Source organism: Halomonas sp. ISL-56, from assembly GCF_018612805.1.
Classification (GTDB): Bacteria; Pseudomonadota; Gammaproteobacteria; order Pseudomonadales; family Halomonadaceae; genus Vreelandella.
Genome location: NZ_JAGGRO010000014.1, coordinates 1 through 57,419, shown reverse-complemented (window position 1 = coordinate 57,419; position 57,419 = coordinate 1). Strand labels below are relative to the sequence as shown.

The window sequence follows — 57,419 nt, the reverse complement described above, 5'->3', positions numbered from 1 at the left end:
GACGCTTACTCCTTCCACCTGGATGAAGCCTCGCTGAAGCAAACCTACCAAGATATGTACGATGCCTACACGCGTATTTTCACGCGCCTTGGCCTCGACTTCCGCCCAGTGATCGCCGATAACGGCTCTATCGGGGGTACCGGCTCCCACGAGTTCCACGTGCTCGCGGACTCCGGCGAAGACGACATCGTTTTTTCCAACTCTTCAGACTACGCCGCAAACATGGAAAAGGCCGAAGCTCTGCCTGCTCCGCTGGGCAGCAACGTACAGCGTGAAGCGCCTACCCAAGAGATCCATCTGGTAGATACGCCTAACGCCAAGACCATTGCCGCCCTGGTTGAACAGTTCGAGCTGCCGATTGAGAAAACGGTTAAAACATTGATGGTGCATGCCGCCGAAGGTGGCCTTATCGCCCTGTTGGTGCGCGGCGATCATGAGCTAAACGAGGTAAAAGCCGAAAACCTTCCGCAAGTGGAAGCGCCGCTGACCATGGCAAGTGAAGAAGAGATTCGCGCCGCGGTTGGCGCTGGCCCCGGCTCACTTGGCCCGGTAGGCCTGAAAATGCCGGTCATTATTGACCGCAGCGTAGCGCTGATGAGTGACTTCGGCGCCGGCGCCAATATGGACGATAAACACTACTTCGGCATTAACTGGGAGCGCGACGTTGCCCTGCCCGAAGTGGCCGACCTGCGCAATGTGGTGGAAGGCGATCCTTCGCCAGACGGCCAAGGCACGCTCTCTATCAAGCGTGGGATTGAGGTTGGCCACGTTTTCCAGCTAGGTCAAAAGTACTCTCAGGCTATGAACGCCAACGTGTTAGGCGATAATGGCAAAACCAGCCACCCATGGATGGGTTGCTACGGCATCGGCGTGACCCGAGTAGTAGCCGCGGCTATTGAGCAGAACCACGACGAATCCGGCATTATCTGGCCTAACGCCATTGCGCCGTTCCAGGTGGCACTGGTACCGATGAATGCGCACAAATCCCAGCGTGTGCGTGAAGAGTCTGAACGTCTTTACCAAGCGCTAACCGCTGCAGGCTTAGATGTATTGTTGGATGACCGCGACACCCGTCCCGGCGTTAAGTTTGCTGATCTGGAATTGATGGGCGTTCCCCACCGCTTGGTGATCGGCGACCGCGGCCTGGACAACGGCGAACTGGAATATAAAGGTCGCCGAGATAGCGAAGCCACCATGGTGCCAGCGGATCAAATCATCGACTTTTTGCGTGAGAAAGCTAGCTAAGGTAGTAACGCTTAGCGGGGTGCTGCTGAGCAGCGCAGGGTTTGTAGCGACAAACCCCGTTGCGGCTCAGCCGCTACCCCAAACCCTGCGCCCTACCCTTGAAGCCGCCAACCAACAGCATCAAACGCCCCAACAACAGTGGGTAGCGCGCCAGTGGCGTGAACGCATGGACATTCCACTGGCGCGTTTTATGGATGACGCCGCGCAGCGCCAGACGCTGCTAACCCGTATCTATCAAGAAGCCAGACTGGCAGGCTTACCGCCGGATTTGGTGCTCGCCTTGATTCAGGTAGAGAGCGCCTTCAAAGCCGATGCTGTCTCCTCAGCAGGCGCCGTCGGCTTGATGCAAATCATGCCTTTCTGGGTCAGCGAGCTGGGGCTGCCGATTGATGACTTAACCTATCCGCCGCGCAATCTGCGCTATGGATGTACGATTTTGGCGCACTATCTAGCCATTGAAAATGGCGACTTTACGCGTGCTTTAGCCCGCTATAACGGTAGTCTGGGGCAAACCTGGTACCCGGAGCGAATCATGCGTGCCTGGCGAGAGACCTGGCGCCACCCCACCCTGCGTTAAACTGTTGGCTTACCGTTAAGCCAAACGCATGACTTTTCTGCCTAATCCATTCACTATAAAGTTCAACACTGTGTCAGCTAACTACTCGCTAGCTTAATGAGGGATACCCGTCGCAATGCCAATACAACAACATCGCCCTTTTATGGGCTTCATCAGCGCATACGCAACCCCATTATTGGCAGTAGCTTTAATACCACTTCTTGTCTCCACCGCTAACGCCGCGCAGATAACGGTTCGCAGCACTGACGGCCAGCCACTTGAGGACGCCGTCATTGAGGTTTACTACGAGACAGCGGCAGGTAACCCACCTCAAGAAGAGAACATCTATCAGCGCGATGCTGCCTTTCACCCTAAGGTACTGACTGTGCCTACCGGCAGCTATGTCGCCTTTCCCAACCAAGATACAACGCGTCACCACGTCTACTCCTTTTCACCGGCCAAAACCTTTGATTTAAATCTCTACCTGCAAGAAACGCCGCCGCCGGTTCAGTTCGACCAACCCGGCGTTGTCGTTTTAGGGTGCAATATCCACGACCATATGCAGGCATTTATTGTTGTCAGCGAGGCCCCCTATGCGGCGACGACCAATTCTGAAGGCTCGCTTGAGCTACCCGCGCTTCCGGCTGGAGAGCATCGTGTGCGCGTTTGGCACCCACAGCTTGATGACAACCAACAAATCTGGTGGGAAGGGATGGTGTCGGATACCGACAAACTAGACGTCAGTTTGGAACTTAACGCGCTGCCACCTCCAGCGCCTACGCTCTCGCCCCTTCAGCAGCGTTTTAAAGATGCCACTTAAGCCCCTACCAACATTCAGGAAATGGTGAATCGCCACTTAGTGAGGTTGCTATGCGCTTTAGAACGCGCCTGATGCTCGTGCTACTGACCGTGGTGATTGTCTCGCAACTCGCCACTGGGCTGGCATTCCTGCGTGCGACCCAAAACGACGTCATTGCGAAAGGTTCCCAGCGCTTAGAAGTGGGCGCTAATGTATTGGCACAGTTGCTGGACGCCCGCGGTGAGCAGCTAGCCAACAACGTTGCCATCCTCGCCGATGACTTCGGGTTTAAAAGCGCTGTTTCCACTCAGGACACCGAGACACTCTACTCTGTGCTGGCCAATCACGGTGATCGAGCTAAGGCAGACATCGTGTTGCTCAGTGGTCTAGATGGACATATTTTAGCCAGCAGCCATCATGCGCAAAACAGCCCGATGCCCTTCCCCCAACTATTCGAGCGCGCTCGCCAAGAGGGCGAAGCGGTTAGCGTTGTCATCGCCGAGGGGCAGCCTTACGAATTTGCCCTGCTGCCCGTACGCGCTCCCAACCTGATTGGCTGGGTAGGTATGGGCTTTTTGATCAATGAAGCAGTAACGGAAGAGATTAATACGTTAACCGGGTTGGACATTAGCGTGGTTAACTTTCTCGATAATCGAGAGATCACCTACCTGGCAAGCACTCATGACAAGCAGTTAGCCCAGCAATTAATGAACGGACGTGGTAGCGAGCTCAGCGAAGGTGAATACACCTTACACAGCCAGATGACGCCGGATGCTGAGTACCTTTCCTATGCGAGCCAGCTCTATTCCGACGCTGCCAATCACACCTATGCGCTGCTGCAACTCTCCCGCAACGAACTACTCGGTGCTTATCGTTCATTGCAGTGGCAACTGCTGGGAATCATTGCCCTGATCCTGCTGTTTACCGTGCTGATTGCCATGTGGAGTGCGCGAAGTATGAGCAAACCGCTAATGGAGCTGGCACAGGCGGCACAGCGCATTGGACGCGGAGAACGTTTCACCGAGTTACCGAACGGTACTGAGCACAGCGAAACCGGGTTGCTGGCGTCGACACTACTCGCCATGCAAGAGGGCATCGCTCAACGCGAGGCCACGCTCCATCACCAGTCTCGCCACGACTTACTCACCGACCTGGCCAATCGCGTCAGTGCCCAGGAGGATATTAGCCTTTTGATCAAACGCGGCGAACCGTTTACCTTAATGCGCCTTGCGATTAATAACTTCCGCGATATTAACGACACCTTCGGCTACGCGCTGGGGGATCATATGCTGGTCACCCTGGCCAAGCGTTTACAGCACTTAGATGCTGACAGCACAGCCTACCGACTTGATGGCGATGAACTGCTACTCTTGGTGAAGCAGTCGAGAACTGACTTTGCCTGGCGTACACGTCTTTTCACCACCTTGCACCAGCCTATCGATCTTGATAAATCCCCCATCACACCGTCACTCTCGGCGGGTGAGACCAACTACCCCGACCACGGCGACGGCCCTCAACTGCTGCTGCGTAGGGCCGATATTGCACTGGATATGGCGCGTCGCCATCGCCAGCCCCATCAACGCTACCTAGAGGGTCAGGATGAGCATCATTTACGCCAGCTCACCTTAATTCGAGACCTACAGGACGCGGTGAGCAACGGTGAGCTATGGATGGCCTACCAGCCTAAAGTTGATACACGAAGTGGCCATGTTAATCAGTGTGAGGCGTTGATGCGTTGGCGCCATCCTTCACTGGGCTTTGTTCCTCCCGATGAATTTATTGGCTTGGCAGAGCGCTCAGGGAGCATCCGCATGCTCAGCCAGTGGATGCTGTCCAATGTCTGCGCCCAGCTACATGCCTGGCAGCAGCGTGGTTACCACTTATCGGTAGCCGTTAACCTCTCCGCCAGCGATGTAATGGATCGCCAATTACCGACTTATCTATCTAGCCTACTTGAGCGCTATCGGCTTACCCCTGCTCGCCTGAGTATCGAGGTCACTGAAAGCGCTGTTATGCAGGATGTTGATGCTGCCATGGCAACATTAACGGAGCTCAACAAGCTGGGACTCCGCATCGCCATTGATGATTACGGCACTGGCTACTCCTCGTTGGCGCAAATCAAACGCCTACCCGTGAATGAACTCAAGATCGACAAATCCTTTGTGTTGGCGATCGATTCGCAAAAAGATGACTTAACCATTGTCAGCTCGACCATCGACATGGGCCACAGTTTAGGACTGCGCTTAGTGGCCGAAGGCGTTGAGAATCGCGCCAGCGCTGAGCTGTTAAGCAAGCTCGGCTGTGACTATTTGCAGGGCTATTGGATTGCCAAACCAATGCCCGCTGATGAACTCCCTGCTTGGTTGGATAACTTTACCTCGCTGTCGTTGCCCCACCCCATGTCTTCCATACTAAAGACACTCCAGAGAAAGCCATGATGTTATTTCAATCTATGTTTTCATCATCCAGCTCGCCCTTTCGCCTCTCCCTTCACGGCTGCCTTGGGGCCTGCTTAGCCCTGTGCCTATCGGTCTGTTTAGCGCTTGCTGCCACGCCCTCCTTTGCCGGTAGCCGAATTGTAGGTACGGGTGGAGTAAGTGCTATTGAAGGGGCCGCGGGAGGGGGGTTATCGCCCTGGGCAGTCCTGACTAGCACCGCAAGCGAACAGGAAATAGGCGTAACGGCCGCCACTACCCGTGCCTGGGTGGACGACTACCGGCTAACGGTGACCAGCGCCAGCGTGAATATTTATGATCGTGTTGAAGTCTCAGTGGCTCGTCAAACCCTTGATTTAGAAACCCTAGGTGGCGAGTTAGGCCAGGATATTTACGGCGCTAAAATGCGCTTATTCGGCGATGTGCTCTATCACCCTTGGGGCATTTGGAGCGCTGGCGTACAACACAAGCGACTGGTAGATGGCACTGTGCCCATCGCCCTAGGCGCCGATGAAACGCGCGGTACCGATGTGTACCTTAGCGCCAGCAAGCTGCTGTTTAGTGCTGTTGCTGGGCGCAATGTGCTGCTCAACGCCACCCTGCGCAACACCGACGCCAATCAGGGCGGCCTGCTCGGCTTTGGCGGTGATCAGGGGAACCGATCATGGATGGCCGAAGGCAGCGTCGGCGTCTTCATTACCCCGCGATGGATTGTCGGCGCCGAGTATCGCCAGAAACCCGATAACCTGAGCGTGGCCACCGAGGACGATTGGCAAAGCCTCTACTCTGCCTACTTTTTCAATAAGCACTTATCACTGACGGGCGCCTGGTTAGATTTAGGTGACATTGCCGGTCTACCGTCTCAGCACGGCGGCTATCTTTCACTTCAGGCAGCTTTTTAAGCGGGGCGCGATGACCTATCAACGCAAAACCCATCGACACAACAGCTATCAACACAAACACAATCGTGCGCGTCGTTGTTTAGTAGCGCTCACGTTTGCCATGCTCATGCTCACTGGTTGTGCTTATCAACCCACTCAAACGACGCTCTACGAGCGCCTGGGCGGTGAAAACACGATTGAGGCGGTGGTTGAGAACCTGTTGTACCGGATTGCAGATGATCCTGAGGTGGTCGTATTTTTTGCTAACACAAATATCGATTTATTTGCCGAATCGCTGGCCAGCCAGCTATGTGACGTCAGCGATGGCCCTTGCCAATACGAGGGCCCACCAATGGATCGTGCTCATCAACATATGGGACTGACAGATGTGCATTTTAATCGCTTAGTGGAACATCTCGATGCCGCTATGCAAGAGGAAGGTATTGCCCTAGGCGCGCGTAATGAACTGCTAGGCAGGCTCGCTCCAATGTACGCAGACATTATGCGTCTTCAGTGACCTGCCAGCCGTCACGGCCCATCGTTTTTACCCGGTATAGTGCTTTGTCAGCCGCTTCATAAGCGTAGGGAAAAGTTGCTTCATTGGCCACAAAACAGCTGCCCCCAACGCTCAAGGTAACGCCTTTCTTATCCGGATGGGCAGGGTGTGGAAAGTCAGCTTCCCGCAGCCCATCCATTAACTGCTGGCAGTAGCTTTTAAGCGTGACTATGTCTGGGCAGTCGAGTAGTGCCGCGAACTCATCGCCTCCCAAGCGGTAGAGCTGCGTCTCATCGAGCGTTTCACCAATCAATGTCGCCAACTGTCGCAACAAGGTATCGCCTTGAGGATGCCCACAGGCATCGTTGTACTGTTTAAAAAAGTCGATATCGACCAGAATCAGCCCAAGCGTTTGGTGCTGCTTCGCCAACACATCTTGGTGCAAAGCACTGCGATTGCCGATCCCGGTGAGCGGGTCGCGCATAGCACGCTGCATCCACTCAAAAGTTTCTCGGGTGGCACGATCAGTGCGCCGCAGCTGGCGTTCGTGTAGCCACCAAAACACCAATCCCATCACAAAGATTAATAAGCTGGAGTAAGTCAGCATCTGGCTATGCTGGCGCGTACTTTCTGAAAAATCATTAATCGCCGCTCCCCGACGATCAAGCTGATCCATCTCAATCTGGGTCAGGCATTGAATAGGGGCAAACAACGCCGACACTGCAGCGAAACGATCAATATTGCGCGCCGCTAACTGAACCACTAACCGATCTAAATCCATCAAACTAGCCTCGGCACAAGCATACTCACGTCGATAGACGTGCATATCGGCTAAACCGTAGGCCAATTCAATGTCCAAGATTGCAGCATTCAGCGCATCTTGCTCAGTCTGATCGCCCAACAATTCGACTTGGGCATCTTGCAAATAGACCCGTGCCCGCGTTGAAAGCTGCTGACCTGTAAGGTTACCCGTTTGACTGAAGTAAGCCTGTATTTCGGGGTAGACCCAACGCGATTCATAAATAATCAGCACCATAAGTGCCAAAAAGCTCATCAAGCTCAACGACAACCATGTAATGTAGCGATGTTGACGCGCAACCGCGCGGGGCTGCATTGATGGCTGATCAGCAGGCTTGGGGTTGGATGTCACCACTTCGCCTCTATGCTTCGGATCATCCATATCCAATCATTGAATTCACGCAGATTTTCGACGTCGCGATCGCCATAGTCTCGCTCGACCAGACGTGCAGGGCCGCGCGAGCGTATGGTGAGCGGGTCGCCATCTTCAGCGGTAATTAAATACCAGCTGGGGTCATCCCACCCCTCAAGAGTAACTTCGTAGTCATCCCAGGCAGTAAAGTGAAGTGCCGGCGGCACTTCGCCAAACTGTTCAATCAGAAAGGTTCGAAACGCTAGGCCCTGCATCTCCACATCGCGCCCTTGGTAGGGGTCGTAGAGCGTAAATGTCTCGTCAGACATGGCACGTAAATCGCTTAGGGCGACCTTTTGAGTGACATCGCCGTTGATGATACTTAACGCCTGGGCGAAGGCAGCCATGGGGATTGTGACGCCCACAACTATTAACGCGCACGCTAACAGATCACGTGCACGACCCCATGGGCTGCGGTGTAAAGCAACTGCGTTCATGGCATAGCTTCCTGGTGAGTTCGTTCTTGCAAAGACCTGTTGCAAAGAACTGTCGCAAAGACCTATTGCAAAGAACCGGCGCAAAGAACCGGCGCAAAGAACTTATGCAGAGAACTTTACCAGAGCAGACCTTGTATTGCTCCACAACGCACGTTACAAAATTTCAACTCTCGCGATTTTTACCCAAAAAAAAGCCAGCCCAAATTGGGCTGGCAACAGGAGGTTTACTAAGCTAATGAAGCTAAGCTAGCAAACCCCCTCCCCTGACAAGGTTTACATGAACTGGGAAAGCTACTTCTTGCGCTCATCCTTACGTAGATGATCACGAATCACGAAGCCCACCCAACCCACCATAAATACGATGACTAACGCGACGGTGGCTAAACCAAAGATAATTGTGTCATCCCAATACATGGTGAATCCTCCCGCCGTGATGTATGCGTTCATACTAGCCAATCAACGACGGAAGAATGCTGACCTGGGTCAAGTTACGGAAGGCGGGGATAAGCGGATAAACAGGAAATTGATACCGATCAATTTTTGGGCGTGATTAGGGCCTGTTGACGTTTCACTCACGGCCGCGCTGGCGTTACAACACCTTGCGGTCTTCGACTTTGCTGTGCTCGGTACCCGGTGGTAATGGATGGCCTTTGGCCAACTCTGCTCGAGTGGCTTCACGCACGTCTAAAATAGTCACTTTATAGTTTAGCGTGCGCCCGGCCAGGGGGTGGTTGGTATCAACGGTGACGCGGTCGCCATTGATTTCCAGTACCGTGACAATTTGCGGCCCGGCTTCGCCTTCAGTTTGAAAGCGGTTGCCCGGAATTAACTCGGCGTTCCCAAAAGAGCCGCGGCTAACCTCTTGAACCAGGTCTTCGTTGCGCACGCCATAGGCATCGGCAGGCATTAGTTGAACGCTTAACTCGGCCCCAGCCGTTTGGCCTGCTAAGGCACTCTCTAGCCCTGGCACGATATTGTCGTGACCATGCAAATACTCTAGCGGCTTATTGCGCGCCTGGGAGTCATCCAATACCTGCTTGCTGCCATCGTTGAGCACGTCGCTTAGCACATAGTGCAAGGTAACGACCTGGTGCGCTGTAATCGACATGGAAAACTCCTCTCCGGTAAGCTGTCGGTTTTGTGTTAGAACGTTGTGATAAAACGTTGTATTAGAACACTGTCTTAGTTTACCACTTGACCATTGCTTGGGTCTTTTCAGGAGTCGCCTTTGATGCCCACCCCCACCCCCCAGCGCAGTTGGCTTGCTGCACTGGCTGTTTATTGTCGTGCGCCCGTTATCACCATGCTGTTTTTAGGGTTCTCCGCAGGCCTGCCATTTCTGCTGGTGTTTTCAACGCTTTCTGCCTGGCTGCGCAGCGATGGCGTTGAGGTCGCGGCGATTGGCTTTTTTGCCTGGATCGGCATGCTTTACTCAATCAAATTTTTCTGGGCACCGGTGGTAGACCGACTCGCGCTGCCGCTACTCACCCGCGTCTTCGGCCAACGCCGCGGCTGGATGCTATTGGCTCAAGCAACCATAGCTTTAGGGCTGGTGGGGCTAGCGGGTGTAAGTCCGGTGGGCAACCTAGGTTTGGTAGCCATTTTTGCACTGTTGGTAGCCTTTGGCTCGGCGACCCAGGATATTGCCATCGACGCCTACCGTATCGAGTCCGCCGATGACGATGTTCAGGCGGCCATGGCCTCGACCTATATTATTGGCTATCGCGGCGGCTTACTTGCCGCCGGTGCCGGCGCGCTCTATATCGCGGCGTCAGCCTCTTGGGATGTGGCGTATCTGAGCATGGCGGCGCTAATGAGCATTGGCGTGCTTACCGTGTTAGTGCGCCCGGAGCCCAAACGCGCATCGCTGTCTATTCAGCTTATTCACGAGCCTAAGGTGCGGGCGTTTATTCGCGCCAGCCGGGGCAAGCCAAAAATATTGCGCCGCTTAGGTGCCTGGAGTATTGGCGCGCTGGTCTGCCCGTTTACCGACTTCTTTAGCCGCTATGGGGTAAAAGCGCTGTGGATTTTGGTGTTTATTGCGGTGTTTAGAATCAGCGATTTGGCCATGGCCTCCATGGCCAATCCGCTGTATATCGATCTGGGCTTTTCACTGGCAGAGATTGCGAGCGTAACCAATATATTTGGTATTGCGATGAGCATTACCGGCGGGATTTTAGGCGGGCTTTGCGTGGCGCGCTACGGCATTGGGCCGCTGCTGATCTTCGGCGCGGGGTTGGTGATGGTCACCAATTTACTGTTTGCGGTGCTTGCCTTGGTGGGCAATCAGCTACCCATGCTGGTGGTGACGATTATTGGTGACAACTTAGCCAACGGCTTAGCCAGCGCGGTGTTTATCGCTTTCCTCTCCAGCCTCACATCCCGTGCCTACACCGCGACCCAGTACGCGCTGTTCTCGTCATTAATGACGCTGCCGGGGAAGTTTTTAAGCGGCTTTGGCGGGCTGGTCGTTAACGCCCAGGGCTACCCAAGCTTTTTTGTTATCGCCACCCTGCTCGGCTTACCGGCTATTTTGCTGGCAATCTGGATCAGCCGAGACAAGCAGTTAGTGCCAACCCCCAAGCCTGCCTAAACAGGCTTGAAGGCTTAAACCAGTGAAGATTTGGGCTTAACGGTGTGCTTCCAGCCAGTCCAGCGCTCCTGGCGTCGTGCGCCACTGGTCGCGCATCAACGTGCGGTACTGCCACGCTTCCGCCCGGGAGCCGGGGTCAACCTGGCCATCTGGGTGGGGCATGGAAGGCCGGGGGTTTTCGGCACAAATTAGCTCCAGCGCGTAGCGGTTATGACCGAGCACATCGCCAAGCGCGGTCTCAGCGGCCTCACGCTGCTCTAATCGATACAGCGCCAGAGTTTTACCCATCAGCAGCCCAAGCACCAGCGAGCCATCGTCGTCATTCTCTTCTGCCAACGCCAACGCTTCTTCATTGCGGTCATCGCGCAGCAGTTGATCCAACACCAGCTCGCGCAGGCCCAAGCTATCCTCCTGGTCGATCAGCAGTAGCTCTTCGGCCAACTCGCGAGAGTGCTGGCGGGCGCCGCGCTCCATACCCACCACCAGCGCTAGCCCCGTGCGCAGCAACATGGCGTTGTTGGCATCGTCCCAGCACAGGCTACCGTCGCCTTCGGCGCGGGCTTGTTCCAACCAGCGCGAGAGGCGCAGCGCCAGCGGTTCCAGCAGGCTCGGCGCCATCCACGGCAGGCTGCCAAAGCGGCTGGTCAGCGCTAGCGTTAAGTCTTGCACGACCTGAGGCGCATCCAGCCACTCTGGATGCGAGCATAGTGCCGACATCCACTCAATGGCGTTGCCCCAGGGGTCATCGCGAAAGCCTAGCGCTACGTCTTCATCCACCAGCACCTGGAACTGCTCATGCCAAGCGGCAAACAGCGTTGCCTCGCGGGCACTGGCGTTATAAAACAACCGACCGTTTTCAGCATCGGCACTGATATCGATTTTGGGGGCGGTGGGTAGCTCGGCCAGCAATGCCTGAAGTGCCACCAGCGGCGTGGCCAGATCCTCCTCGGCGCTGAGCAACTGGTCAGCAAGCGTCGCACCGGGGTTTTCTGCCAACGCGGCCAAAAAGTCCAACTGATCTTCGTCCAACTCGCCCTGGCGAACCAGTCGGCGGTACCAGAAATTGGCGCGCTCTTTGGCTTCCTGCTCGTGACCTTCGTGCAGCAGCAGCATGGCTTCAATGTAAGCCAGCGTAGGCGAATCGGGCAGCGCCTGCTGGGCTTTAACGAAGGCACCACGGGCACTATCCAAGTCATCGTTATCAAGGTGCATCAAGCACAGACGCTCAAGGGCTACGCCACGCAAAAACAGCGGCCCGCGCTCCATCACTTCATCAAGCAGGTCAGCGCGTTTACGACTAAAACCACGCTCTTGATAAATATCCAGCAGGATTTCAAAGGCGGGTTCGGCCTGCTCGGGCAGCCGTGACCAGTCGCTGCCATCAAACAGCGACTCGAGAATTTGCATAGCCCGACCAGTCTGGCCGCTTTCAGCGGCGATCAGCCCAGCTTCCAGCAGCGCTTGAGGCAGCGCTTGCTGGCTATCCAGTGCGGCTTTCAGAGTGGCCCCCTTCCATTCGCGCAGCGAGAGCATCCACATCATTTGATCAGGAATTTCGGTGGGAAACTCGACCTGGTAGCAGCACTGCTTAAATTTGCGCCCGGAGTCGCACCAGCACGGTTCGTTACGCCCTGGGGTGGCGAGGGGCTCGCAGGCAAAATCGAGCCGTTCCAGCGGCGTTTGCGACCAAAGCACCGGCGCCAGCGCCTGGGCCATAGCCACATCGCCATCAAAGGCGTCCGCACCTTTGGCGCGCACCCAGGTCATGAAGTCCGGATAGTGTTCTTGTTGCCTGATTGCCGAGAGTGCCCCAGAGGCGAATCCCAGCAGTTGATCGACCCATACCGCCAGCATTGCCGTCTCCACTGCGTTAAACGATGTCTGTAAATGACGATGACTAAAATGAAAGCGTCATAGTTTATCATGAAGGCCGACATCACCGCAGCGGCAATCGATTGATCGTTAGTGGGCTCGTTTGAGGAGTGGACGCGTACGCTCGTGCATGTCCAGCCGTGCCCCCAAACGCACCAAGTTCCAGTAGTGGCCGTTCAATGCGCGAGAAAGCAATAGCGTATCTGCGGGGGGCTGCAGGCGATCCATGGCCGCCCACACTTTCGGAGTTAGCTCGCGTAATCGCCGATGCACCCGCACATCGCTGAAATCCTGCTCACCGGGCTCAAACAGCGGGGCGATGCATTCGGCGGATTCGCGATACAGCGCCAACGGCGCGCCCTGCCCCTGACGCCCACCCATCTGCATCAGCGCCTCGTCCATTCCCATCGGGTCATGCTTCAAGGTAGCGTCGAGCAGTTGCATCATCGCCTTTATACGTACTTCGGGTACCGCAATCACCGCGCCTAAATCGTAAATCACCAGCCGCCCCTGATCATCAGCGGCGAAGTTACCGGCGTGAGGGTCGGCGTGCAGTTCGCCGTAAGTAAATAACTCCTGGGTTATCCAGTCTGCCAACGCCTGGGCAATGCCTTGGCGTGTAACATCATCAGCATCCGCCAAGTCACGCAGCGGCGTACCGCCCACATAGCGCATTGCCAGCACGTGCTGCCCGGAAAGGGCCGGTATCGGCTCGGGAATCACCAGGCTCAGGTTATCTTTGTAGCGCTCGCGATACCGCGCCAGTGCATCAGCCTCGGCGTGGTAATCCAGTTCCCCACGCAGGCTTTCAGCGAGTTCTTCAAATAGGGCATCCAACCGCGCCTGGGGCACTTTAAACCAGCGCCCCAACCGCATAATGCGCCGCACCTGAACCAAATCACTCTCTAAAACATCAGCCAAACCAGGGTACTGCACCTTTAATACAACGGCTTCACCTTCATGGGTTGTTGCCCGGTGCACCTGCCCCATGGAAGCACTGGCAAACGGGCGTTCTTCAATCTCACTGAAGTGGTGATCAATATCCCCGTACTGCAACACCAATGCTTCACGAATTTTAGGCCAGGGCATGGGCTCGGCCTGACGCTGCAAGCGGGCAAGCTCCTCCGCAAGATCTGGCGGCAGCAGGTCATCCCACTGAGACATTACCTGCGCCAGCTTCATGGCCGGGCCTTTTAGCTCTGAAAGCCCCTCAAACAGCGCTTCGCCCAGGGCGCGCCAGTCCGCTTGGCCACCTAAACGGGTTTTCAGCAACGCGCCGCCGGTGCGCGCACCCAAGCCCATCAATCGTCGTGTTCTGCCTCGCTCACGCATTGGCTCTGCCCCTTAACGCTCACCACATCAAATTATTTATACACAATTTATACAATCTAACAGCATTGGCCACTTACCGCATCACTATCCTGCTCCGTTTCAGCTAATCTTTGGAGCGTCTGCTAACATAGCCACTATCAAAGGATACGATGAAGGCTTCGCTGCTATGCGCCTGATAATTGCCGAAAAACCCAGCCTCGCCCAAGCTATCGCAGAGGCGTTACCGGGCACTAGCAAGCGCCAGGATGGCGCCATTAACTGTGGTGACACCACGGTCACCTGGTGCCTGGGCCACTTATTAGAGCAAGCGCCGCCGGAGGCCTACGACCCCGCCGACAAGCAGTGGCGTCTAGACCGACTCCCCATCGTGCCGCAGCTGTGGAAACTGATGCCGCGTCCCAAGGCGCGGGGCCAACTGGCTGTGATTCGCAAGCTGATCAAGCAAGCCACCGATGTGGTTCACGCTGGCGACCCCGACCGCGAAGGTCAATTGCTGGTACAGGAAGTCATTGAGCACATGAAGTATCGTGGCCCAGTACAGCGCCTGTTAATTAGCGATCTAAACAAACCGGCAGTTAGCCGTGCACTGGCGAAACTGCGCTCTAATGTTGAATATCAACCGTTGTTTCAGGCCGCCCAAGCCCGTTCCCGCGCCGACTGGCTTTACGGCATTAATCTAACCCGTGCCTGGACGCTTACCGGCCGTCAAGCTGGCCACGACGGCGTACTGTCGATTGGCCGCGTACAAACTCCGGTACTTGGCTTAATCGTGCGCCGCGACAACGCTATTCGCGACTTTGTGCCCCACCCGTTTTATCCGCTATGGGTGGATTTAAAGGTTGCCCAAGGCCAGTTACGCGCCTGGTGGGCGCCCAAAGAGCACCAACCATTAGATGACCAAGGCCGCTTAATTGACCGCACCCCGGCTGATGCTTTAGCGGCTCAATTACCCGGCGCATCAGGGCAACTGACCAAGCTCGACCAGCAGGAGAAACGCCAGGCACCGCCGCTGCCCTACTCGCTCTCTGCCCTTCAGGTAGACGCCGCCCGTCGCCACGGGCTTTCCGCGCAGATGGTATTGGATATTTGTCAGCGGCTGTACGAACGCCACAAGTTGATTACCTATCCGCGCTCTGACTGCCGCTACCTACCCGAAGAGCACCTTCAGCTAGCCCAGCGCAGCTTATCCGGAGCCTGCCAAAACGATAAGACGCTACAACAGTGGCTCAATGGTGCAGACTTTACGTTGCGCTCCAAGGCCTGGAACGATCAACAGATCGGCGCCCACCACGCCATCGCGCCCACCGGCAAACCTGCCGATTTTGGTCAGCTTTCCGATACCGAAGGCCATGTGTTTAGGCTGATCGTGCGCAATGTCATGGCGCAGTTCTATCGCCCGCTGCGCACCTTTGAGGTAAAAGCCGAATTTACCCTGCTTAATGAAGCCTTCCGCGCTCGTGGGCAAAGCATTCTCGACCCCGGCTGGAAACCGCTATTTACCACCCGCGATGAAACCCCGCCGCTTCCGCCGCTGACCCAAGGTGAAGCCTGCCAAGCATTAGGCGCAGGCGTGGAAGAGAAAGAGACCCGTCCGCCGGAGCCCTTCACCGACGCCAGCCTCATCAAAGCGATGATGAACATCGGCCGCTACGTGGACGATCCCAACGTTCGCCGCACCCTGCGCGACACCGATGGCCTGGGCACCGAAGCCACCCGCGCCGGTATTATCGAAACCCTGGTACAGCGCGGCTATTTAGTGCGCCAGCAAAAGGCTTTACGCGCCACCAAGCTCGGCACTGCCCTCATCGCCGCCCTCCCCAGTGCGGTGAGCACGCCTGAACGCACCGCTTTGTGGGAGCAGCGTCTGCGGGCAATATCCGAACAGCAGGACGACCCCAGCGCCTTTCAGCAGGCGCTGCTGGATGACCTGCGCGGCCTGCTCAACCACAGTGACGCTGCCAAGCTACGGCAGAGCCTGCAAACCGCCCAGGGCGAATCGGGTGGCCCGGCAAAGCGCACAGTTAAGACGAGAAAGAGCTATACGAAAAGGAAAAGTACCGGAGCCAGGAAGAAGACGAGCTAAAGGGTACTTAATGGATGATTTCTACTGTAGTGGGACTGATCGGCAAGCAGGCAAGTTAGCCCTATCCTTATTTAAAGAACCCGCAAGAAGCGCTTGGCCAGAGAGTCAGGGAAAATCGCTGTGTGCCCGATAATGATTGAACGGATCACAAGATTAATTTTGAACAATCACTTACAAGCGGTAACGGCCTCAAGTATCCATCAGCGTCACTTCTCGCTTTATCGCTGAGAAAAACCCTAAACTACTTTCCAATATTAGTTGACCACTATATATAACCATTTGTTAAACTACCCCATGATATCAAGGTATCTACGAATAAACAGCGCCTATATCACCCCTTTCAAACTTAAGACAGCCCAAGGCATATTTCATGAAAGAGAAGCAAGACATACATTCATTAAACGTTTTCCCTTTGAAATTTGAAGTAGATGACGGAAGCACTTCACTTTCCACAACAAGTAACATTGTTAATGCCGTTGCGGGATGCATTCTTGCCATTGCAGCAGGCATCATCATTTTTGGGCCTGATAGCGTTCAAGTCTCTTGGTCAGGGCCCACTTTCACACAATTCTGGCTTCTCTATCCAGGACCAATCGCCACGGCAGCCGGCCTTGTCCTTTACCTTGGCCAACACTTGAAAAACAATGCACGCGAGGAAAGAGAAAATACCCTCGAACAGAAGATCAGTGATGTCGCAGGCGCCAATCTGGAAAAGCTACCCGAAGGATACACCCTAAGCCTGAACAAACTGGGTAGCGAGACTTATCAGCTGGATTTGGTGCCAGCAGATGACACGCTGGCTTCGACAAAGGAAGATTCTCTTTCGCAAGAACCTCAAGCGACACCGAAAAAAGATGAAATCTCGTAATCCATAAATTGTACGCCATTCGTCACAAGATAACTCACCGTTTTAGCAACTTTGAATCGGCAATAAGAAGCACAGGAGCTTGAATTGATTCAAGCTCTTTCTGGAAGTTAACGGGGCTTAAAGCCTGTCGTGAGTAATACGTTTTTAGGTACAGTCACGTTCTATCGATGATATCGACTTTTTGTCTAAGTGCCAGCGCAAATCTTTTCACTTGGTCAACATCATCTCTTGGAATTACCATAAGGGGATATGAGTCAGAACCGATGTCTAGAATGATCAAGCTCAACGAGTAACTGTCTAACACGCTGGCCACCAACTTCAATAAGTCCTCAGAATATTCATCGCTTTCGCTAATTTTAGAAAAGTCTATTGCATGAGCTTTGCAAACGTTAAGCTGTTCAAGGTTCCAGACCAACTCGGCAGCGTCGAATTTCCAGTCAAGTTCTACTAATGAGGCACTGCGAGTTAGCCCATCAACGAGGGCGATCCATGGGGTAACCTCTGATGGATCTTCTATACCACGCTCCATGAGATCATCGCTGTATTTTCCGAAGTAGCTCTCTGGGTCTGAAAGCGCTAAATTGACCTCAACCACAAGCGCATCATCTCGCGGACATAGCTGTCTACAGATGTTTTTCCAAGTGCTTTCAAAATCCATAATCTACCTCAACGCTGTTATTTCAAAAATGATTGTTTCCGCTTTCGAGTAAGGGCTTAAGCTCACATACTAGGCTTTGTCTGAACATTCGGCGAGCGAAGGCCAGACAAGGCAAAAATCGGCGAAAAGACGGAGTTTACATGCAGTAAATGAGTATTTTGAGCCGATTTTTAACGCCGTATGGTCGAGCGCAGCCAGTTTTCAGACAGAGCCTAATAAACATGCTCCGTGAGCGGGTCAGTAGCCGTAGAAGACAATTCGCCTAACTGATTGGATTCTGTTTCGGCGTGCCTGAGTAGAAATATATTCATCGCTGAGTGAGCCTACTTAACACTTGCTGCGAGCCGGGCTCCCAACGCCACAAATAGCGCCCCTAGGCTTCTATCCATCCATAAACCAACGCGTGGCTTGCTCTTCAGAAAAGCACCCAGCTTAGCGCCAGCCAGTACCAAAGGGGGTTCTATTACCGCGGCAACCACGATAATAAAGCTGCCATGCAATAAAAGCTGAGCTTCGGCAGAGCCTGCGCCTTCCACGATAAATTGTGGCAAAAACGCCAAGAAGAATACGGCCACTTTGGGGTTTAGCGCGGACACCAGCATGCCCTGCCAATAAACCGAGGATAGGCGCTTGGGGCTCTGCTTTTCTGCTGCAATAAATTGATCGCCCCGTGAGAGCAGCATTTTTACGCCCAGCCATATCAGATAGGCCGCCCCGACCCATTTAACAATCGAAAACGCCAGAGCGGATGTCGCCAGAATGGCCGAAAGACCAACCGCGGCCATCACGACATGCAGCGCCGCTCCTGTCCAAATCCCAAACATAGCGGCAAACCCTTGCCGTCGCCCACTACGTAATGTTTGCCCCAGGATGTAGGCAATATCCGGCCCTGGCGAAAGATTCAGAAGCACCGCCGCGGAAAGAAATGTCATCCAATGAAATAGCGAGTAGTCAAACACCGTTATTTTCCTTAATTATTTAGCAGTCAAGAGTAGCTTGCTGTAATGCTAAAGAATCATCGCAGGGGCTTCTCAAGCGGTCTCCACCAGTAGCGTTACTCGTCGGCGGTTAAATGTTATCTCTTAACGCCTCGGCAATAAAGCTGCCCTTCGCAGCCGTATAAGCTTCTCGATCCGCTTTAAACGCTGCTGCCCATTGTCGTTTATTCATCTCATACTGCTGCGCTAGCTCAGCACTCTGGCGAAGGCGGTTGCGAAACACCAAGCGCCGGTTCCACTCTTCACTGCCATACACCATAAGATGCAGGTGGTGGGTTCTGCGCCCATCGGCAAACCGCATCAGCCAACGGCGGCCCACAAGAGAGGCGTTATATTCCATTGACGTTGCATATTTGGCAGAGCACAGCGGCTCCAGTAAGCCATCGGCCTGGGCGATTGAATTTACCCCCGCCAGGATATCGATAATAGGCTTGGCCGAAAGCCCTGGTACGGAGGTACTGCCGATGTGCTCTATCGCCAAAAACGCGCTTGGAAACACATCAAATAGTCGGTCACGCTCTTGCTCAAACAGGGCTGGCCAAGCTGTGTCGTATGGAAAAAGCGCTACCTCTTCGTCAATCGCTCGATGTAAGGATTCCGTTTCATCCATGAGAATTACACTCCTTGCGCCGCTAGTTTCAGGCTAAGATTGTTCTATTAGCAGTGGCGGCATGGGGCAATCGAGAATATCCGCCACGGCACGGAACAGCTCGGCTTCGGCGGGCCGGATAACCCCGCTATGCTCAATGCAACGGGCCATCGCTTTCAGCAACGCTGGTTTCTGCATGGGCCGCAAGCGACGCAAGCGGTCAACGGCTAAGCTCAGTGCTCGCATATCGCTTACATCAGTGGCAGTGAGGGAAAACGGCAATTCGCTTTCAGCAGCACTGATCGCTGCGTTAATTTCCACAGGGGCATCCTGACCGGCAGCCGCCAGCACGCTAAGCAGCACCTGGCACTCCCGCTGCAGGTCATTTAGCTTCAGGTTAGCGGGCCCGTTATCCGGCTCGCTCAGGTTATTCAGCACCAGCTGATACAGCGTCCACTCCAACAGGCTAACCTGGCCGTCGGCGTTGATCAGATGCTCCATACAAAGGCGAAAATGCTGAACCTGCTCCCTCGATTGCGACTTGAGGGCGGGCAGCGCCAGCTCAATCAGTGGCAGTCGCAACTGTACATCCAGTTTTAATACCTCTGGGCCGTATTCCACTAGCTCACGATAAACATCCAGCAGCGCCACTTGCTGCAGCGCTCTTAGTTGCTGCTTTCGCATCTCCTTATTCTGGCTGAGCAATAGCGCATACATCAACGCGCGCGCCGCATAGGGCTCATGGGCGGCGTTTTTAATCCGCTCAGGCAATGCGTTGAGCGTCGCCCGCGCCTGTGCCAGATGTCGTTGATTGGGTTGGCCCATGGAATTAATAGCGGTCTGAGCAGACGCCCCGGTCAAGGCAGACGCCAGCGTAGCCGACCTGGATCCAGGCTCAACACGCACAGTCGCTTGGCCTGAAGCGGAGCTTGCATTTTGTTCCTGCTGGGAGGGTAGCGTTGCCTCAAAACGGCCATTCCAAGTTGGCATAACCCGCTTGATGCGGTCGTTTAACGGCGGATGAGTTGCCATCATTCTGATAAAGCCCAGCCGCACGCCCGGCCCAAAAAACAGGTGGCTGAACTCCGCCGCCTGCGCTGCCTGAAGGCGCGAACCCTGGGTATGCGAACCAATCTTTACCAGCGCGTTACCAATCCCCTGAGGGTTGCGAGTAAACTGAACCGCTGACGCATCCGCTAGATATTCACGCTGACGACTGACTGCTGATTTAATCAAATTGCCAAAGAAAGTGCCTGCGTAGCCGATCAGCATGAGTACCGCCCCCAGCGCTAAGATGACCGCGACTGAGTTGTCGCGCTTTCCGCCGCCCACCCGCCGAAAACGCATACTGCGCAGCACGCTTCCGCCCAATAAGCCAATGATGAGAATGCCATGCAGTATGCTGATCAGCCGCATATTCAACCGCATGTCACCATGCAGAATATGACTAAATTCATGAGCTACGACGCCCTGCAACTCATCCCGCGTCAGGTGACGGATCGTGCCACGGGTAATCCCGATCACGGCATCATTGGTTTGATAGCCGGCTGCGAAGGCATTGATACTCTCCTCCTCCAACACATAAACCGGGGGCACTGGCGTTCCAGAGGCAATCGCCATCTCTTCAACCACATTGAGAATGCGCCGCTCGTCAGCATCACGGGTATTCAGATTGATTTCGCGGCCACCCAGGGCTTCTGCCACTACCCGGCCACCACGCTTTAGTTGACTGCGTTTGAATAGTCCACTCAACACCACGACAGCCAGCACCGCAATCGCAACGCCAATGACCAGTTCAATCGAGAGAGCCGACCACAACCCCGGAGTAGGAAGGTTGGTTTGTGTCGCGGATTGCTCCCCCATCAGATGAAGGGCTATGGCAATCGCCAGCGTCGTAACAACAATCAGGGCGAGTACTGCCAGTACCATCAAGACAACCAGACGCCTGGTTTTACGCCGAGCGTTATCCTGCGCGGTAAAAAAATCCATGTCGCGTTTTCCCTGAGCTTAGAACGACACCTTCGGCGCCACTTGAATCTGGGCGCTGTCTTCAAACTCTAACAAAGAAGCATCCTGACCGTGGCCGAACATGCCAGCCACTGCTACCGGGGGGAAACTCTGCCGATAGGTGTTGTATTGCATCACCGCATCATTATATGACTGCCGCGCAAAGGCCACCTTGTTTTCAGTGCTGGTTAGCTCTTCTGACAATTGCTGCATATTTTGCGAGGCTTTTAAATCCGGGTAGGCTTCCATGACCACGTTAAGCCGCCCCATCGCCTGTGTCAGCGCACCCTCTGCGCCACCCAGGTCTGCCATCGCTTTGGCACTGCCGGGGTTTGCCGCGGCCGCTTTTAGCCCAGCGGCGGCTGTATTACGCGCCTCGATGACCGACTGCAGCGTCTCCCGCTCATGACTGAGATAGCCTTTAGCAGTTTCGACAAGGTTAGGAATCAGGTCATGCCGCCGTTTAAGTTGCACCTCAATCTGGGCAAAGGCGTTCTCAAAGCGATTTTTCAACGACACAAGCCGGTTGTAGACACCGATGACGTAAAAGGTAATAACGGCGATGATCGCCACGATGATGATAAGAGTGAGCAGCATGGTTCTTCCTTATAGTAGGCTTTCGTCAGTATAAGCCGGTCTATGCAAAGCTAGACGATGAGAAGCTAGCCAGTAAAAAAAGCAGCAAACAAGTTCAATATCGAACGTTAGTACGTCACTTTGCAAGCTTAGGGAGAAAGGAAAGGTCGACATGGTATTGCTGAAGATCTCCTTTCTCATAAAACACTGTGATCGTATCAGTATGAATGTAGTTTGATGGATCAAACCAAATATTATTGCTTTTAAACACATGCACTTCCGAGGTTGCAGGGTTTTGCCATTGAGTAACCACCTGGAATGGGTGCCTGCCATTCACTGAAAAGCGTGTATTTAACTCCACTCCCTGGTAGTCAGTATCAATAGGCACACCATTTTTCTTTAAAGTTTCCCCTTTACGATGTCTAAACTCCGGCACGAACATAAGGATGACTCCCGCCAACAGGAACACAATGCCTATGCCGGCAAGAATCGTCTCTGCTCCCCATAGCGAGAAAAAGCTATTGATTCGGGGACTACTTCGCTCACCTGGCTGGTATAAAACGTCTACCTGCTGACCTGGGGTGTAGCTCGGCGGATTGCTACTTGTCGATGATGTAAAATTCACAAGCTGACCGCTTTCATTTGTGAATTGAACCACAGGGCGATAAGTAATCGAGTCGCTTGAGCGATACTCAACTAGCTCAACTACCGTACCTTGGGTGATAACTGCCTCTGAAAGAAAATCCCTTGTATTAAGCAACATAAATACAGAGCCGACCAACAAGGCAATGCCCACCATTAATGACGTTAGCTTTACAAAAAAAAGTGCTTTCACTTCCACTCCTTGGAAAAACTGGGGGGTTAACGTAGCAGGCTAGAATCAGAGCAGCCCTTACAGACGAAACAGTCTATTAGATAAAGCTTAAAAAAAACCAACCCACTCGTCAATTAGGAATAATTATCGAATGGGATCTTCCTCTATGATTCATGCCACTGAAAAAATTAACTGATCACGGTAGGAGGCAAATATATAGTGAATTCGTTGATGGGCTCAATTAATACGCTGTACGGGGAGCTCTGCTCCTCTAAATGAACAATATCTAGGTCAGATAACAGCTTAAACCGGGCAGTCTTTACCGTAGCGGGTTTCACCTCCAGCTCTTTATGCCAAACACGATAGCTACCTAACTTGCCGTCGCGTCGATAATAAAAACCCGCAAGCGGATGGGTAAGATAAACCAATGCTGACTCAGTATCTGGAAAACCAGGAAAGTTAAAAGCTGATTCAGGTGATTGCTCAAGCTCGACAGAAGCTTCCGCCCACTTAGACGCTGTTTTCATACGATAATGGCTATACAGCCCGGTTGTCTCATCATACATACAATCGAAAGAGACTTTGCCTGCATGCCAAGGTAAATTCCAGAGATATCTGGGAACCACCAATGTCCATGAGTCCAAAGTGGTTCCCAGAAACCATACACATCGCTCCCCCGTATTCTTGTCGATGATATAGATACGGTAATTGGTCTGCCCCATAGTAAATTTGGGGAAAGGAAACACGGCAGAAGTGAAATCCACATCGATAAAAGGAACCACTGAAATAAGCCCCATTGCCTGACCATCAATCTCAACAGCATCTAACACAAACCTTTCAGGAAAAAGCCCCTCGAATCGTCTGGCCGGCACAGCGTAAGTAATAATCGCAAAGTGCTTAAGACCACACAGTACATCTATGCCTTTAGGCTTTGGCCGCTTAATCAGGTAATCCTCAAACTTTCGCGATGCCTGCATGAGCCTTTCCTTGAGTTAATGTTTTATCGTCTAGGTTATTCCTTTCTGTAATTGTAAGGTAAATCAACTAATTTTACTAATCATAACTAGGCAACAACTTTAAGATCCTTTTTTTGTTGCGCGGTGAAATAGCTGTCAAGGGTTGAAAGAAGCCAGAAAAACCTATAAATAATAAATTAAGTCCGATCTTTTCTTGGCCTCTGACGGCCCTCGAACCAGTCACGACCTGCTCACCTTGTTTCCAGAATCACGGGGCGTTGTTCAGCTAAAGCTTGCCGTAGGTCTATTCTGAGCTCTAGACACGCTTCGGGCACGAACATTTAGAGAAGCCAAAAAACCCTACATAACACAGCGTCAAAGGCAGAATAAGATGACGACTCATGAAAAAAACAGCGTCGATAACGAAGCCATCCATTGGGATCAGGATATTAGCTACGGTCAGTACTTGGATCTGGAACCCTTGCTTGCTTGCCAAAACCCGGCTTCTGAGGAGCACGATGAACTGCTGTTCATCGTCATCCATCAAGTATCCGAGCTATGGATCAAACTATGTCTTCACGAAGCCTATGGCGCCGCAAAGCATATACAAGAAGATAACCTGCGCCCTGCCTTCAAGATGCTTGCGAGGGTTTCTAGAATTCAGGAGCAGCTTATTAAGGCTTGGGAAGTGCTGGTCACCATGACCCCCGCCGACTATGCCAGCTTCCGAGACAGCCTTGGTCAGAGTTCTGGGTTTCAATCTTATCAGTATCGGGAAATCGAATTTCTATTGGGTAACAAGAACGCCAAGCTAATCGAAGCCCACCGTTCAAAACCCAAACATTACCAAAAACTACAGGAAGCCCTCCACGCACCCAGTCTTTACGACATTGTGTTGCAGTTGCTTGCCCATCGCGGTTTCAGCATTCCGGAAAGCAATACCCAACGCGATTGGAGTATACCCTACACTGCAAGTAGCGAGGTGGAAGCGGCCTGGACGGAAATCTACCGCAACAGCGAACAGCACTGGGATCTCTACGAGCTTGCCGAAAAACTGGTGGATGTCGAATTCAACTTTCAGCGCTGGCGATTCAGTCATATGAAAACAGTCGAGCGCATTATTGGCTACCGGCGCGGCACCGGCGGAACGGCTGGCGTGAACTATCTGGTCAAAGCGCTGGATCTTCAGTTCTTCCCCGAACTATGGAGTGTTCGGACGACTATCTAAACACTAGCGCACTGCTGCGCGCCAAGTTTAATGACCGTTGAGAAGTTCAAACCAGTGACATTCAATTTTTCGGAGTAGCGATATGCCTGTAAACCTGGATAGTGTTCGTGAGCGTGACCGCCAAGACCCATTGGCAGCGTTTAAAAGCCGCTTCGCCCTACCTGAAGGCATTCTTTATCTTGATGGAAACTCTCTGGGTGCTCAGCCGAAGGCTGCCAAACAAGCGGTCGATGATACTCTTGATCAGTGGCGCGATGAGCTGATCAAAGGCTGGAACCAGGGCTGGTTCGATGCCCCCGAGCGCCTGGGTAACCTTCTAGCACCGGTTATTGGCGCACAGCCTGGTGAAGTGAGCGTTACCGACAACATCACGCTAAATATCTTCAAGCTGCTGGGGTATATCCTCGACCAAGCCAAGGATGGCCGCCGTGTGGTTCTTAGCGAGGGCGGTAACTTCCCGACCGATGGCTATATCGCCCAAGGCTATTGCCGGGTGAGCGGTGCCGAGCATCGTTTTCTGCCCGAAGGGCGCGACTTGGCCGAACACCTGAACGGTGTCTCCGTGGTGGTGCTTAGCCAAGTTAACTACCGTACCGGCAAATTACGCGATATGGCCAGCACAACGAAATTAGTACACGACCAGGGTGCGGAAGTGATTTGGGATTTGGCCCACTCTGCAGGTGCACTGCCCATCGACCTTAACGGCTGTGGCGTTCGCTACGCGGTGGGCTGTACCTACAAGTACCTTAACGGCGGGCCTGGCGCGCCAGCCTTCTTGTACGTGCATAGCGATCACCAAGACAAAGGCTGGCAACCACTTTCCGGCTGGCACGGTCACGCATCGCCCTTCGCCTTTAAAGCTGATTACACCCCAGCGGGCGATATTTCCCGCTTTCGTACTGGCACACATTCGGCACTAGCCTACGCCGCCTTGGAAGCCTCGCTCGCCCTGTGGAGCGGAGTGAATATGCAAGCGCTGCGAGAAAAAAGCCTGGCGATGAGCGACCTGTTTCGAGAGTGTTTGAGCGATATTTTTACCGCTCATAATATTGACGATATAACCCCATCTGCCAGCGAGCGCGGCAGCCAGGTATCACTGGTGGACAGCCAAAACGGCTACGCTATCGTTCAGGCGCTGATTGCCCGCGGCGTAATCGGCGACTACCGAGAGCCCGGCCTAATGCGCTTTGGCTTTACCCCGCTGTACCTTAGTTTCGAAGATGTTTGGCAGGCAGCCCAACACTTCCGTGAAGTAATGGAAAGCGGCGCGTACCAAGATCCCCAGTTTCACGTGCGTGGCGCGGTTACCTAAAGGGTACGTTATGGCTGTAACACCACAGAACCTCGCCTACTCCCCGAGCCACTACGCTCAGGATTTTAAAGCCACGTTAACGCGCCAGGCCGCTTTAGGTGTTGACCTGGTGGCACGTCATCAGCCGATTACCTTGAGCTACGGTGAAGAACCAGCAGCCCGTCTCAACCTGTTTATTCCGAAAAATACGGCTGCCCCCTGGCCGCTGATGGTATTTATTCACGGCGGCTACTGGCAGGAGCTGGATAACACCGCGACGGATTTTTTGGCTGAACGCTACTTGGCCCGTGGCATGGCCTTTGCCTCCCTGGGTTACGGCTTAGCACCGAAAACCTCAATTGTGTCCATGGTGAACCAATGCATCCAGGGAACTAGAGCGGCATGCAACGCCCTCGTAAATAATGGTGGTGTGGCGTCTATTGTATTAGGCGGCCATAGCGCCGGTGCCCAGCTGGCATACTGGGTGGCGGCCAGCGGTGAGATACCCATCGACAAACTAATACTGGTCAGCGGCATTTATGACCTAACGCCATTAGTGGACACCTATGTTAACGAAGCGTTAGAGCTCAATCCTACCCAAGCGCGAGCATTAAGCCCTAAGTTTGCCAATATAAACGGACTCCCCCCATGCAAGGTCGTGATCGCCGAAAATGACCCACCCACTTTTCGCCAACAGGCCCTCGATTTTATAGCAGCGTTGAAGGCTACCGATGTCCAAGTCGCGCTAGTGGATATAGCGAACCGCGATCACTTTGATGTGTTAGATGTATTGGGAGCCTTGAAGAGTTAAACCGCGAGGAAAAATAGAGCGCTAAACGTTGCCATTAACAACAATCTCGCTAACAGCTATCTTACTAACAACTATTTTACTAACAACTATCCCGCTAACAACTATCCCGCGTTGCCAAAAACTGACCATTCCCGACGGGCACTGTGCAAGTAGTGACATCAGCATCGGCAGATACCAACGCCATAAAAGCCGCCATTTCATCTGCATGAGAGGTAGCGTTATCAACCACAAGAAGCCCGCCCTTTCGCAGTATCCGTTTAATAGTGGGCCACCAGTGCACGTATTCCGAGCGCTTAGAGTCTAGGAAAATCAGGTCAACATTAGCGCCGGGCATGTTTTCAATCAGACCTCCCGCCTCGCCGCGGAGCTGCGTGATCACCTCAGGAAGACCAGAGCGCTCAAAGTTCTTGGCCGCTAGCTCAAGTTTGAACTCGGATTGCTCAATTGTCGTAACATGCCCGCCTATTTTTTGCGCCCCCTTAGCCAGCCACAAGGCGGAATACCCGTTAGAGGTGCCAATCTCTAGCACACGCTTTGCGCTGGTTGCCTGAACCAACACTGAAAGAAATTCTCCGGTATCACAGGTAATGTTCAGCATCCGCCTTGGGCGGTCGGCAAAGGCAGCGTCATTTTCCTGACCAAATTGCTCTAGTTCGACTAACAGCGCTTGTAATGACTCGTTCACACCCGTCTCCCTGTCCCAGTTGTTCGATAAGAGTCAACTGCCTTACCAGGTCTCATCCGCGCCCGGCGGCCCCACATCAATCTGCCTATCAGGGGCAATATCCACCACGCCTTTGACTCTTTTCAGCCGTTCAGCTGTGTCATCGTCTGCCGACCCGGTAATGCAACCGATCTCTTTCAGCACCTCCCGGATGGCCAACCCCTCAGCACTTAGCCGTGTGGCGATGTCATTGATCGATTGATCGTCGGAAATCGTAATTATCCATAGCGCTATCTTTGCCATCGATCATTCCTTACTGAGGTGCTTGTACCAAACCCGCGCCAACGCGGGGCTCAGGCGATGGCAGCTCTGTTACCGAAGCCACCAGCTGTTGCCACAGCTTCATTCCCCGCAGTGAGGCGTCAGACTGTGCCCAGAGGGCAGCGCAGCCTGCCACATGGGGCGCTGCCATGCTGGTGCCGCTAATCGTTTTATGGCATGTGGGCCGAGGCCATGAAGAGAAGATATCGCGTCCCGGTGCGGCAATCTCAATCTTGCCATAATTTGAGAAACTGGAAGGCTTCAGGTTTGCATCGAGAGACGCCACAGACATCACCGTGGGTGAATTGGCAGGCGCGCCCGTGCTTGCAGAGGAATTGCCTGCGGCGGCAATAATCAGGCACCCATTACGCAGTGCCGCAGCGCCAGCGTGGGTGTAGGCTGCTTGCACTGGGCTTTGGCTACCCAGCGACATCGAGATAACTTCACACCGATTGGCAATGGCCCAGTTCAGGCCAGCGAGCACGCCCGCCCCGGTACTACTACCCGAGTTGGTCAGCACCTTGCCAACCAACACCTGAGCATCGAACGCGATACCGTAGCGTGAAGTACTTTCGGAAGGCGCTTTTGGCCCACAGGCCGTACCGATACAGTGCGTGCCATGCCCATTGAGATCCTGAACCGGCTCCCCAACGAAGGATCGGGTAACAAACTCCCTACCAGCGTAATCCGGGTGGCCAAGATCCATACCGGTATCCAGCACTGCGACTTTAATGCCAGCCCCGCTCCAACGGCTTTGCGGCACCTTGCACTGAGCCAGCCCCCAAGTCACCTCAGGCGCGTCCGTCTCATGCGATTCTTCGCGCTCGTCACTATCAAGTTCAACGCCGAGATCGCGCGCGATAGTAGTCGCTGCACGCAAAAAGCCCCGCAGGTAATCAGCATTTCTAGAATCGGAGTTTTTAAAACTAGTGTTTTTAGAATCAGGGGTTTTAAAATCAGAGCTTTCAGAAAACGCAAAATACTCGGGCTCAATAATTTCTATCGGACTGTCCGCTGAAATTTTGTCAAAAACACTCATCCCGTGCTGCTCTAAGGCGTCACCGCCAACCAGCGCGACGCCCAGCTCCGGGAACACCAACGCCTCGGCGTCCCCAGTGTCTTCCAGGCTGACGGCCTGATCGGTAAAGTCACGGGCATCGGCCACCCGAAAGTTCTGAGCCTTTAGCGCCTTGATGCCCTCCTCTACTCTTCCCTCACGGTAACTGATAAGAAAGCGTCCCGTTTCAAGGCAGCTACCGCCACGCTCCAGCGCTGCCAACAGGAGTTTCTCGGTGCTGCAGGAGACCGAATTAAGTGAGCCGCTCGGGCCAGGTGGCGTGCTACCGCTGCCGGTACCTTTAGGTGTGTTAGCCATCGTAGATCCCTTTTCGTTTGGCTGGACAGAAATATTGAAATACTGCTGCTTTCAGCTTAACGCACCTAATGATCTTCGCCAGATTGATTAAAACCCAGGTTGACTAAGCTCTTCATCCCTAAGTGTGAGCACTTCAAAACCGCTGGATGTGACCGCCACCGTATGCTCCCACTGAGCTGACAATGTCTTGTCGCTGGTTACCACCGTCCAGCCATCTCGCTTGGTTTTTATCTTGGCCCTGCCCTGATTAATCATCGGCTCAATGGTAAACACCATCCCTTCTTTTAAAACCAAACCTCTGCCTTTCTTTCCGTAATGCAGTACCTGGGGCTCTTCATGCATTTCCCGGCCAATTCCATGACCGCAATACTCTCGCACAACAGAGTAGCCGTGCTTTTCGGCATGTTGCTGGATGGCATAACCCACATCCCCCAACGTGGCACCGGGCTTGACTGCGTGTATTCCTTGCCACATGGCTTCGTAGGTTTTATCCACCAGCCGCTTTGCGTAGGGTGTAACATCGCCGATCAGGTACATCTTGCTGGAATCAGCAATAAAGCCGCCTTTTTCCAGGGTAATATCGACATTAACAATATCGCCTGATTTAAGCGTTTGCGTTTCAGATGGAATCCCGTGACACACCACGTGATTAACTGACGCATTCAGCACAAATTGATAATCGTATTGTCCTTTACTGGCTGGGCGAGCCTGCAAATCATCCACGATGTATCTTTCGGCCCAATTATTAATGTCCATGGTGGATATACCGGGCACTATTTGCTTATCAAGATGGCTAAAAACCAATGCGAGTAGCCGCCCTGCTTCACGCATTACGCTCAGCTCCTCTTCGCTTTTCAGCGTTACCTCACCCACCGATCACCTTCCTTACATCTACATCAGCTTGCTTCATTTGCTCACGCATAATGTCAGAGAAAGTCATACTCGGATTAGCCTCAGCCAACATACCAACCTTCATCCAGTACTCTGCCTGGGCGTTGATTGAACGCACCATGACGGTACTCGCCCTACGAATATCTTCATGCAACTGGTCATTGATCTTAACGATACCCATCACATCACCCAATATATGAAACGAATATAAAATGAATACGAATCATATATCGCAAAGAATGAAGCGACAAGCTTACCTGCCAATGCGCAAGGAGCCCCACCAATTCCTAGCGCTTGGCTAGCTAAAAAAGATACCGATCTGTGAAGAAATTAACGAGCGCGCGCATTTGGACGCACGACAAACCAACTGGCCAACACTAAGCTACCGAACAGGGTGTAAACCACCACAAACACCCACTCCGGCAAAGTGAAATAGAGCAGGCTATGCAGCCAGTACTGAATGAATGAGCCGGAATAGGTAGCAGCGCCCGCCTCTTCCCTCAGCGCCATTTCCCAGACGGTTAACGGGCAAACTACGCCCAACCAGGCTTGAATCACCACATAGCCTATGGCGCATAGATGCACGATGCGAAACACCCGATTGCGCACCCACTGCCAGTTCAGGAAATAGCCTGTGTACACTGCGAATAAGCCGAGCACCACAAAGGCCACGAATAGGACGTGGAGAATTAGTAGTATGTCGGCGAAGAGAAGGAGCAGTGATAGGGGCATAGGGAACAGCTAACTGCTGTCGGAGCGTGCGTCGCGGCATACCACCACCCGGTTCCTTCCACCACGCTTGCCAACGTAAAGCATCTGATCCGCACGCGTGATAAGAGACTCAAGGCCGACATCATCAGTACTCGTTGCAGCCACACCGATGGTGATACTTGGATTCAGTTTGCTCATTTCTTCCATTGAAGACAGCTCGGCGACCTTCATTTTCAGGCGCTCCGCAACCATTTGTGCTTCGTTTGGGCTAGTGTTCGGCAACGCCACGACAAACTCTTCACCTCCAAAACGTCCTATCACATCTGATGGGCGCAACGACTCTGCGCAAACCTCTGCGATCTTTGTTAGCACCCAATCCCCGTGGCTATGTCCCCAGGTATCATTAATATTCTTGAAGTGATCCACATCGATCATAAACAGGCTAAACGGCACTTTTTCGTATTGGGAACGCTTTAATAGCCCATTAGCCAGTTTCATAAAATGGCCACGATTATTGAGATTGGTCAGCGCATCCCGCTCAGCGGCTAACCGCAATTGCTCTTCCAGTGATTGTCGGTGAGCGATTTCATTATGCAACTGTCGGTTTTGATCACGCTCCTCATAAAGCATTGCATACTGCTTACGCTGCAGTCTTTCCAGGCGTAGCAAGGCAAAGAACCCCACCACATTGCTCATACCCAGCAAAACAGCAAGCAAAAGCATTCCTATAGGGGTCAGTCCCGCGAACAACATCGCAGCCACTAGAAAGCCAATATTTAAATAGAGGCTGGCAGCTGTCACCACGGTAAGTCGATTGGGGATCAGGAGATAGAACCCCATGGTGGCGACCGCCACGGCGGTAATTTGTGTGGATAAGCTTTCAGGTCTTAGAGGTACAATCAAAATAATGCCTGTGGCAAATACCCATAGCGGCAAGGCGTGCAACCAGGCGCGGTAATCGTTTCCACTCCAACGCCGCACCACGAAGGCTATCAATAGGCAAAGGCTCACCACCACTATTCGCATGGTAAGCAGCAGGTAGAACTCTCTGGTAAGGCCTAACAGGTAGTAATCCGCAATCACAAACATGCCAAAGACACATGCTGCAACGCTCACGGCAAGGCTGAACTCAAGCCTCAAACTTTCCTGGATAGTCCGCCGATACATCAACTCACTGCTAGCGTCGCAAAATTGCCCTGTTAACCTATGCACCTGATACTTTTTTTCCCGTAATGGCACAGTCCCGCACTCCCGACGTCACATAGCAATTTTTTTATTCTATCAACAACGCAATACCGCTCACCTCAACATTCTGCCGGGGTAACCGTGAGATAAATGGCTGTCGTCTCTTCCAACCCTTGCTGTAATGCCCGGATGCGGGACTCATGAGCCGGGTGGGTAGAAAGAAACTCCGGTGGCTGGTCGCCGCCAACAGCCGCCATGTTGCGCCACAGGGCCACGCTCTGCTGCGGGTCAAACCCTGCACGGGCCATAATCTCAAGGCCCATCAAATCCGCCTCTTCTTCGTGGGTGCGGCTGAACGGCAGGCTAATGCCCAGCTGGGCGCCGATACCCAACGCCTGCATTAACTGCTGGTTGCCAAACTCCTCTTCCCCTAATAACCCCACCACCATGAACACGGCTTTAATGCCCAACTGCTGGGTAAGCCGCTCATTGCCATGATCCGCCAGCACATGGCCCACCTCGTGCCCAATCACTGCCGCTAGCTGGGCGGGGGTTTCGGCCACTCGCAGCAGGCCGCTATGCACGCCAATGCGCCCACCGGGCAGCGCAAACGCATTGGGGGAAGCATCCTCGAACACCACCACTTCCCAGCGCTCGGGGAAGGCGAGCCCCGGATAGCTTGCCTCAGCGCCAGCCACTACTCTCTCGGCCACACACTGCACCAATTGATTCGCCCGCGCATCGCGGTTGATCGGCTGGCTATTGAGTAACTGGCTAAAGGCATCTTCCCCCATGTCGGCCATTAATGAGTTCGGCACTAACGCCAGCTGGGAGCGCCCAGTGGGTGTTTCCCCGCAGCCAGCTAAAGAGGCCAGCAACCCCAAGAGGAAAAGAGGTAACAGAAATCGCCGATGCATCGGATGGTATCGCCTGGATTAAGAAACGTTCAGTAGAGTGTAAGGCGCTTCGCAGGCGTGGCGCTCGTCGCGTTCATCAACGCTACCCAACCCAAGGTGCCGGTCGTTATCGTAGGCCACAAACAGCCGGTCATGATCCAGCACGGCAAGGCCTTCAGCTTTGTGCTCAAACTCCAGCGGCAAGCCCGCGGGGGTGGTCACCAGCGTTGGCTCGCTCCCTTCCCGAAAACCGCTCAAGCTTACTTCCCATAGGTAACCGCCAATGCGCTCTTCACCAGCTTCTTCTACTTCAAAGCTGTTCAGCAAGTAAAGACGGCCATGGTAGGGGTCGTACTCCAGGCTCGATAGGCCGCAGTCATAACGCACCGCTGAGTGGCTGCCAGGGTCAAAGGCGTAGTGCTCACGCATTTCATCGATAAATACCAGGTTGCCACTTTTGCTGATCTCGTAATGCGCGCCGACGATCCTGCTGACATAGCTGAAATCAGCATGGGACTGCCCCTGCTCACGAATGCCAAACAGCAGCAGACCATCGCCGCGCTCACCGGGAATGGCGGCCAGTCCTTCGATTTTGTAGTACGGGAAACCAATCGCTTGATCCAGCTTGGTGCGAAGCTCTAGCGAGCCTTCCACTCCATCGCGGGGGTCGGGGTCGACCACTTGCACCTGTTCTGGGTGACCCAGCGGCCAAATCAACAGGTGGTTGTAATCGTTCAGGTCATGGCTTTCGTTGTCGATACGGTCAAAGCCAGTAGTGGCCAGCACGTGGCGGCCATCCGCCGTAAGAGAGAGATCCTCGTACTTAACCGCCTGTTTAATCAGCGGCGTGGTGAAGTACTCCAATTGGCTGTCATCCGGGCCTTGTTCAGTCATTGGCATGGCAAACATAGCCGAGCGTTCTTCCCCCGGCACCGGTTTATCGCTGGCTAAAATAAGCCGCTGGCCGTCGTAAAGCACGGCAGACACTTCGGCATTTACCAGCTTGCCACGCTCATCGCGCAGCCCCGCTGGAAAACAGTGGATAGTGCCTTGCTGCAGAATGGTCGCGTGCGTCATGGTGGTTGATCCTCCCGACTGCTGAAAGTAAGTCGCAGCTTACTAGAGCTTTGGGGAGGGCGTCGAACATATGCAGACCCATTTATTCGGTCGCCATCTGCTTGAATTGTGACGTAGCTGGAACGGGCTACTCTCGACGACCTCCCCTGTGAGTCGCGGGGAGATACGTCTAGCTTGCTGCGCTGTAAAATCGCGTTCGTTAAGGTGTGTAAACCTTAAGGCGTTTGCGCTTCGTCGCGCATCACTCTGAGCGAGGTGATTTCAATATTAAGCGCATCACGCGTTGCTTCTAACTCATTGACCTGTTCGCCCATTGCGGCAAGTTGAGCATTAGCCTCTTCAATTTCGGCGTTTAGCGCTTCTAGATCCGCTTCAGCTTCACTACGAGACTCCTCTGCATCCTGTCGAGACTGTTGCGCAGCATCGCGGGCAGCTTCGGCTTCTTGTTTGTCTTTTTCTACCTCGGCATATGTCTCATTCAGTTCCGCTAGGATGCTCTCTCTTTCATCTATTTGTTCGTTGAGGGCGCCAACTTCTTCTTCGCGGGTTTCATGCTCGCCCCGTAAAGCGGTCAAATCTTCTTTAACATTTGCAATGTCGGCTCGCGTCGAGGCAAGCTCGGCTTCCGCTTCGGCTTGTTCAACTTCCAGGTTGCTCATCCGCTGCTGCAGTGTTGCCAAGTCCAGCTCCGCGGCTTCAACCTCAGACATCTGCGCCTGAATTTGCTGATGCTCTCGCTCAGTTTTGGCCAGCTGCGCTTCGGTTGCTTCCAGACTGTCTTGCCGCGACCCTGCAATGGTATGTGCAACAATGGCCCAGACCACGGCAATAACAGCAATGGCTAAGATCACCTTTACGCGGTTATCGCTCAACAATGCTGTCGTTGATGGTTTATCAGTTCCTGTCATTGGTTCAAACCTCTCGCTTTATTGGAATCACTAATTAAGTAGATAACGCATGCATTTCGGCGGGTTGTGGCCTGACCTATCGCTAATATGGAGGAAAGTTTTTGATTCGGCTAGAAGTGTACGTTTAGTAATAGCTGAAATTACGCTTTAGCAGATAGTTGATGACGAGTGTTGAACCGATAGGCTCGCCGACATGACTGACGCGCCGACACGCTCAGCCACTCGGGACGTCGCCAGATTCTGAGCGCAACGTACGAGATCATTAAGGCTCAATCGCTTCACGATAGGCACGCAAGTGTGAGATTAACGCCCGCAATTTAGGGGGCTGGTTACGACGATTTGGGAAGTATAGGTAAAAACCGGGAAAAGGCTGCAAGTATGTCTGCAACAACGGCACTAGCTCACCGCTTTCTAACCAAGGTAGAAATGTCTCCTCCATACCTATGGTAATCCCTCCCCCTGCAAGAGCGGTTCTTATCATGAGCAACATATCGTTGGTCGTGATTTGAGGGTTAACCCCCACATCAAACTCTCGCCCTTTCTCGGCAAACTCCCAGCGGTAAGGTGCCACGCTCGGTGCAGGCCGCCAGCCAATGCAAAGATGATTCAGCAGTTCGAAAGGTTCGTCTGGCGTGCCATGCCGCTGCAAATAGCGAGGAGAGGCCACGACTACTTGGCGTTGTGGCCCTGAGAGCGGCACTGCCACCATGTCTTGCTCGATGACTTCTCCCAAGCGCACTCCAGCATCGAACCCGGCACCCACAATATCGAACTCTTCATCGGTTACGGTTACGTCCAACGTAATACGGGGGTAAGCCTCGGCAAAGGTTGCGATCAGTGGGCCGGAGAGGAAACGCTCGGCTATTGAAGTAACCGCCACCCTTAACAGTCCTCGAGGAGGGCCATCATCCACGACTTCTTCCAATGCAGATGTAATAGCCGTAAACGGTTCGGTTATCTGCGCTCTTAGTCGAGTACCTGCTTCGGTCAGGCTCACACTGCGGGTAGAGCGCTGAACCAATGCGATGCCCAACTCATCTTCCAGCCGTCGCATGCTCTGGCTGACAGCAGAACGAGTAACGCCCAACTGGTCAGCAGCAGCACTAAAATTTCCAGCTTGCGCAACCGCTAGGAAGACTTTCAAAAGATTGAAATCTGCGCTCATTGGAAAGCAATCCTAACCAATGTGGTTAGCTTTGGGTAGCTTCTCACGATAACGATAGGTCTCTAAAGTTCTACCAAGCGTTCAGCCCCGAGCGCCCAATTGAACAATGGAGATTAACATGAGCAATATTCAAGGCAAGGTAATCCTCATCACCGGTGCCAGCAGTGGCATCGGCGAAGCAACCGCCCGAACACTTGCCAACCAAGGCGCCAGCATTGCCCTCGGCGCACGACGCATCGATAGGTTAGAAAAGCTGGTGGCAGAAATTAACGCCGCTGGAGGCAAGGCAATCGCATGTGCGGTTGACGTGACTCGCCGCGAGGACGTGCAGTCATTCGCCGATTACGCGCTAGACAAGTTCGGCCGAATCGACGTGATTATCAATAACGCTGGCGTAATGCCGCTATCACCGGTTGCCGCCCTGAAGGTCGATGAGTGGGATCGCATGATTGACGTCAATATCCGCGGCGTGTTGCACGGCATCGCCGCCGTACTGCCCACCATGCAGCAACAAGGTAGCGGGCATGTGATCAATATCTCGTCAATCGGCGGCCTTTACGTTGTGCCCACCGGCGCAGTCTACTGTGCGACTAAATATGCCGTACGCGCGATTTCCGATGGGCTGCGTCAGGAACACAGCAACATCCGTGTGACCTGTGTCTATCCCGGCGTGGTTGAATCTGAGTTGGCGGACACCATCACCGATGCGTCGGCAGCAGAAGCCATGCGTCATTTTCGTCAAATTGCACTCAAGCCAGAAGCGATCGCCAACGCCATCGCTCATGTGGTTGGACAACCAGCAGACGTCGACACCACTGACATTGTGGTACGTCCCGTCGCAAGCCCCGCCTGACCTCGGCGAAATTACCTCTGCCTGACCGTGGAGTTCAATCACCCATTCACCTACAGACATAGTGCCTCCCCAATGCCATAACAGGGCTGCGCAAGGTTAGCTGATATAAAGCTGCTGTCGTCACCATAACTTCATTTTAACGATGTTTATAAACTTAAGAGTTTAAAATCATGAAAATTTTAAGTACGTTAACAATCATTACATTGATGCTTATTTCAGGAATAGCAATCGCTGAGAGAGGCTCTACTGAGGACAACAGAATCATTAATCCTGAATTTTCAACATCCACGCATAAAGAGAGTGACACACCCAGCGTCTCACCTTCTGGGATGACTATTAGAAACCCCTAGTTGCAACTACTGATACTCAGCTAGCAAGTTATATATGGGAGACGACTATGTTAAAAAAAACCCGGCCGTTTTGGCCGGGTTTAAATTACGCTTGAGCTATCACTAACTAGTTAAATAAGCGCCTATTTAAAACTCTTCCCACTCCAATTCTGCCACTTTGGCCCTGGGAGCCCTTCCACCTGCAGACCCAGTCTGCTTTATAGAAGAAACGGCCTTTGGTAGAGCATTACTGATTGGCAGAGCACCACGACTCTCACCCCCAGCCAATTTGAAGGTAGCCACAGCCAATTCAAGCTGAGCTGCCTGCTCTTCGAGTGAAGCTGCTGCTGTAGCCGCTTGTTGAACCAGGGCTGCGTTCTGCTGCGTCACCTCATCCATTTGCGAGACAGCTTGATTAACCTGTTCGATGCCATCACTTTGCTCCGAGGAAGCAGCGGAGATTTCATCCATAATATCGGCAACACGCTTCACGGAAGCCATTATTTCTTCCATTGTTCGGCCAGCCCCTTCCACAAGGTCAGAGCCCTGCTTCACCTGGCCCGCTGATGTTTCAATTAATGCTCTAATCTCCTTAGACGCATCAGCACTACGACTTGCCAAATTACGTACTTCAGTGGCCACTACGGCGAAGCCTCGCCCCTGCTCACCCGCACGGGCAGCCTCAACCGATGCATTGAGTGCAAGAATGTTGGTCTGAAAGGCAATCGAGTCGATCACACCAATGATGTCGCTCATCTTTTTAGAGCTTTCTGCTATCCCATGCATTGTCGCAACTACTTGGCCTACCGCTTCCCCACCGCGCGCTGCCGTTGTAGACGCATCACTCGCTAAGGTGCTGCCCTGGCGCGCATTATCTGAGTTTTGCTTCACGGTCGCAGTGAGCTGTTCCATGCTGGCAGCAGTCTCTTGGAGTGAAGCGGCCTGTTGCTCTGTACGCGAAGAAAGATCGGCATTGCCGCCGGAAATTTCTCTTGCACCGATATGGATAGATCCACTGCTGTCACGCACGGATGAGACGGTTTGTGAAAGCCCTTTCTGCATATATTGCATAGCCGCGAATAGTTGGCCTATTTCGTTTCGTCCCCGCTCTGCGATTTTATGCGATAAATCACCTTGGGCAATGCGCTCAAAATGATGAACGGCTTCCTGAATGGGGCGGATAACAACTCGCATCATGCCCATTCGAACGAAGACAACGCATAATAAAACCAGCAGCAAAGCAGCCAGTCCGACATAACCAGATACGGTCATTGTAGAATGGTAATCGGCCATAAGATTTTGGCCACGAGTGCTGGCATAGTCGTTAAAGGCGTCATTGGCCTGGACATAGGCTAGGTTGAGCTGGTCACCCTCACGTTTAGCTGCACGAAAGGCGTTCTCATTATTTTGCAACAGTGCCTCATATTGTGGCTCTAAACCGCGGGCCACAAGCTGCGTAAAAGCGGCTTCTATCGCATCAGCAAAAGGCTTTCCTTGCTCAGACTTCGGAACCACAGTAAATGCTTCAAAACGCTGCGCCGCTCTTTGCAGGCTTTGGCCTGCTGTTTCTAGATAGGTTTCTGCCAGCGCCTGATTCCCTTCGTTCAAAGCGTCGAGGTGGTTAAGAAAAAATAGCTGGGTGTCAGCGATATTCACTTGCGTTCGATTAAGAGCGTTCAGTTGCTCAACGTTAATACGGTTAAGTTCATCTATCGAACTCGCTCCCAGAGTGCTGGATTGGTAGCCCAACACCGCGACAAGAAGGATCAGAGCGGTAAACAAACCCAGAACAGCCGTTAAGCCTGCCTTAACGGATAGGTTTTTCAATAGGTTATGCATTGTCTACTCTTATATAGAGAATCAATCGTGAACGAATGACTCCAGCCACGGGGAAGGTGTTACTCCATAACAAAAAATCAAACTACGTGTTATGGGTAAGTACGATAAATTATCGGCAGCCGTAACCCGAGATTTAGGTGTTACAAAAGATAATTTTAAAATTTTGATCCAGGTCAATTTTTTAATCTAATTTTAAAATAATGCCGAAACTTTTTGTTTTAAAAAATCAATAAGTTGCAAACTAACAGTACGCGATGCGAGGAAAACCCGCCATGAGAACTTTACTTAACCCATTGATATTAATAGTAATAAATAAAAATTAAAAAAAGCGCCTAATATAATTAAGTCACCTAAATTTATCTTCGAGGCTTGCTTAAATATGCTGAATGACCATTAGGCATCCAAGCTTATCTGCCAATAGCCAACGTCGTGCCACTGATCGAACTTGAACCCTACTTTTTCAAAATGAGCCACTTTTTTCATACCCATTTTTTCATGCAGAGCGACACTGGCAGAGTTGGGAAGCGTGATACCGCCAATCACCGTATTAATTCCACCTTCTTTCAGCTTGGCAAAGGTAGCTTTATACAGTTTTGCACCCAAGCCCCTGCCCTGCATCTGGTTGGCAAGGTAGACGCTAGCTTCGACTGAAAATCGATAGGCGCTTCTCTCCTTCCATTTTGTCGCGTAGGCATAACCCACCACAGCACCATCTTCTACGGCCACCAGCCAGGGTAAACCAGCCCCCTGAACCCCCTCAATTCTGCGCTCGATATCAGCACCCGACACGGGCTTCTCTTCAAACGAAATAGCGGTATTTTCAATGTAGAAATTATAAATATGCGCTATTGCGCCCGCATCGCTCTTTGCGGCATCTCTGATCATGGTTAATTCCGTTTGTATTCTAACGATTTTAAAATCACCAAACGCCTATTACGCAGGCCGCTTGGCAAGCAGCGCCCAGACTCCCGCCGAAGAAAGCAGCGTTCCACCCACGACGTTAAAACGGCGTTGCGCACGAGGCGATGCAAGCATTTTGCGCACCGACGTTGCGAACACGGCGTAAAGCGTGGCATTCAGCGTTGCCAACACCACGAAGGTGACGGCCAACATCCACAGCTGTTGACCTGCATCGGCTTTCGGGCTAACGAATTGCGGCAAAAAGGCGACGAAGAAGATAATGCCTTTCGGGTTCAGCGCGGTCACGAGATAAGTATTAGCGAACAGCTTCCAGCGCGACCCTGATACCTTAGGCGCGACCGGTTGCACCGACGATATACCGGCACGTAACAGCTTTATGCCCATATATAGCAGGTATAAACCACCGATCCATTTGATCACGGTGAACCAAAAGGCCGAGGTGGCTAACACCGCACCCAGACCCAGCAACGAAAAAAGCAGCGCCGTTGAATCGCCTAACGCCACCGCAGCAACAAGCGGAATATTAGCGCGCCTGCCTTGGGCAATCGAGTAGCTGACAACGGTTAAAATTGTTGGCCCCGGGATGGCAAGCAAGGCCACTGAGGCAAGAGCAAAAGCGAACCACATTTCGATAGACATCGGGCGCCACCTCACAGTTAGTTACTGCTAAGTTAGCATAAGCTCAACGAAGGTTGGAATGCTCTGTGAGGCGCTCATTGCCTATATCTTCATTGCTGACTTTTAACTGTCACCATATGCCTAGCTGCACGGCAACCCACCTCCCCGGCGCCAAGGTACCAATAAAGGCACCGACCAGCCCCAGGTAGGCACCCATCATCCCACTGCGATGCTGCTCTACCCTGCCCTTGAAGATCGCCAACACCGCAACAGCAAGCGCCACTAACACCCATAACGAAAGCAGGTGGATCGGCCCAAAGTGCCCCATCAACGGCAGAACGCCGCCGCCAAACCAGAAGGAACTCAACGCCGAGAGGGCCATGGCCAGCACCCAAGTGCTGCCCAATATGCGATGGAGGATAGTGCCCTTGTTCGAGAGCAGCAGGATGGCCCCAAGCACCAGGGCCAGAAGGGACGCGTAAAGATGCAAAGTCAAAGCCATGGAAACCTCCGAGAGCCAAGCCAACCGCCCGGCAAATGCAACTTGTTGCATAAGGCTAGCCTCTACTTCTTTAATATGCAACTATGTGCATAACACTCTCACAACACACGGTTCCTTATGTCCCTACGCGCCGTTTTGTTAATCACTCTGCAGCGTGAGCCCGGCACCGGCTACGATATCCTGCAACGCTTCAAAGCGGGGCTTGCCCATGTTTGGCAAGCCAGCCATCAGCAGCTCTACCGCGAGCTTGAACGGATGCGCAGTGATGGCCAGTTAACATGTGAGACGCTGCCGCAAACTGAACGCCCCGACCGCAAGATTTATCGAGTTACCGAAGCGGGCCTTCAAGCGCTCGACACCTGGCTCGCCGAGCCCTTAGCCGCCAACCCTGTGCGCCAGCCGCTGTTTGCCAAATTTTTCGCCTGGGAGCGCTGGCCCGAGCAGGCCCGCCGCGAAGAGCTCACCGCTTTTCGCGAGCAACTCAAGGAGCGCCTGACGACCTACGCCGCCATCGAGCAGGAGTGGTTTAGCGACCCACAGGCGCTGACGCCCGCCCAGCGCGCGCCCTGGCACACGCTGCGGCTTGGTCAGCGCCTTACAGAAACGTGGGTGGAATGGGTTGAGGAAGTAATGAAGGAAGAGTAGCTATGATGGCCTTTAGTTGAGACTAAATAAAAAAACCGCCCAACCAAGCTCTTGTAAACCAAGGGCTCGACCTCAAGCGAACAAGCAGGCATGGTGAGTATTATTATCCACCATCAGCGAACCAACAGGAGGTTACGCCAATGCCGAACTCTCTTACTCAAAACCTGTCTCAAAACCTAGGCAGGATGGGGCTATTATCGATTTTAGTTTTGTCTCCCAATGCCTTCAGCCAACAACAAGCGGGGGCTGCCTCCGGTAATGATGTCACTACCGAGTCGTTCCAGGACTGGGAAGTCCGTTGCCAGCGTAATGCCGCGGGACCAGCCCCTTGTGCGATGTCGCAATTGGTCACTCAACCTGACAGCGACCAGCCCTTGATGCAGGTAATTCTCGACTACCCGCCTCAGATCGATGACCCGGTGATGAGCTTCTTCGTGCCGCTGGGGGTACGTCTGGCCCCAGGCTTGCAATTCAGTGTGGATAACGGTGAGCCAATCCAATTCCCCTATCAGGTCTGCCAAGAGCAAGGATGCCGTGCTGACGTGCCCATTGAGTCGTCGATGTTGCAGCAACTCCGCAGTGGCAATACGGCAACCCTCAGCATGATTAGTCCACGCGGTGAACGCATGGACATAGATATTTCGCTGATCGGCTTTACCGACGCCAGTGCCCGCATCGCTCCCTGATCTCACTCCCCCGAACAAGACGCCCCCGGAATTCCGGGGGCGTTGATGTTGCTAGGTTCTCAGTTTACAGAGAGTGTCAGTAGCACTCATTAAGAACCGCTTCCGGGAAGTAGCGGCGCAACATCCGGTTCTGGAAGTCGTCCACGAAACGGCTATTGATAATGATGATGAACCGCTCGAAGGGTGTCTCGTTGTCGAGCTGTTCGATCCCGTCGACACTGTGAAATAGCCGGTCATCGCGCAGATGAAGGATATCACCTGGACTCAGGGTGATATCGACCAAGGGTTGCGTGCCAGCCTTGTCGCCGTAGAGGTGGTTTTCACCCCCTGCCACGTTTTCTCGATTGAGGATCAGAATGCTCAAGGCCTTGCAGCCATCGGCATGAATCCCCTGTCCCTGAAGGGGATCGATGCTGCCTTCCCCGCGAACCCCGGTGATCTGCATCAGGATGGGTTCGCGCGCACCGATACTCCAAAGCTTTGCCCAGGCGCGAACGAAGGCCTTCACATCAGGGCGCGCCATGAATTCCCGAGTCAGCGGATCATAGTACCGCAGGCGATCCGCCATGCTTTCCGCGTCATTGAAGGCCCCTCCCTGGGCCATGGGGCATTGGCCCATATCTTCGACATCTCCCTGATCATTCAGGGCGAGCCATGACATTCGCTTCCATCGCTGGTTCACATAGGGATCGCGCGGCAGGTCAGCGGTAAACCCCTGCCAGGCGGTCAGATCAATTCGTCCCCGAATATCGGTTTTCGCCCAATCCTGATGCCTCAGCGCCTCGATCACTCCCGGATGCCAATAATCGGCGAGTGAATCGGCAGGCATGAAGGTGAGATCAAAACCGTGCTTGAGGGTATCGAGTTTCATGTTGGTATTCTCCTGTTAACGGGTCGGAATTGCCCTGGGTTGCCGGTGTAAGAACGCGGTCAACAGGAGAGAAATGAAAAGATTTGCAAAGACATGTCAAAGAAATGTACTAAGAAAGAGTAATTTTTTTGAAAACAGGATCAGACCGCTGATGACGTATATGTCTAGGTTACCTCCTTCACATAGGTGTAGGATAATCACAATAAAGTGACTATTGTTGCCATTATGATGGCTCTTGACAGTGTTTTTTCTTTAAGTGGATCCCATGACTGCCAGCGATTCCCGACATCACAGAGATCCGGAACGCCTGAAGAAGAACCGCAGGGAGTTTTCCGGTGCGCTCGTGTTGAAGGTGTCAAAGATACCTCCAACGGATGGCATTGATTCGCATGATGTCGGCAGGGAAGAAGTCGAGTTAGTACGCCGCCAGTATCTGGAGAGTGAGCAGCGATTCCGCACCCTGCTGGAGAGTCTGCCGAAGGTGGCGGTTCAGGGGTATGATCGCGATCGGCGAGTGATTTACTGGAATGAGGGTAGCACTCGCCTCTATGGCTATACCGCTGAGGAAGCCCTGGGACAGTTACTGGAAGATCTGATCATTCCTGCCTTAATGCGTGACGAGGTGATCCAGGCACATGATGCCTGGATCAAAGAAGGGGTCGATATACCCGCCGATGAACTCGAGCTCAAGCATAAAACCGGTGAACTGGTATCGGTCTTTTCGCAGCACCTGATGCTCAATGAGCATACCGACTCACCCTTGATGTTTTGCGTGGATGTTGATCTTTCCGACCAGAAGCGCGCCCACCGTGACCTGGAATTCGCCACCCATTTCGACAGGCTCACCCACCTACCTAACCGACAGACCTTCGAGGTCGAGCTGGACGGTCTGTTGGATTCCTGTCGACGCCAGGGCAATGGCCTGGCAACCATCTATGTGGACATCGATCACTTCGTCGAGATCAATGATGCTCTTGGCTATGATCAGGGTGATCGCCTACTCGTTGAGCTGACTCGGCGACTGAGAGAGCGCCAGCGAGTTACCGACCTGGTGTCTCGTGTCTCTAGCGATGAATTCGTGCTGGCCTTTCCCGGCGTCCACTTGGACTCCGATGTCAGACGGGTCGTTCGTCATGTCCAGAATGTCTTTCGGGAACCTTTTGTCCTGGATGGTCGGGAGCGTCAGGTCACGGCCTGCCTAGGCGTGGCGCTTTTTCCCGAGAATGGTGAATCGTCACGCGAATTGATCCGTAATGCCGATGTTGCCAAGAATCGTGCCAAACTGGATGGTCGGGGTGCTGTTCGCTTCTTCCAACAGAAGCTCCATGATGAGCTGGTTCGCCAGCACTATCTCTCGGCGCGACTCGAGGAAGCCCTGGATAACGGTGAATTCGCCCTCCACTACCAGCCCCAGGTCTCCGCGGCCAGTGGGCGAATAGAGAATCTCGAGGCCTTAATACGCTGGGAGCCTGCCGAGGGCCCGACGATCTCGCCTGGCGAGTTTATCCCGCTGGTCGAGCGTTCCGGTTTGATCCATCGTCTGGGCGACTGGGTCATCGAAGAGGCTTGCCGCCAGCAGGTGGAATGGCGTGCCAAGGGGTTTCATCAGCACCGCATCGACATCAATGTATCGGGTCGCCAACTGGTGCGTCCCGATGCCCTCAAAGGCTTCGAGGACTCGCTGCAGCGTCACGGCTTAGCTCCGCGGGATATCGGCATCGAATTGACCGAGAATGTCCTGATCGAAGCCGACGAGACCGTCCTCGAAGACCTGCGCCGCCTCTATCATCGCGGCATTCATATTGCTATCGACGACTTCGGAACCGGTTATTCCTCCCTGAGCTACCTCAAGCACTTTCCAGCCACTGCCCTAAAGATCGATCGCTCCTTCATCAACGACGCTCTCACACAGCCAAAGGATAGGGCCATCATGGAGGGTGCCATCTTCATCGGTCATCGGTTGGGATTGGAGGTGGTGGCCGAGGGCGTCGAGAACGCCGAACAGTTGTCATTGCTTCGCGAAATGCATTGCGACCTCATCCAGGGGTTCTTCTTCTACCGTCCAATGCCGGCCAAGGAAATCGACCGCCTGCTGGGCGGTTTCGTGCCTGGTCACGAAGGGCCATCGAGCTGAGCCTCGTCGTGATTTGACGTACCCCCCCCCCCGGGTTTGCCATGACCTGGAGACTTTGTGAATGACCTCGATGCTCATTGATCGCTGGGACTGACTCTTTGGCCCTAGCTGGATCGCCTTTATCGGCCAGAGGCTATCCTTTGGCACATCTTATATACCGCTCGCCATAAACAGCCGAGTGACGGTGAAATGAGGCTCGGCGACAGCAGGCAGCGTATTAAATAAGCCTCGTTAAGCATTAAACCGTATTTGATAGCCCTGCTTGCTCGCGCTAAAGCCTGCGGACTCGTATAACCTATGGGTTGCAGGTTCTTTGGAGCCAGTCATGAGCGCCGCTTTATAGCAACCAGCTTGCTGTGCGAAGTCTGTTGCATACTCAAGGATAGCCTTGCCTATACCCTGATTCCGGTGACTCCTGGAAACAATTACGTTTTCTATGATCGCATATGGGCGACCAGACCAACTCAGATTTGCGCAAACATTTACGGTGCAAGTGCCAACCATATCCCCGGTGGAAAAAGCACCAAATACACACCCGCCGCTTTCCAGTATAGCGTTGTAAATGCTGCGCACTTCTTCATCCGATGGCCTTGGCGAACGAGGTCGATCATACTCATCGATCAGATCTAGAACACCTTCAATTTCTTTCTGCTCAACCTGTCGAATCTCCATAGTGGATCTCTGTATGATTAGCATTTGATTTAGGGGCGAGCTTTAACTCATCCCAGCGAGCGGAACGAGTGATTTACAACACTTGTCAGGCGATGTCGGTTTCTAACTTTCTAATTTATTTTAATGGAGGAGGAATGTATTCAAGTATCTCATCACCCGCATCATCAAAAGTACCAGTTGAGCGCCAGCCTAGATGTCGATAGAAACCATATGAACGAGCTCTCGGATCGGATGAGCAACCGAGGAAAAGCCTCTTGAAGCCGAGTGCTTTGAAATCTTCAGTCATGAGATTTAGTAGGATCTTGCCGACACCTTTGTTTTCGTATTCTGGTAACAATGCAAGAACAACAATTTCTCCAGTTTCTCTATCGCCAAAGCAATAACCGACAATCCTTCCTTCACTAACACCGACGTAGCCAGGTAAGGAGCCATCACTAATGCCTGTTTGCCAGCTATCCAGAGTTATGCCGAGCTCTTCCAATTGCTCGACAGAGAAAGCATTCTCTCTTGTCTTACCTCTCAAAGCGATGCACTCGGGCGTGTCTTCAGGTGCTGCTACTCTGTATGTGATTTTCATTGCGAACCATGTGTAATGGTTGGTTATAGGCCTAACGAGGCTGAAGGAAAACCCGATTTCGAGCCGTCTCCATCGCCGGTCATCTTTATTTATTTACCCAGCCAGCGACATCCCCCCAATACCGCCGACCATCAGTGATTTCACGAAGGCGGCATTGAGATAAGCACATCTTACAAGTCTGTAACGTTACTCGATATATTGGCTCGTGGTGATTACCGTGCCATAGGCGAATGCCAAGGCTGCCATTATTGAGGCGTGTACCTGATGCGCAGGTATTTTCACGTCATCGAACTCAAGATCCATAGTGGCACAGGCATCGTGTATGGTCGTCGTCTTATAGCCTAAGTCCGACGCTGCACGGCTTGTTGCATCAATACACATATGGCTCATGGCGCCGATGACCACGACTTCATCAATACCCTGCTTATCCAGCAGCTCTTTCAGACCAGTCTCAAGAAACGAGTTGGGGAAATGCTTCACTAGCACTGTTTCCGATTCAAGGGGAGCGACCATAGGATGGATAGCCACCTCCTGCGAACCGGGGGTAAAGAAAGGGGCTTCTGAATCAGTAGACTCATGTTGCAGATAGACGACAAAATCTTTTGTCGATCGAGCATGCTCAATGACCTTGGCTGCATTCTTCGCTGCTTTTTCAATTCCTATCAGCGGCAACTTTCCACCGGGGAAATATTCATTCTGGATATCGACGACAATAATGGCGCGATTACTCATAGTGTTAATCCTCTTTCAATAGCGTTTACCCAGCGTTTTGGTGACATTGCCCTCTGAACGAGCGCTCAGTCGGCACGCTGGCATAATGACATGGGCCACCATAAGGATGGAGGCCCATTGGGAATCAGAAGGAGACTAGTTCGCCGTCAGCGGGAATCAAGACGTGTTCCTGGAGACCCTCCTCCTGCACGTAGTCAGCCAATTCGTCACGGCTTAGCGTCATATGGTTCACGGCATCCATATGTACCGCGATAATGGTGGCACTGGGGGCTGCCTGATGAGTACGCAGCGTGTCTTCCTTGCCCATAATAATGGGGTCACCTTCGAAGCCAGTCACTTCTGCGGCACCGGTATTCAGCACAATCACCTCAGGGTTGAAGTGCGCCAGTGCCTGCTCAACTTCGTCGCGCCATACGCTATCGCCGACTAAATAGGTGGTTTTCTGTCCCGGTGCTTCAAAGACCACTCCCATGACCTCGCCGAGCGATTGCGCCAGTTCAGGAACAGCATAGAGGGTATCGGAGCCATGCTGGCCACCCGTCTTGTGAAGCTGCACTCCGCAGAACTCGGTACCATCTTCAAGAACGCGCACATCGCTGAAACCTTGAGAGCGAATCAGCTCAGCATCCTCCATATTCTGGGCGAACAGAGGAATACCCTTCGGTAATAGCGCCTGGGCGGCTTCATCCCAGTGGTCAAGGTGGGTATGGGTAACAATGACGGCGTCTATGCCGTCGATCAAATCCTCTGCTGGCATTGGCAGCCCGACCAGTGGGTTACGCAACTCGCTGCGGTAGGTGTTCTCGAAACCTGGATAGGCGCCCTATTCAGCCAGCATAGGGTCAATCAAGAAAGTGGTATCCCCGTAGGTGATTTTCACCGTGGCGTTACGAATCTGCTGTACCTGCTGGATTGTCTCCTGAGCACCTGACGCTGCGAATGCGCTACCGGCAATGAAAACCGAGGCTAACAGAAGTGAACTGGTTAAAGTCTTAGTGAGCATCTAATGACGTCCTTCAATACGTTATTGGGTTGATGCCATGCAGTTTAGAGAGAGGTGACAGACACAAACATTGGCCTAACAGACAATGATCGAAACTTTTGGGCCAGCATGGTACCGTTTAAGTGAATAAAACCTTAGGAGCAAAGCCTTGCCCTTACCTCGTGTCGGATTGATTCTTCATCCACGTATCACCCCTTTCCATTTTTCGGTGCCCTATACGGTGTTCGGGATGGAGTTGCCCGATCAACCGCTGTTCGATCTTTCCATTGTGGCACCAGAGGGAACGTCACTAGAGAGTGAGGGGGTAATGACGCTAAGGACGGATGGCGGTTTAGCGCTCTTGGACAACGTGGATATCGCCGTGGTACCCGGCTGGCATGACCTGGATGAATCGCCAGCACCTGAGCTGGCCGAGGCGCTCGTTCGCTGCCATGAACGGGGTGCTTACGTGGTGGGACTCTGTTTCGGCACATATGCGCTGGCCTACGCTGGCTTACTGGATGGCAGGCGGGCCTCAACCCACTGGGTAGCTGAGCAGGACTTCAGTGAGCGCTTCCCAAGCGTCAAACTCGACACCAATGCACTTTATGTGGAGGAGGATCGTCTAGTGACGTCCGCTGGCACGGCTGCTGGCCTGGACTGCTGCTTGTTCTTGGTGCGCAAATATTACGGCGCGCAGATTGCCAACAAGATTGCCCGTATCATGGTGGTTCCGCCGCATCGCGAAGGCGGGCAGGCGCAGTTTATTGAGCAACCCGTTGCCGTCTCTACCCAGGATGCCCACATAAATCGCTTATTGGACTATTTGAGAGAAAACTTAGTCGCTTCGCATAGTATTGATGAGCTAGCGGCTCGAACCGCCATGAGCCGACGTACCTTCACACGTCACTTTCAAAAAGCGACCGGCATGACGGTGGTGGAGTGGCTCGTGAACGAGCGGTTACGACATGGGCGCGAGCTATTGGAAACCACTTCTTTATCGGTAGAAGCAATTGCAGAGAGAGTAGGTTTTCACACAGCAACGTCTTTCCGACAACATTTTAGGCAGCGCCATCAAGTGAGCCCCCGCGACTGGCGCAAGACCTTCGGCGACAATGCCTGACATATATCGGAGCCCTACCCTGCCATTGACTGCGTTTATGGCTTCACCGGTTCAACCGGTTGAAGCCACCAGCAAGATTCATCGCGTTTTGAGTCATCGCATGGCTTAGGCAAAAAGGAATGCAACCATATTGATGATATTCCCCTTTTCTGATGGCTTTAAAAGGCTGGTTACGGCCAAAAGCGGTCTTTTAGGAGTCTCTGATATAATGCAGCCTTCAGGAGAGCAGGCGCAATAGCGCCTGTGTCCGCTGTAAGGTCTTGTTAAGTATCTCTTTTGACGCTCATTATTTGCATAAGAGCGGTTTTTCCTGCATCAGTAATTTTCCAGAATAGGCCGTAACCACCTGCTTTTAAGGGTAGGTCATTCACTGTTATTAGGCCTAGGGCAATAAACTGTATTTTGATGACTTTCTTTGACTGATCATCAAGGCGCGGTAAATATGTACCCGCGCCTGACCTATTGACCAAATATTCTGCGATGGTCTTTTGGCAAGTGTATTCACCTTGATATTGGTATAAATCAGGACCAAGAACAGAAAACAATTCATTCCATGTTGACTCTGCTTTCCAAGGTTTTTGGCTATACCCCTTACCCGACGAAGACTCACCACTAATTGAAACGATATCATCGCCTTGAGATAACGTTTCAATTGGCACCGCTTTTTGAGCTGGGTGGCTTTCGGCTTGCTTTTTCAGTTTTTCGTTTTCTTGCCGAAGTTCATTAATTTGCCTCAGCAACTCAGTAGAATCGCCTTGATCTGCACGAACCCAACCTAATGCTGGATACATCTTTATTGTTTTGGAAAGGTTTAGGGCAACTAAGCCAGGGAGCTGATCAGGCCGATTCCAGAATTTGACCAAGCGGCCTGTTGCCACTTTGTCTCGAAATGTCGCTAACTTCTCTCTGGCCTCTGTTTCCATTTCCACTTTTTTAGCAGGCAGTTCTTCCGGTGTATCGTGCAGTAATGCGATAACCCGCAAGCCTCTTTCTACAGCATAGTTGTACTCCATTTCTGTATAACTGACTCCTTCGGAAGTAACACTTCCATATCTACCTCCTATGATTAAGAGGTAATAATCACAATCATCAACAATTCGCTTGATGAATTCCCACTGTTCCTCGTCAGCCGCGGGGAATAGCTCCATTCCCGCAGGGATACAATCCATTTCCATGAGGGCTTGAATCACTTGTTGGCGCTCCTCTTGGAGGTCAGCAAATGTCGAACTAACGAAGATTTGATAACGTTTTTCCATTGTTTCCTTTTACACTGAACAGTGATTATACAGCCCTCTACATAACCTCAATGAACCCGACGGCGCGTTCATTCAGGTTATACCGCCTTTCACTTACGACCTATCCCACTGAAATTAAAATTAATTAAGTATAAATGGCAGCATACATAGATTATCGTGCCGTACGCATAACACGGCTGAATCAGCATGCCGCTTTCGCCGGAAGGGCCGCTTTGGGTCGAAACCAGTCCTCTAACAAGGTGTCCCTGGAGCCACCATCTGCGCTACTTCCACCACCCTAAGTACAAGTTATCCAAAGCTTCTTAGCTTCAAAGCTACCAGATTACGATTGCTGCCGTCACTGGAAATTAACCTTTTATACCGCCTTCATTTCTGGGCGATGAACACGGTAAGCTTGGCGGCAACGCCGCTGCTGAGCAACTATCTTGATGATGACTACCCACTGGATACTCGGCCCTGGTGCCATAGGGCGCCTGCTGGCCCATTCGCTTTCACCTTTAGCGGCCACCACGCTAATTGGTCGACGTGCGCTGCCTGAGCAGCAAGCTCTTTCCACACCTGAAGGCGAACGAAGGGCGCAGCCTCTCAATATACTCACGGTTGCCCAACTCACCTCTGAAACGCATGAACCACCCGCCTTTGTTCATATCACTACCAAAGCGATGGCGGCTGAAGCGGCGCTGGCTGGCGTTACGGGCAGTATTTCCCCTTCTACCCCGCTAGTGCTTTGGCAGAATGGCTTTTTGGCGCAGCCGCGGATTACTCAGGCGTGGCCGGGGCCGGTGCTATGCGCAACAACAACGGAAGGTGCTTACTTAACCGGTGATGATGGCGTGGTTCACGCCGGGCGCGGGCATACTTTTGTTGGCGATTTAAATAATCGGCATAGCGCCCTGGCGGATGAACTTGCGCAAACGTTAACCCAGGCTGGGCTTGCCGCCACCAAGGTGGATGATATTCGCCAACGCTTGTGGCAAAAGCTGGCGGTTAACGCAGCGATTAACCCTCTAGTGGCGCTGAATGGCGTGCGCAATGGTGAGCTTCGTGCCGACCCTTATGCGCAGCGTGTGGAAGCTGTGGTAAAGGAAGTCGCGGCGATTATGAAGGCAGAAGGTATTCAGCCGCCAAACGGTGGGCAAGATAATGGCATAGACGGTGAGCAAGCGTGGCTGGCGTTAGTGTGGCAGGTAGTAGACAACACCGCGAACAACAAGGCTTCTATGCTGCAGGATGTGGAGGCAGAACGGCCTACCGAACGCGGGGCGATATTGGGGCCGTTGATTGAGAACGCCCAGCGCCATGGGTTGGCGTGTGAGGTGTTGCTGGGGTTGGATGATGAGTTAGCAGAGATGGAAGCGAGTTATTTAGGCACTCATCGTCATTGAGGAAAGGACAACCGTTACGTGCGCGGATCACCTGCTAGACTGGATGCGAGCCTGATTCACCACAGGCGCTGGCAGTAATAACTTAACCCAGGAGAAGTAAATGGGATCCAAAGAAGAGAGAGACGTAGAGAAAGGCTATCCGAAGGCCGATTTTGTGGCCAAGCTAAGGCGACTGGCAGATGCCATCGAGAACGGGGAACGTTTCGATATTCAGATTGCAGGCGAGCGCATCTACGTCCCCGTTCGCGCCGAATTCACCATCGAACACGAACGCTCAGACGCTGAAGAGGAAATTGAATTTCAGATCAAATGGAAAAATGATTAGAGTCTGAATTGAATTGAGTTGCGTGCGTGGCACCAAGGGCAGCTTCGCTGCCCTCCCGCGGGTGCCTCGTTTCTCGCTGCGCTCGCTACTCGTTACCACGCGCTACATAAAAACAATTTCTAAATCAAACACTTAGATTGTTTCAAAAGCGCGTTTATCTCATTGAGACTCACACATCAGGTAACCGGAATCACCACTGCTTTTTGGTAGGCCGGGCGTTCTGCAATTTGTTGATACCAGCGCTCCAAGTGACTGCGCGGTTGCCAGGTGTAGTGGCACCAGGCCATTGGGGTTCATGGCCAGGTATTCAGGGGTGTTATTTACCCCGTGCTCAAGACCCGCCTGAATCTGCTCAAAAAGGCAGCTCAAGCTCTTCGAGCACCCACAGCACTTTTTTGACGTTGGTGGAGTTGTTGCGGCCCCAAAGCGTCATCATGGCAAAGACTAGCTGTATCTAGCTGTGTATATTGATCTATTCAACCGCTGGGTGGTGAGGGCTGGAGAATGGTCACGTATGGCTTCTTCAGACCTCACCGTTGGCCTTTTACTCCCTTGTCAGTCGAATTGTCTTCCCCTCAGTCAGGTGATGCCACCTTCTTCCAGGTGAACGTGTTTGCCGGCTTCACCGGGTAAACAAAAAAAACGGCACCAATATCTGGTGCCGGAGCAAGTGGTTCAATACGACTCGTAAACTATTAAGCGATAAAATCCCACTGTGTATGCGCGAGATCATGTGTGCGCATTTCGTCAGACGCCATAAAGCCCTCGGCTACATCGCGCAGCGATGCACCGGTTTCTATTTGGCTAGCCCAATAGGCCTTACCTTCGGCATCGGCTTCGCGATCAAGGAGCGACCGATAGAGTATATCCAATATGGCATCCATATTTTGATCCTGGGTACTGAGCTGCTCCCCAGCTTCTACTGAATTGATAAACAGCAGAGCCATATCTGCCTTGCTCATACCCTCATCATGACGCTGAGCCCAGTATTGCACGCCATCTACATCCCCTTGGCGTCCCAGTACTTGGGCATACAAGCCTGCGATCCACTCAAGGTCGTTAGCGTAGCTAATGCTATCTTCATCATCGGTGAAGCGAAGCGTTTCAATATTGATCAGCGTGTCCACATCGCTGGCGTCATCTCTACGGCTCACAGTAATGACGCTATGAAATTGCGTAACAACATACTCATCACGATTACCTTGATAGCTGGCCACATCCACATCACGACCACCATGCAACACGTCTGCTCCAGCACCGCCGAATAGCTCGTCATTACCGTTGCCGCCGAAGAGACGGTCATCCCCTTCTTCAGAGCCTATGACATCATCCCCGCCACCGCCATAAAGCACATCATCACCCTCGCCTAACACGATGTACTGAGCGGCATCATCGCCTATCACAATATTATTGCCGCTCCCACCCGTAATAACAGCATTGCCGATGATGCTGGCGAATTCGATATTATCCAGTTGAAGCTGTGTCCCCACAGGTAGAGCAGAGGTGTCAATAACAAACGCTTCAATATGAGCAGACAGGCTATTGTTACTGACATTACCCGTTAGGAAAATGGGCGTGGCAATAGGCTCGATAGCGCTAAAGGTAAGCGTACGAATATCCAGAAGAGCCCCTTCTGCGAGCGAAGATAGCCACTGTGAAGCTACATTCGTCTGCTCGGGCATATTGGCAGGGGATTTACCAACAATACTTGCGATTAAGTCAGCCAGCGCACTGTCTTGATCAGTCGCAGTACGCGAGCCATCGTGTTGCAAACTTACTCTTCCCGGCAGCGTAGCGGTCACAATATTAGCATTACCGGTATTCTCTACTAAGCGAACAGAGCCTGCACTCGTACCATTATTACTAATGATCTCGCTAATAGAAGTGTTTCCTGAGGGTGTATTGGGTTGAGGAGCACCTGGGGTCACAGCAATCGATCCAGGAACAGGTAATGCGGGTGGCTGTGGCACTACAGGAGGTATTAATGGTGGCGTCGTTGGAGACGTCTCATTAACGTCCGTTACTGTCACTTCCAGCGTTAGCGGTGCACTGCCGCCTTTGCCGTCGCTTGCGGTCACTTCAACCGTGTAAGCGTTATCACTATTGCTATCAGCCGGGGCTTCGAAGTTTGGCGCACTCTTAAAGCTCAGCGCACCACTGTTGGCATCAAGCGTGAACAGGGCCTGGTCGGCGCCACCGGTAAGGCTGTAGGTGAGCACATCGCCGTCAGCGTCCGTGGCTACCAGCGTCGTTACCGCGGTGGTATTTTCCGCGACACTGACTTTGTTGGCAGTGGTGAAGACGGGGGCTTCGTTAACATCCGTCACGGTAATCGCCAGCGCCTGGGGGGTGCTGCTCAGACTGCCATCACTGGCCGTCAGGATGATGTCATACACATTGTTACCGCCTGCATCGGCAGGGGCTTCAAAGTCCGGTGCGCTCTTAAAGCTCAGCGCCCCACTGTTGGCATCCAGCGTGAACAGCGCCGCGTCGGTGCCGCTCAGCATGTAGGTCAAGGCATCGTTTTCTGGATCATTGGCGAGTGCGGCATAGAGGGTTCCGGTGGTATTTTCGGCCACACTGACCTTCGTCGCGCCCACCAGTGTCGGCGCCTCATTGACGTCCGTGACGGTCACTTCCAGCGTTAGCGGTGCACTGCCGCCTTGGCCATCGCTTGCGGTCACTTCAACCGTGTAGGTGTTATCACTATTGCTATCAGCCGGGGCTTCGAAGTTTGGCGCTCTCTTAAAGCTCAGCGCGCCACTGTTGGCATCAAGCGTGAACAGGGCCTGATCGGCGCCACCGGTAAGGCTGTAAGTGAGCACATCGCCGTCAGCATCCGTGGCTACCAGCGTCGTTACCGCAGTGGTGTTTTCCGCGACACTTGCTTTACTTGAAGTGGTGAACACGGGGGCTTCGTTGACATCGTCAACATCCGTCACGGTAATCGCCAGCGACTGGGGGGCGCTGCTCAGGCTACCATCACTGGCCGTTAGGATGACGTCATAAACATTGTTGCCCCCTGCATCGGCAGGGGCTTCAAAGTCCGGCGCGCTCTTAAAACTTAGCGCCCCACTGTTGACATCCAGCGTGAACAGCGCCGCGTCGGCGCCACTCAGCATGTAGGTCAAGGCATCGTTTTCCGGGTCACTGGCCGTAGCGGTATAGAGCGTCCCGGCGGTATTTTCGGCCACGCTGACCTTGGTCGCCCCCGTCAGCGTGGGCACCTCGTTCACATCCGCAACGGTCACTTCCAGAGTTAGCGGTGTGCTGCCGCCTTGGCCGTCACTGGCGGTCACTTCCACCGTATAGGTGTTGTCACTGTTGCTATCCGCCGGAGATTCAAAGTTGGGCGCACTCTTAAAGCTCAGCGCACCACTATTGGCATCCAGCGTGAACAGCGCTTGGTCGGCGCCACCGGTAAGGCTGTAGGTGAGCAGATCGCCGTCCGCATCCGTAGCCACCAGCGTCGTTACTGCGGTGGTGTTTTCGGCCACACTTGCTTTACTTGAGGTGGTGAATACAGGAGCTTCGTTACCATCGTCAACATCTGTCACGGTAATCGCCAGCGCCTGGGGGGCGCTGCTCAGGCTACCATCACTGGCTGTCAGGATGACGTCATACACATTGTTACCGCCAGCATCAGCGGGTGCTTCAAAGTCCGGCGCGTTCTTAAAGCTTAGTGCACCACTGTTAGCATCAAGATTGAACAGCGCTGCGTCTGTGCCGCTCAGCGTATAGATTAATGGGTCGTTTTCCGGGTCGCTGCCAGTGGCAGTAAAAACCGTGCCAGTGGCGTTCTCGGACACGGCCACACTTTCCTTGGTACTACCGTTTAATATCGGTGCTTCGTTAACATCCGTGACGGTCACCGTCAGTGACAGCGGGGTACTGCCGCCATGGCCATCATTCGCTGCCACCGTTACGTTGTAGTCATTATCATTGTTGCTATCGATAGGCGCTTCGTAATCGGGCGCACCAATGAACGTCAATGTACCGCTCTTACTGTCCAGCGAGAACAGCGCTTGATCAGCACCGCCGATAATGCTGTAAGTCAGCGTATCGCCATCAGCATCGGTCGCTAACAGGGTCGTCACTGCGGTGGTATTTTCGGCCACACTCGCTTTGCTGGAGGTGGTGAATACGGGCGCGTTGTTGCCATCTACAACATCCGTCACCGTAATCGACAGCGCCTGGGGGGCGCTGCTCAGGCTACCATCATTCGCCGTTAGGATAACGTCATAGATATTGTTGCCGCCTGCATCAGCGGGTGCTTCGAAGTCTGGCGCACTCTTAAAGCTTAGTGCTCCACTGTTCGCATTAAGATCGAACAGCGCCGCATCGGTGCCGCTCAGCGTGTAGAACAATGTATCATTTTCAGGATCGCTGGCTAGCGCGGTATAGATCGTACCGATGGTGTTTTCAGCAACGTCCACCTTGGAAGCCCCGACCAGCGTTGGCGCCTCGTTCACGTCCGTAACGGTTACCGTCAGCGTTAGCGGTGTAGTGCCGCCCTGGCCGTCACTTGCTGTAACTTCGACGTTGTAAGCGTTATCACCATTGCTATCGGCGGGCGCTTCGAAGTCCGGCGCACTCTTAAAGCTCAGCGCCCCGCTGTTGGCATCCAGCGTGAACAGCGATTGGTCGGCACCACCGGTAATGCTGTAAGTCAGCGTATCGCCATCAACATCAGTGGCCACCATTGTCGTCACTGCGGTGGTGTTTTCGGTCACACTCGCTTTGCTTGAAGTAACAAACACGGGTGCTTCGTTGACATTGGTTACCGTAATCGCCAGCGCCTGGGGATTGCTACTCAGACTGCCATCACTAGCCGTTAGGATAACGTCATAGACATTGTTGCCGCCTGCATCAGCGGGTGCTTCGAAATCTGGCGCGCTCTTAAAGCTTAGCGCCCCGCTGTTCGCATTAAGATCGAACAGCGCAGCATCGGTGCCGCTCAGCGTGTAGAACAATGTATCATTTTCAGGATCGCTGGCTAGCGCGGTATAGATCGTACCGATGGTGTTTTCAGCAACGTCCA

55 protein-coding genes (1 of these 55 running past the window's edge) are annotated in these 57,419 nt (G+C 53.1%); 19 read left to right on the top strand and 36 right to left on the bottom strand.

Annotated elements, in window-relative coordinates:
* The 6 genes from J7J49_RS12350 to J7J49_RS12325 form a co-directional block, all read left to right on the top strand.
* Nucleotides 1-1,245, top strand: the 3' portion of a protein-coding gene (locus J7J49_RS12350) for a proline--tRNA ligase (protein ID WP_215092972.1). 474 nt of this gene lie to the left of the window's left edge; only the last 1,245 of its 1,719 coding nucleotides appear in the window; its start codon lies off the left edge, out of view; its stop codon occupies nucleotides 1,243-1,245.
* Complete coding sequence (locus tag J7J49_RS12345; protein WP_215092970.1) at nucleotides 1,229-1,822, top strand: transglycosylase SLT domain-containing protein; 594 nt, start codon at nucleotides 1,229-1,231, stop codon at nucleotides 1,820-1,822. Before J7J49_RS12350 ends, J7J49_RS12345 begins: the two co-directional genes overlap by 17 nt.
* 115 nt (nucleotides 1,823-1,937) lie before the next feature.
* Nucleotides 1,938-2,621, top strand: a complete 684-nt coding sequence (locus tag J7J49_RS12340) for a cupredoxin domain-containing protein (protein ID WP_082906579.1) — start codon at nucleotides 1,938-1,940, stop codon at nucleotides 2,619-2,621.
* Between the two features lie 50 nt (nucleotides 2,622-2,671).
* Entirely contained in the window at nucleotides 2,672-5,038 is a 2,367-nt protein-coding gene (locus tag J7J49_RS12335; RefSeq protein WP_215092968.1) for a bifunctional diguanylate cyclase/phosphodiesterase, read from the top strand.
* Nucleotides 5,035-5,937 carry a DUF3034 family protein gene (locus tag J7J49_RS12330; protein WP_251048284.1) on the top strand — a complete coding sequence of 301 codons (903 nt, stop codon included), beginning with the start codon at nucleotides 5,035-5,037 and terminating at the stop codon, nucleotides 5,935-5,937. The genes J7J49_RS12335 and J7J49_RS12330 overlap by 4 nt, the downstream gene beginning before the upstream one ends.
* Nucleotides 5,938-5,947: 10 nt before the next feature.
* Entirely contained in the window at nucleotides 5,948-6,433 is a 486-nt protein-coding gene (locus J7J49_RS12325) for a group I truncated hemoglobin (protein ID WP_215092966.1), read from the top strand.
* Here J7J49_RS12325 and J7J49_RS12320 read toward each other — a convergent pair.
* The 4 genes from J7J49_RS12320 to J7J49_RS12310 all read right to left on the bottom strand — a co-directional run bounded on the left by J7J49_RS12320 (nucleotide 6,417) and on the right by J7J49_RS12310 (nucleotide 9,167).
* The gene (locus J7J49_RS12320; protein ID WP_064233190.1) at nucleotides 6,417-7,466 is read right to left on the bottom strand and encodes a GGDEF domain-containing protein; all 1,050 of its coding nucleotides are present in this window, start codon (nucleotides 7,464-7,466) and stop codon (nucleotides 6,417-6,419) included. The genes J7J49_RS12325 and J7J49_RS12320 overlap by 17 nt on opposite strands.
* Before the next feature lie 92 nt (nucleotides 7,467-7,558).
* A complete protein-coding gene (locus tag J7J49_RS22510) occupies nucleotides 7,559-8,059 on the bottom strand; it encodes a hypothetical protein (protein ID WP_251048283.1) in 501 nt (166 codons plus the stop codon).
* Nucleotides 8,060-8,350: 291 nt separating this feature from the next.
* A complete protein-coding gene (ccoM, locus tag J7J49_RS22685) occupies nucleotides 8,351-8,473 on the bottom strand; it encodes a cytochrome c oxidase subunit CcoM (RefSeq protein ID WP_285222427.1) in 123 nt (40 codons plus the stop codon).
* Between the two features lie 175 nt (nucleotides 8,474-8,648).
* Nucleotides 8,649-9,167 (bottom strand): FKBP-type peptidyl-prolyl cis-trans isomerase, encoded by a 519-nt coding sequence (locus tag J7J49_RS12310; RefSeq protein WP_215092965.1) that lies wholly within the window; start codon nucleotides 9,165-9,167, stop codon nucleotides 8,649-8,651.
* A 123-nt stretch (nucleotides 9,168-9,290) separates the two neighbouring features.
* Here J7J49_RS12310 and J7J49_RS12305 point away from each other — a divergent pair, with 123 nt between their 5' ends.
* Entirely contained in the window at nucleotides 9,291-10,652 is a 1,362-nt protein-coding gene (locus tag J7J49_RS12305) for an AmpG family muropeptide MFS transporter (RefSeq protein ID WP_215092963.1), read from the top strand.
* A 36-nt stretch (nucleotides 10,653-10,688) separates the two neighbouring features.
* On the opposite strand, the gene J7J49_RS12300 is transcribed toward J7J49_RS12305, so the two are convergent.
* Nucleotides 10,689-12,506: an SEC-C metal-binding domain-containing protein gene (locus tag J7J49_RS12300; protein ID WP_215092961.1), complete on the bottom strand. Its 1,818-nt coding sequence runs from the start codon at nucleotides 12,504-12,506 to the stop codon at nucleotides 10,689-10,691.
* A gap of 108 nt (nucleotides 12,507-12,614) precedes the next feature.
* Entirely contained in the window at nucleotides 12,615-13,856 is a 1,242-nt protein-coding gene (locus J7J49_RS12295; RefSeq protein WP_215092959.1) for an ABC1 kinase family protein, read from the bottom strand.
* 166 nt (nucleotides 13,857-14,022) lie between these two features.
* Between J7J49_RS12295 and J7J49_RS12290 the strand changes: the two genes are divergently transcribed.
* Both J7J49_RS12290 and J7J49_RS12285 read left to right on the top strand, forming a co-directional pair.
* On the top strand, nucleotides 14,023-15,939 hold the full coding sequence (locus tag J7J49_RS12290; RefSeq protein WP_215092957.1) for a DNA topoisomerase III: 1,917 nt from the start codon (nucleotides 14,023-14,025) through the stop codon (nucleotides 15,937-15,939).
* A gap of 370 nt (nucleotides 15,940-16,309) precedes the next feature.
* Nucleotides 16,310-16,807 (top strand): hypothetical protein, encoded by a 498-nt coding sequence (locus J7J49_RS12285; protein ID WP_215092955.1) that lies wholly within the window; start codon nucleotides 16,310-16,312, stop codon nucleotides 16,805-16,807.
* Between the two features lie 154 nt (nucleotides 16,808-16,961).
* On the opposite strand, the gene J7J49_RS12280 is transcribed toward J7J49_RS12285, so the two are convergent.
* From J7J49_RS12280 to J7J49_RS12250, 7 genes are all read right to left on the bottom strand, one after another.
* Nucleotides 16,962-17,465: a DUF6630 family protein gene (locus J7J49_RS12280; RefSeq protein WP_215092954.1), complete on the bottom strand. Its 504-nt coding sequence runs from the start codon at nucleotides 17,463-17,465 to the stop codon at nucleotides 16,962-16,964.
* Between the two features lie 323 nt (nucleotides 17,466-17,788).
* Nucleotides 17,789-18,424 (bottom strand): LysE family translocator, encoded by a 636-nt coding sequence (locus J7J49_RS12275; protein WP_215092953.1) that lies wholly within the window; start codon nucleotides 18,422-18,424, stop codon nucleotides 17,789-17,791.
* A 109-nt stretch (nucleotides 18,425-18,533) separates the two neighbouring features.
* Nucleotides 18,534-19,073 (bottom strand): GrpB family protein, encoded by a 540-nt coding sequence (locus tag J7J49_RS12270; RefSeq protein ID WP_064233070.1) that lies wholly within the window; start codon nucleotides 19,071-19,073, stop codon nucleotides 18,534-18,536.
* Nucleotides 19,074-19,106: 33 nt separating this feature from the next.
* Entirely contained in the window at nucleotides 19,107-21,041 is a 1,935-nt protein-coding gene (locus J7J49_RS12265; protein WP_215092951.1) for a M48 family metallopeptidase, read from the bottom strand.
* Between the two features lie 18 nt (nucleotides 21,042-21,059).
* Nucleotides 21,060-21,656, bottom strand: coding sequence for a LemA family protein (locus J7J49_RS12260; protein WP_215092949.1), 597 nt, complete (start codon nucleotides 21,654-21,656; stop codon nucleotides 21,060-21,062).
* A 115-nt stretch (nucleotides 21,657-21,771) separates the two neighbouring features.
* On the bottom strand, nucleotides 21,772-22,470 hold the full coding sequence (locus J7J49_RS12255; protein ID WP_215092947.1) for a DUF3592 domain-containing protein: 699 nt from the start codon (nucleotides 22,468-22,470) through the stop codon (nucleotides 21,772-21,774).
* A 167-nt stretch (nucleotides 22,471-22,637) separates the two neighbouring features.
* Nucleotides 22,638-23,426 (bottom strand): DUF2071 domain-containing protein, encoded by a 789-nt coding sequence (locus tag J7J49_RS12250; RefSeq protein ID WP_064233073.1) that lies wholly within the window; start codon nucleotides 23,424-23,426, stop codon nucleotides 22,638-22,640.
* A gap of 370 nt (nucleotides 23,427-23,796) precedes the next feature.
* Here J7J49_RS12250 and kynA point away from each other — a divergent pair, with 370 nt between their 5' ends.
* The 3 genes from kynA to J7J49_RS12235 all read left to right on the top strand — a co-directional run bounded on the left by kynA (nucleotide 23,797) and on the right by J7J49_RS12235 (nucleotide 26,735).
* Entirely contained in the window at nucleotides 23,797-24,633 is an 837-nt protein-coding gene (gene kynA / locus J7J49_RS12245; RefSeq protein WP_064233074.1) for a tryptophan 2,3-dioxygenase, read from the top strand.
* An 82-nt stretch (nucleotides 24,634-24,715) separates the two neighbouring features.
* The gene (gene kynU / locus J7J49_RS12240) at nucleotides 24,716-25,945 is read left to right on the top strand and encodes a kynureninase (RefSeq protein WP_215092945.1); all 1,230 of its coding nucleotides are present in this window, start codon (nucleotides 24,716-24,718) and stop codon (nucleotides 25,943-25,945) included.
* A gap of 10 nt (nucleotides 25,946-25,955) precedes the next feature.
* Entirely contained in the window at nucleotides 25,956-26,735 is a 780-nt protein-coding gene (locus J7J49_RS12235) for an alpha/beta hydrolase (protein WP_215092943.1), read from the top strand.
* Between the two features lie 94 nt (nucleotides 26,736-26,829).
* Here J7J49_RS12235 and J7J49_RS12230 read toward each other — a convergent pair whose 3' ends face one another.
* The 11 genes from J7J49_RS12230 to J7J49_RS12180 form a co-directional block, all read right to left on the bottom strand.
* On the bottom strand, nucleotides 26,830-27,420 hold the full coding sequence (locus tag J7J49_RS12230) for an O-methyltransferase (protein ID WP_215092941.1): 591 nt from the start codon (nucleotides 27,418-27,420) through the stop codon (nucleotides 26,830-26,832).
* 42 nt (nucleotides 27,421-27,462) lie between these two features.
* A complete protein-coding gene (locus tag J7J49_RS12225) occupies nucleotides 27,463-27,702 on the bottom strand; it encodes a hypothetical protein (protein ID WP_215092939.1) in 240 nt (79 codons plus the stop codon).
* Between the two features lie 10 nt (nucleotides 27,703-27,712).
* Nucleotides 27,713-29,095: a S8 family serine peptidase gene (locus J7J49_RS12220; protein WP_215092937.1), complete on the bottom strand. Its 1,383-nt coding sequence runs from the start codon at nucleotides 29,093-29,095 to the stop codon at nucleotides 27,713-27,715.
* 87 nt (nucleotides 29,096-29,182) lie between these two features.
* A complete protein-coding gene (map, locus tag J7J49_RS12215; protein ID WP_215092935.1) occupies nucleotides 29,183-29,968 on the bottom strand; it encodes a type I methionyl aminopeptidase in 786 nt (261 codons plus the stop codon).
* Nucleotides 29,961-30,167 carry a ParD-like family protein gene (locus tag J7J49_RS12210; protein WP_040481168.1) on the bottom strand — a complete coding sequence of 69 codons (207 nt, stop codon included), beginning with the start codon at nucleotides 30,165-30,167 and terminating at the stop codon, nucleotides 29,961-29,963. The genes map and J7J49_RS12210 overlap by 8 nt, the downstream gene beginning before the upstream one ends.
* 149 nt (nucleotides 30,168-30,316) lie before the next feature.
* Complete coding sequence (locus J7J49_RS12205) at nucleotides 30,317-30,718, bottom strand: DUF2784 domain-containing protein (protein WP_215092933.1); 402 nt, start codon at nucleotides 30,716-30,718, stop codon at nucleotides 30,317-30,319.
* 9 nt (nucleotides 30,719-30,727) lie between these two features.
* On the bottom strand, nucleotides 30,728-31,864 hold the full coding sequence (locus tag J7J49_RS12200; protein ID WP_251048282.1) for a GGDEF domain-containing protein: 1,137 nt from the start codon (nucleotides 31,862-31,864) through the stop codon (nucleotides 30,728-30,730).
* A gap of 137 nt (nucleotides 31,865-32,001) precedes the next feature.
* Entirely contained in the window at nucleotides 32,002-32,799 is a 798-nt protein-coding gene (locus tag J7J49_RS12195) for a M48 family metallopeptidase (protein WP_215092929.1), read from the bottom strand.
* Nucleotides 32,800-32,817: 18 nt separating this feature from the next.
* Complete coding sequence (locus tag J7J49_RS12190; protein WP_215092927.1) at nucleotides 32,818-33,855, bottom strand: hypothetical protein; 1,038 nt, start codon at nucleotides 33,853-33,855, stop codon at nucleotides 32,818-32,820.
* Between the two features lie 215 nt (nucleotides 33,856-34,070).
* Entirely contained in the window at nucleotides 34,071-34,763 is a 693-nt protein-coding gene (locus tag J7J49_RS12185; RefSeq protein WP_215092925.1) for a hypothetical protein, read from the bottom strand.
* Nucleotides 34,764-35,025: 262 nt separating this feature from the next.
* Nucleotides 35,026-35,928 (bottom strand): LysR family transcriptional regulator, encoded by a 903-nt coding sequence (locus J7J49_RS12180; protein ID WP_215092923.1) that lies wholly within the window; start codon nucleotides 35,926-35,928, stop codon nucleotides 35,026-35,028.
* Nucleotides 35,929-36,046: 118 nt separating this feature from the next.
* On the opposite strand from J7J49_RS12180, the gene J7J49_RS12175 reads away from it, so the two are divergent.
* Nucleotides 36,047-36,781: an SDR family oxidoreductase gene (locus tag J7J49_RS12175; RefSeq protein ID WP_064233087.1), complete on the top strand. Its 735-nt coding sequence runs from the start codon at nucleotides 36,047-36,049 to the stop codon at nucleotides 36,779-36,781.
* 476 nt (nucleotides 36,782-37,257) lie between these two features.
* Here the strand turns inward: J7J49_RS12175 and J7J49_RS22680 are convergent, their stop codons facing one another.
* From J7J49_RS22680 to J7J49_RS12155, 4 genes are all read right to left on the bottom strand, one after another.
* Nucleotides 37,258-38,949 carry a methyl-accepting chemotaxis protein gene (locus J7J49_RS22680; protein ID WP_215092921.1) on the bottom strand — a complete coding sequence of 564 codons (1,692 nt, stop codon included), beginning with the start codon at nucleotides 38,947-38,949 and terminating at the stop codon, nucleotides 37,258-37,260.
* A 393-nt stretch (nucleotides 38,950-39,342) separates the two neighbouring features.
* Nucleotides 39,343-39,834 carry an arsinothricin resistance N-acetyltransferase ArsN1 family B gene (locus J7J49_RS12165; protein ID WP_064233089.1) on the bottom strand — a complete coding sequence of 164 codons (492 nt, stop codon included), beginning with the start codon at nucleotides 39,832-39,834 and terminating at the stop codon, nucleotides 39,343-39,345.
* Nucleotides 39,835-39,882: 48 nt separating this feature from the next.
* On the bottom strand, nucleotides 39,883-40,509 hold the full coding sequence (locus J7J49_RS12160) for a LysE family translocator (protein ID WP_064233090.1): 627 nt from the start codon (nucleotides 40,507-40,509) through the stop codon (nucleotides 39,883-39,885).
* A gap of 109 nt (nucleotides 40,510-40,618) precedes the next feature.
* Nucleotides 40,619-40,990, bottom strand: coding sequence for a DUF2306 domain-containing protein (locus J7J49_RS12155; protein WP_064233192.1), 372 nt, complete (start codon nucleotides 40,988-40,990; stop codon nucleotides 40,619-40,621).
* 117 nt (nucleotides 40,991-41,107) lie between these two features.
* On the opposite strand from J7J49_RS12155, the gene J7J49_RS12150 reads away from it, so the two are divergent.
* Both J7J49_RS12150 and J7J49_RS12145 read left to right on the top strand, forming a co-directional pair.
* A complete protein-coding gene (locus tag J7J49_RS12150; RefSeq protein ID WP_215092919.1) occupies nucleotides 41,108-41,635 on the top strand; it encodes a PadR family transcriptional regulator in 528 nt (175 codons plus the stop codon).
* Nucleotides 41,636-41,775: 140 nt separating this feature from the next.
* Nucleotides 41,776-42,321 (top strand): invasion associated locus B family protein, encoded by a 546-nt coding sequence (locus tag J7J49_RS12145; RefSeq protein ID WP_215092917.1) that lies wholly within the window; start codon nucleotides 41,776-41,778, stop codon nucleotides 42,319-42,321.
* A 76-nt stretch (nucleotides 42,322-42,397) separates the two neighbouring features.
* On the opposite strand, the gene J7J49_RS12140 is transcribed toward J7J49_RS12145, so the two are convergent.
* Entirely contained in the window at nucleotides 42,398-43,192 is a 795-nt protein-coding gene (locus J7J49_RS12140; RefSeq protein WP_215092915.1) for a 2OG-Fe dioxygenase family protein, read from the bottom strand.
* Between the two features lie 265 nt (nucleotides 43,193-43,457).
* Between J7J49_RS12140 and J7J49_RS12135 the strand changes: the two genes are divergently transcribed.
* Nucleotides 43,458-45,326: a putative bifunctional diguanylate cyclase/phosphodiesterase gene (locus tag J7J49_RS12135; protein WP_251048281.1), complete on the top strand. Its 1,869-nt coding sequence runs from the start codon at nucleotides 43,458-43,460 to the stop codon at nucleotides 45,324-45,326.
* 231 nt (nucleotides 45,327-45,557) lie between these two features.
* On the opposite strand, the gene J7J49_RS12130 is transcribed toward J7J49_RS12135, so the two are convergent.
* The 5 genes from J7J49_RS12130 to J7J49_RS22495 form a co-directional block, all read right to left on the bottom strand.
* A complete protein-coding gene (locus J7J49_RS12130; RefSeq protein WP_215092913.1) occupies nucleotides 45,558-45,998 on the bottom strand; it encodes a GNAT family N-acetyltransferase in 441 nt (146 codons plus the stop codon).
* A gap of 115 nt (nucleotides 45,999-46,113) precedes the next feature.
* Complete coding sequence (locus J7J49_RS12125; RefSeq protein ID WP_215092911.1) at nucleotides 46,114-46,575, bottom strand: GNAT family N-acetyltransferase; 462 nt, start codon at nucleotides 46,573-46,575, stop codon at nucleotides 46,114-46,116.
* Between the two features lie 186 nt (nucleotides 46,576-46,761).
* Nucleotides 46,762-47,307, bottom strand: coding sequence for a cysteine hydrolase family protein (locus J7J49_RS12120; RefSeq protein ID WP_064233096.1), 546 nt, complete (start codon nucleotides 47,305-47,307; stop codon nucleotides 46,762-46,764).
* Between the two features lie 124 nt (nucleotides 47,308-47,431).
* A complete protein-coding gene (locus J7J49_RS12115; protein ID WP_285222426.1) occupies nucleotides 47,432-48,091 on the bottom strand; it encodes an MBL fold metallo-hydrolase in 660 nt (219 codons plus the stop codon).
* 39 nt (nucleotides 48,092-48,130) lie between these two features.
* On the bottom strand, nucleotides 48,131-48,310 hold the full coding sequence (locus tag J7J49_RS22495; RefSeq protein ID WP_251048279.1) for a hypothetical protein: 180 nt from the start codon (nucleotides 48,308-48,310) through the stop codon (nucleotides 48,131-48,133).
* A gap of 148 nt (nucleotides 48,311-48,458) precedes the next feature.
* On the opposite strand from J7J49_RS22495, the gene J7J49_RS12110 reads away from it, so the two are divergent.
* Nucleotides 48,459-49,412 (top strand): GlxA family transcriptional regulator, encoded by a 954-nt coding sequence (locus J7J49_RS12110; RefSeq protein ID WP_215092909.1) that lies wholly within the window; start codon nucleotides 48,459-48,461, stop codon nucleotides 49,410-49,412.
* Between the two features lie 263 nt (nucleotides 49,413-49,675).
* Here J7J49_RS12110 and J7J49_RS12105 read toward each other — a convergent pair whose 3' ends face one another.
* The gene (locus J7J49_RS12105; RefSeq protein ID WP_215092907.1) at nucleotides 49,676-50,668 is read right to left on the bottom strand and encodes a DUF4062 domain-containing protein; all 993 of its coding nucleotides are present in this window, start codon (nucleotides 50,666-50,668) and stop codon (nucleotides 49,676-49,678) included.
* A gap of 431 nt (nucleotides 50,669-51,099) precedes the next feature.
* On the opposite strand from J7J49_RS12105, the gene J7J49_RS12100 reads away from it, so the two are divergent.
* A complete protein-coding gene (locus tag J7J49_RS12100) occupies nucleotides 51,100-52,053 on the top strand; it encodes a ketopantoate reductase family protein (RefSeq protein ID WP_215092984.1) in 954 nt (317 codons plus the stop codon).
* Nucleotides 52,054-52,153: 100 nt separating this feature from the next.
* Nucleotides 52,154-52,378 carry an amphi-Trp domain-containing protein gene (locus J7J49_RS12095; protein WP_215092905.1) on the top strand — a complete coding sequence of 75 codons (225 nt, stop codon included), beginning with the start codon at nucleotides 52,154-52,156 and terminating at the stop codon, nucleotides 52,376-52,378.
* A 695-nt stretch (nucleotides 52,379-53,073) separates the two neighbouring features.
* On the opposite strand, the gene J7J49_RS12085 is transcribed toward J7J49_RS12095, so the two are convergent.
* The coding region (locus J7J49_RS12085; protein ID WP_215092903.1) for a cadherin domain-containing protein at nucleotides 53,074-57,419 on the bottom strand (4,346 nt) is incomplete at its 5' end.

Coding starts and splice junctions, on each gene's coding strand:
- J7J49_RS12210 (WP_040481168.1), bottom strand. CDS start 30,167: ATGGGTATCGTTAAGATCAATGACCAGTTGCATGAAGATATTCGTAGG.
- J7J49_RS12180 (WP_215092923.1), bottom strand. CDS start 35,928: ATGAGCGCAGATTTCAATCTTTTGAAAGTCTTCCTAGCGGTTGCGCAA.
- J7J49_RS12325 (WP_215092966.1), top strand. CDS start 5,948: ATGACCTATCAACGCAAAACCCATCGACACAACAGCTATCAACACAAA.
- J7J49_RS12190 (WP_215092927.1), bottom strand. CDS start 33,855: ATGACGCACGCGACCATTCTGCAGCAAGGCACTATCCACTGTTTTCCA.
- J7J49_RS12125 (WP_215092911.1), bottom strand. CDS start 46,575: ATGAAAATCACATACAGAGTAGCAGCACCTGAAGACACGCCCGAGTGC.
- kynA (WP_064233074.1), top strand. CDS start 23,797: ATGACGACTCATGAAAAAAACAGCGTCGATAACGAAGCCATCCATTGG.
- J7J49_RS12310 (WP_215092965.1), bottom strand. CDS start 9,167: ATGTCGATTACAGCGCACCAGGTCGTTACCTTGCACTATGTGCTAAGC.
- J7J49_RS22680 (WP_215092921.1), bottom strand. CDS start 38,949: ATGCATAACCTATTGAAAAACCTATCCGTTAAGGCAGGCTTAACGGCT.
- J7J49_RS12270 (WP_064233070.1), bottom strand. CDS start 19,073: ATGGATGAAACGGAATCCTTACATCGAGCGATTGACGAAGAGGTAGCG.
- J7J49_RS12185 (WP_215092925.1), bottom strand. CDS start 34,763: ATGACAGGAACTGATAAACCATCAACGACAGCATTGTTGAGCGATAAC.
- J7J49_RS12225 (WP_215092939.1), bottom strand. CDS start 27,702: ATGGCAAAGATAGCGCTATGGATAATTACGATTTCCGACGATCAATCG.
- J7J49_RS12305 (WP_215092963.1), top strand. CDS start 9,291: ATGCCCACCCCCACCCCCCAGCGCAGTTGGCTTGCTGCACTGGCTGTT.
- ccoM (WP_285222427.1), bottom strand. CDS start 8,473: ATGTATTGGGATGACACAATTATCTTTGGTTTAGCCACCGTCGCGTTA.
- J7J49_RS12335 (WP_215092968.1), top strand. CDS start 2,672: ATGCGCTTTAGAACGCGCCTGATGCTCGTGCTACTGACCGTGGTGATT.
- J7J49_RS22510 (WP_251048283.1), bottom strand. CDS start 8,059: ATGAACGCAGTTGCTTTACACCGCAGCCCATGGGGTCGTGCACGTGAT.
- J7J49_RS12145 (WP_215092917.1), top strand. CDS start 41,776: ATGCCGAACTCTCTTACTCAAAACCTGTCTCAAAACCTAGGCAGGATG.
- J7J49_RS12100 (WP_215092984.1), top strand. CDS start 51,100: ATGACTACCCACTGGATACTCGGCCCTGGTGCCATAGGGCGCCTGCTG.
- J7J49_RS12120 (WP_064233096.1), bottom strand. CDS start 47,307: ATGAGTAATCGCGCCATTATTGTCGTCGATATCCAGAATGAATATTTC.
- J7J49_RS22495 (WP_251048279.1), bottom strand. CDS start 48,310: ATGCTCACTAAGACTTTAACCAGTTCACTTCTGTTAGCCTCGGTTTTC.
- J7J49_RS12205 (WP_215092933.1), bottom strand. CDS start 30,718: ATGCCCCTATCACTGCTCCTTCTCTTCGCCGACATACTACTAATTCTC.
- J7J49_RS12290 (WP_215092957.1), top strand. CDS start 14,023: ATGCGCCTGATAATTGCCGAAAAACCCAGCCTCGCCCAAGCTATCGCA.
- J7J49_RS12220 (WP_215092937.1), bottom strand. CDS start 29,095: ATGGCTAACACACCTAAAGGTACCGGCAGCGGTAGCACGCCACCTGGC.
- J7J49_RS12150 (WP_215092919.1), top strand. CDS start 41,108: ATGTCCCTACGCGCCGTTTTGTTAATCACTCTGCAGCGTGAGCCCGGC.
- J7J49_RS12300 (WP_215092961.1), bottom strand. CDS start 12,506: ATGCTGGCGGTATGGGTCGATCAACTGCTGGGATTCGCCTCTGGGGCA.
- J7J49_RS12295 (WP_215092959.1), bottom strand. CDS start 13,856: ATGCGTGAGCGAGGCAGAACACGACGATTGATGGGCTTGGGTGCGCGC.
- J7J49_RS12280 (WP_215092954.1), bottom strand. CDS start 17,465: ATGGATTTTGAAAGCACTTGGAAAAACATCTGTAGACAGCTATGTCCG.
- J7J49_RS12155 (WP_064233192.1), bottom strand. CDS start 40,990: ATGGCTTTGACTTTGCATCTTTACGCGTCCCTTCTGGCCCTGGTGCTT.
- J7J49_RS12235 (WP_215092943.1), top strand. CDS start 25,956: ATGGCTGTAACACCACAGAACCTCGCCTACTCCCCGAGCCACTACGCT.
- J7J49_RS12340 (WP_082906579.1), top strand. CDS start 1,938: ATGCCAATACAACAACATCGCCCTTTTATGGGCTTCATCAGCGCATAC.
- J7J49_RS12320 (WP_064233190.1), bottom strand. CDS start 7,466: ATGAGCTTTTTGGCACTTATGGTGCTGATTATTTATGAATCGCGTTGG.
- J7J49_RS12250 (WP_064233073.1), bottom strand. CDS start 23,426: ATGCAGGCATCGCGAAAGTTTGAGGATTACCTGATTAAGCGGCCAAAG.
- J7J49_RS12105 (WP_215092907.1), bottom strand. CDS start 50,668: ATGGAAAAACGTTATCAAATCTTCGTTAGTTCGACATTTGCTGACCTC.
- J7J49_RS12130 (WP_215092913.1), bottom strand. CDS start 45,998: ATGGAGATTCGACAGGTTGAGCAGAAAGAAATTGAAGGTGTTCTAGAT.
- J7J49_RS12260 (WP_215092949.1), bottom strand. CDS start 21,656: ATGCTGCTCACTCTTATCATCATCGTGGCGATCATCGCCGTTATTACC.
- J7J49_RS12095 (WP_215092905.1), top strand. CDS start 52,154: ATGGGATCCAAAGAAGAGAGAGACGTAGAGAAAGGCTATCCGAAGGCC.
- J7J49_RS12135 (WP_251048281.1), top strand. CDS start 43,458: ATGACTGCCAGCGATTCCCGACATCACAGAGATCCGGAACGCCTGAAG.
- kynU (WP_215092945.1), top strand. CDS start 24,716: ATGCCTGTAAACCTGGATAGTGTTCGTGAGCGTGACCGCCAAGACCCA.
- J7J49_RS12265 (WP_215092951.1), bottom strand. CDS start 21,041: ATGGATTTTTTTACCGCGCAGGATAACGCTCGGCGTAAAACCAGGCGT.
- J7J49_RS12285 (WP_215092955.1), top strand. CDS start 16,310: ATGAAAGAGAAGCAAGACATACATTCATTAAACGTTTTCCCTTTGAAA.
- J7J49_RS12140 (WP_215092915.1), bottom strand. CDS start 43,192: ATGAAACTCGATACCCTCAAGCACGGTTTTGATCTCACCTTCATGCCT.
- J7J49_RS12330 (WP_251048284.1), top strand. CDS start 5,035: ATGATGTTATTTCAATCTATGTTTTCATCATCCAGCTCGCCCTTTCGC.
- J7J49_RS12195 (WP_215092929.1), bottom strand. CDS start 32,799: ATGCATCGGCGATTTCTGTTACCTCTTTTCCTCTTGGGGTTGCTGGCC.
- J7J49_RS12175 (WP_064233087.1), top strand. CDS start 36,047: ATGAGCAATATTCAAGGCAAGGTAATCCTCATCACCGGTGCCAGCAGT.
- J7J49_RS12160 (WP_064233090.1), bottom strand. CDS start 40,509: ATGTCTATCGAAATGTGGTTCGCTTTTGCTCTTGCCTCAGTGGCCTTG.
- J7J49_RS12200 (WP_251048282.1), bottom strand. CDS start 31,864: ATGTATCGGCGGACTATCCAGGAAAGTTTGAGGCTTGAGTTCAGCCTT.
- J7J49_RS12165 (WP_064233089.1), bottom strand. CDS start 39,834: ATGATCAGAGATGCCGCAAAGAGCGATGCGGGCGCAATAGCGCATATT.